This is a genomic window from Paenibacillus ehimensis NBRC 15659 (assembly GCF_004000785.1).
In the GTDB taxonomy this organism is placed as follows: domain Bacteria; phylum Bacillota; class Bacilli; order Paenibacillales; family NBRC-103111; genus Paenibacillus_G; species Paenibacillus_G ehimensis.
Genome location: NZ_BILX01000003.1, coordinates 173,014 through 230,684, shown reverse-complemented (window position 1 = coordinate 230,684; position 57,671 = coordinate 173,014). Strand labels below are relative to the sequence as shown.

The 57,671-nt window shown below is 55.6% G+C and carries 37 protein-coding genes and 1 pseudogene (2 of these 38 only partly in view); 30 read left to right on the top strand and 8 right to left on the bottom strand.

Going from position 1 to position 57,671, the window contains the following annotated elements:
* The 11 genes from PEH01S_RS03110 to PEH01S_RS03060 all read left to right on the top strand — a co-directional run.
* Positions 1-401 carry the end of an ABC transporter ATP-binding protein gene (locus tag PEH01S_RS03110; protein ID WP_127483912.1) on the top strand. The gene continues 406 nt to the left of window position 1, outside the view, so only the last 401 of its 807 coding nucleotides appear in the window; the start codon falls outside the window, past its left edge; the stop codon is at positions 399-401.
* Entirely contained in the window at positions 398-1,405 is a 1,008-nt protein-coding gene (locus tag PEH01S_RS03105; RefSeq protein ID WP_127483911.1) for an ABC transporter substrate-binding protein, read from the top strand. The genes PEH01S_RS03110 and PEH01S_RS03105 overlap by 4 nt, the downstream gene beginning before the upstream one ends.
* 21 nt (positions 1,406-1,426) lie before the next feature.
* A complete protein-coding gene (locus tag PEH01S_RS03100) occupies positions 1,427-2,518 on the top strand; it encodes a class I SAM-dependent methyltransferase (RefSeq protein ID WP_127483910.1) in 1,092 nt (363 codons plus the stop codon).
* A 182-nt stretch (positions 2,519-2,700) separates the two neighbouring features.
* Positions 2,701-3,576: a sensor histidine kinase gene (locus tag PEH01S_RS03095; protein ID WP_127483909.1), complete on the top strand. Its 876-nt coding sequence runs from the start codon at positions 2,701-2,703 to the stop codon at positions 3,574-3,576.
* Positions 3,577-3,626: 50 nt separating this feature from the next.
* A complete protein-coding gene (locus PEH01S_RS03090) occupies positions 3,627-4,412 on the top strand; it encodes a nicotianamine synthase family protein (protein ID WP_127483908.1) in 786 nt (261 codons plus the stop codon).
* Between the two features lie 145 nt (positions 4,413-4,557).
* Complete coding sequence (locus PEH01S_RS03085) at positions 4,558-4,896, top strand: DUF6262 family protein (protein WP_025848050.1); 339 nt, start codon at positions 4,558-4,560, stop codon at positions 4,894-4,896.
* 137 nt (positions 4,897-5,033) lie between these two features.
* Complete coding sequence (locus tag PEH01S_RS03080; protein WP_127483907.1) at positions 5,034-6,353, top strand: c-type cytochrome; 1,320 nt, start codon at positions 5,034-5,036, stop codon at positions 6,351-6,353.
* Positions 6,350-7,372: a cytochrome c class I gene (locus tag PEH01S_RS03075; RefSeq protein WP_127483906.1), complete on the top strand. Its 1,023-nt coding sequence runs from the start codon at positions 6,350-6,352 to the stop codon at positions 7,370-7,372. The genes PEH01S_RS03080 and PEH01S_RS03075 overlap by 4 nt, the downstream gene beginning before the upstream one ends.
* A gap of 335 nt (positions 7,373-7,707) precedes the next feature.
* Entirely contained in the window at positions 7,708-9,216 is a 1,509-nt protein-coding gene (locus tag PEH01S_RS03070; protein ID WP_127483905.1) for a monooxygenase, read from the top strand.
* 76 nt (positions 9,217-9,292) lie between these two features.
* Positions 9,293-9,778: a MarR family transcriptional regulator gene (locus PEH01S_RS03065; RefSeq protein ID WP_025848056.1), complete on the top strand. Its 486-nt coding sequence runs from the start codon at positions 9,293-9,295 to the stop codon at positions 9,776-9,778.
* A gap of 50 nt (positions 9,779-9,828) precedes the next feature.
* The gene (locus PEH01S_RS03060; protein WP_036713333.1) at positions 9,829-10,389 is read left to right on the top strand and encodes a nitroreductase family protein; all 561 of its coding nucleotides are present in this window, start codon (positions 9,829-9,831) and stop codon (positions 10,387-10,389) included.
* Positions 10,390-10,422: 33 nt separating this feature from the next.
* On the opposite strand, the gene PEH01S_RS03055 is transcribed toward PEH01S_RS03060, so the two are convergent.
* Positions 10,423-11,133: a glycosyltransferase gene (locus tag PEH01S_RS03055; RefSeq protein WP_025848060.1), complete on the bottom strand. Its 711-nt coding sequence runs from the start codon at positions 11,131-11,133 to the stop codon at positions 10,423-10,425.
* Positions 11,134-11,722: 589 nt separating this feature from the next.
* Here PEH01S_RS03055 and fabD point away from each other — a divergent pair.
* From fabD to PEH01S_RS36090, 3 genes and pseudogenes are all read left to right on the top strand, one after another.
* A complete protein-coding gene (gene fabD / locus PEH01S_RS03050) occupies positions 11,723-12,901 on the top strand; it encodes an ACP S-malonyltransferase (RefSeq protein ID WP_127483904.1) in 1,179 nt (392 codons plus the stop codon).
* 25 nt (positions 12,902-12,926) lie between these two features.
* Positions 12,927-30,464, top strand: a pseudogene (locus PEH01S_RS03045) (non-ribosomal peptide synthetase); the annotation flags it as partial.
* A 20-nt stretch (positions 30,465-30,484) separates the two neighbouring features.
* The gene (locus PEH01S_RS36090) at positions 30,485-34,339 is read left to right on the top strand and encodes a condensation domain-containing protein (RefSeq protein WP_407669412.1); all 3,855 of its coding nucleotides are present in this window, start codon (positions 30,485-30,487) and stop codon (positions 34,337-34,339) included.
* Between the two features lie 84 nt (positions 34,340-34,423).
* On the opposite strand, the gene PEH01S_RS03035 is transcribed toward PEH01S_RS36090, so the two are convergent.
* Positions 34,424-35,395, bottom strand: a complete 972-nt coding sequence (locus PEH01S_RS03035; protein WP_127483901.1) for a hypothetical protein — start codon at positions 35,393-35,395, stop codon at positions 34,424-34,426.
* Positions 35,396-35,463: 68 nt separating this feature from the next.
* On the opposite strand from PEH01S_RS03035, the gene PEH01S_RS03030 reads away from it, so the two are divergent.
* The 3 genes from PEH01S_RS03030 to PEH01S_RS35985 are packed head-to-tail and all read left to right on the top strand — an operon-like array spanning position 35,464 to position 36,483.
* On the top strand, positions 35,464-35,988 hold the full coding sequence (locus PEH01S_RS03030; RefSeq protein ID WP_127483900.1) for a GNAT family N-acetyltransferase: 525 nt from the start codon (positions 35,464-35,466) through the stop codon (positions 35,986-35,988).
* Positions 35,989-36,014: 26 nt separating this feature from the next.
* Entirely contained in the window at positions 36,015-36,368 is a 354-nt protein-coding gene (locus tag PEH01S_RS36085; protein WP_407669410.1) for a DinB family protein, read from the top strand.
* Positions 36,256-36,483: a DinB family protein gene (locus tag PEH01S_RS35985; protein WP_307720063.1), complete on the top strand. Its 228-nt coding sequence runs from the start codon at positions 36,256-36,258 to the stop codon at positions 36,481-36,483. The genes PEH01S_RS36085 and PEH01S_RS35985 overlap by 113 nt, the downstream gene beginning before the upstream one ends.
* Positions 36,484-36,542: 59 nt before the next feature.
* Here PEH01S_RS35985 and PEH01S_RS03020 read toward each other — a convergent pair whose 3' ends face one another.
* Genes PEH01S_RS03020 through PEH01S_RS03010 form a run of 3 tightly spaced genes read right to left on the bottom strand, consistent with a single transcriptional unit; the run spans position 36,543 to position 38,403 of the window.
* Positions 36,543-36,851: a hypothetical protein gene (locus tag PEH01S_RS03020; protein WP_127483899.1), complete on the bottom strand. Its 309-nt coding sequence runs from the start codon at positions 36,849-36,851 to the stop codon at positions 36,543-36,545.
* Positions 36,852-36,910: 59 nt separating this feature from the next.
* Complete coding sequence (locus PEH01S_RS03015; RefSeq protein ID WP_164827654.1) at positions 36,911-37,768, bottom strand: aminoglycoside phosphotransferase family protein; 858 nt, start codon at positions 37,766-37,768, stop codon at positions 36,911-36,913.
* Between the two features lie 38 nt (positions 37,769-37,806).
* Positions 37,807-38,403, bottom strand: a complete 597-nt coding sequence (locus PEH01S_RS03010; RefSeq protein WP_127483897.1) for a TetR/AcrR family transcriptional regulator — start codon at positions 38,401-38,403, stop codon at positions 37,807-37,809.
* A gap of 149 nt (positions 38,404-38,552) precedes the next feature.
* On the opposite strand from PEH01S_RS03010, the gene PEH01S_RS03005 reads away from it, so the two are divergent.
* On the top strand, positions 38,553-39,962 hold the full coding sequence (locus PEH01S_RS03005) for a cytochrome P450 (RefSeq protein ID WP_127483896.1): 1,410 nt from the start codon (positions 38,553-38,555) through the stop codon (positions 39,960-39,962).
* A gap of 3 nt (positions 39,963-39,965) precedes the next feature.
* Here PEH01S_RS03005 and PEH01S_RS03000 read toward each other — a convergent pair whose 3' ends face one another.
* A complete protein-coding gene (locus tag PEH01S_RS03000; protein WP_127483895.1) occupies positions 39,966-40,670 on the bottom strand; it encodes a TioE family transcriptional regulator in 705 nt (234 codons plus the stop codon).
* A 223-nt stretch (positions 40,671-40,893) separates the two neighbouring features.
* Here PEH01S_RS03000 and PEH01S_RS02995 point away from each other — a divergent pair, with 223 nt between their 5' ends.
* The 6 genes from PEH01S_RS02995 (at position 40,894) to PEH01S_RS02970 (ending at position 45,497) form a co-directional block, all read left to right on the top strand.
* Positions 40,894-41,295 carry a GNAT family N-acetyltransferase gene (locus tag PEH01S_RS02995; RefSeq protein WP_127483894.1) on the top strand — a complete coding sequence of 134 codons (402 nt, stop codon included), beginning with the start codon at positions 40,894-40,896 and terminating at the stop codon, positions 41,293-41,295.
* A 165-nt stretch (positions 41,296-41,460) separates the two neighbouring features.
* The gene (locus PEH01S_RS02990; RefSeq protein ID WP_127483893.1) at positions 41,461-42,042 is read left to right on the top strand and encodes a hypothetical protein; all 582 of its coding nucleotides are present in this window, start codon (positions 41,461-41,463) and stop codon (positions 42,040-42,042) included.
* A 180-nt stretch (positions 42,043-42,222) separates the two neighbouring features.
* Positions 42,223-42,648 carry a DMT family transporter gene (locus PEH01S_RS02985; protein WP_127483892.1) on the top strand — a complete coding sequence of 142 codons (426 nt, stop codon included), beginning with the start codon at positions 42,223-42,225 and terminating at the stop codon, positions 42,646-42,648.
* 29 nt (positions 42,649-42,677) lie between these two features.
* Complete coding sequence (locus PEH01S_RS02980) at positions 42,678-43,406, top strand: Crp/Fnr family transcriptional regulator (protein WP_127483891.1); 729 nt, start codon at positions 42,678-42,680, stop codon at positions 43,404-43,406.
* Positions 43,403-43,885 (top strand): DMT family transporter, encoded by a 483-nt coding sequence (locus tag PEH01S_RS02975; RefSeq protein WP_025848093.1) that lies wholly within the window; start codon positions 43,403-43,405, stop codon positions 43,883-43,885. Before PEH01S_RS02980 ends, PEH01S_RS02975 begins: the two co-directional genes overlap by 4 nt.
* Positions 43,886-44,288: 403 nt before the next feature.
* Entirely contained in the window at positions 44,289-45,497 is a 1,209-nt protein-coding gene (locus PEH01S_RS02970; RefSeq protein ID WP_246062774.1) for an MFS transporter, read from the top strand.
* Positions 45,498-45,513: 16 nt separating this feature from the next.
* Here the strand turns inward: PEH01S_RS02970 and PEH01S_RS02965 are convergent, their stop codons facing one another.
* A complete protein-coding gene (locus tag PEH01S_RS02965; protein WP_127483889.1) occupies positions 45,514-46,767 on the bottom strand; it encodes an MDR family MFS transporter in 1,254 nt (417 codons plus the stop codon).
* 456 nt (positions 46,768-47,223) lie between these two features.
* On the opposite strand from PEH01S_RS02965, the gene PEH01S_RS02960 reads away from it, so the two are divergent.
* The 6 genes from PEH01S_RS02960 (at position 47,224) to PEH01S_RS02930 (ending at position 57,114) form a co-directional block, all read left to right on the top strand.
* Positions 47,224-49,026 (top strand): cache domain-containing sensor histidine kinase, encoded by a 1,803-nt coding sequence (locus tag PEH01S_RS02960; RefSeq protein WP_127483918.1) that lies wholly within the window; start codon positions 47,224-47,226, stop codon positions 49,024-49,026.
* Between the two features lie 19 nt (positions 49,027-49,045).
* Positions 49,046-50,374, top strand: a complete 1,329-nt coding sequence (locus PEH01S_RS02955; RefSeq protein ID WP_127483888.1) for a response regulator — start codon at positions 49,046-49,048, stop codon at positions 50,372-50,374.
* Positions 50,375-50,469: 95 nt separating this feature from the next.
* Positions 50,470-51,336, top strand: a complete 867-nt coding sequence (locus PEH01S_RS02950; RefSeq protein WP_127483887.1) for a carbohydrate ABC transporter permease — start codon at positions 50,470-50,472, stop codon at positions 51,334-51,336.
* A 2-nt stretch (positions 51,337-51,338) separates the two neighbouring features.
* Positions 51,339-52,211: a carbohydrate ABC transporter permease gene (locus PEH01S_RS02945; RefSeq protein WP_025848100.1), complete on the top strand. Its 873-nt coding sequence runs from the start codon at positions 51,339-51,341 to the stop codon at positions 52,209-52,211.
* 119 nt (positions 52,212-52,330) lie between these two features.
* Positions 52,331-53,737 (top strand): ABC transporter substrate-binding protein, encoded by a 1,407-nt coding sequence (locus PEH01S_RS02940; protein ID WP_127483886.1) that lies wholly within the window; start codon positions 52,331-52,333, stop codon positions 53,735-53,737.
* Between the two features lie 350 nt (positions 53,738-54,087).
* Complete coding sequence (locus tag PEH01S_RS02930) at positions 54,088-57,114, top strand: carbohydrate-binding protein (protein ID WP_164827652.1); 3,027 nt, start codon at positions 54,088-54,090, stop codon at positions 57,112-57,114.
* Positions 57,115-57,358: 244 nt separating this feature from the next.
* Here PEH01S_RS02930 and PEH01S_RS02925 read toward each other — a convergent pair whose 3' ends face one another.
* Positions 57,359-57,671: the 3' portion of a MerR family transcriptional regulator gene (locus PEH01S_RS02925; protein ID WP_025848106.1), read on the bottom strand. 89 nt of this gene lie beyond the right edge of the window; 313 of the gene's 402 nt are visible here — the last part of the coding sequence; the start codon falls outside the window, past its right edge; the stop codon is at positions 57,359-57,361.

Sequence of the window (57,671 nt, the reverse complement as noted above, 5' to 3'; positions counted from 1 at the left end):
TTTCCAGCCTGTCCGGGGGAGAGAAGCAGCGTGTGCTGATCGCCCGGGCGTTGGCGCAGCAGTCGCAATTTTTGATCATGGACGAGCCGACGAACCACTTGGACGTCCGGTACCAGCTGCAAATGATGGACTTGGTCAAAACGCTCGGGATTACCGCCTTATCCGCGCTGCACGACTTGAACATGGCCTGTTTTTTCTGCGACCGGCTCATTGTGATGCATGCGGGCCAAGTGCACGCTTCGGGCACGCCCGAGGAAGTGATGTCGGCGGGGCTGCTGCGCCAGGTGTTCGGCGTGAACGCGCAGCTGGCCGTGCATCCGGTGACCCGAAAGCTCAACATTACGTATTTTCCCGAATCGCTGCAACTTCATTTATCGCCAAAAGGAGCTTTAATTTCATGAAACGCATCTCTATGCTTGCTATACCTCTGCTGCTCGTCCTCTCGCTAGGTTTAGCAGCCGCTTGCGGTCAAACTCCGCCCAAGAGCCCGGCGGCAAACGGGGACAACCCGCAGAACGGAAAAACGCCCCAGACGGCCTACAGCCCCGTGACCATAGAAAACATGGGCCGCACGCTCACCTTCAAGGAAGCACCCAAGCGGGCCGTCAGCTTAAACCAGCACACGACGGAAATTATGCTGTCGCTTGGCCTGGAGAAGTCGATGGTCGGTACCGCGTATAGGGACGACGAAATTCTCCCGGATTTAAAGGAGAAGTACGCCGCCATTCCGGTGTTGGCCGCGAAATATCCTTCGCTGGAAGTGCTGCTCGGAGCGGAGCCGGATTTCGTCTACGGGCGCAAAAGCGCTTTCGCCGAAAACGGCGTTGGTACTGTCGAAGCCTTAAAGGATAAAGGAATCGAGGCCTATGTGGCCAAAGGGACGTATGTGCCGTTCGGCACGCTGGAGGACGTCTATGAGGATATTGCGAATATCGGGCGGATCTTTGGCGTGCAGGCCAAAGCCGACGCGCTGATCGAGTCGATGAAAGCGAAAGTGAAGGAGATTCAAACGAAGGTGGGGCAGCCCGAGAAGCCGCTGCGGGTGTTTGCTTTTGACAGCGGGCAGGACACGGCCTATACGGCGGGCAAGTCGTTGTCGACTGAGCTGATCCGGCTTGCCGGCGGCAAAAATATTTTCGACGATGTCGAAAAGGGCTGGGCGAAGGTCAGCTGGGAGGAAGTCGTCAAGCGCGATCCCGAGGTCATTCTGATATTCGACTACGACAAGCCGTCGGCCGCGGAGAAGATTAAGTTTCTGCAGAGTCTTCCGGCCTTGGCGAACGTAACCGCGATCAAGAGCAACAGGTTCGTCATCATGCCGCTTTCCGACGTGTTCGAGGGGGTACGGAACACGACGGCTTTGGAAAAAATGGCGAAGGGCTTTTATCCCGGGAAGTTTAACTAAAAAGCGTCAGGAGGAGCGGCGTTGACCACAACGGAATGTTCATTTTGCCATTATATTTATGACGAATGGTTCGGCGATTGCCGCAACGGCGTGCCGGCGGGCCTGGCGATCGGGGCTTTGGCCGGAACGGTCTGCTCGCGGTGCGGCCTTCAGGGCGTGCGGCACGAGCCGCGGGCCAATGCGCCGTATGCGGGGCTGGAAGCGGAGCTGTACGACCAGTTTGCGGGGAAAGCCGGCATCGTTTTTGCCCGCGATTGGATTGTGGGCACCGCCGCCGGGTTCTCCGGGCCGCCCAACGTGCTTGAACTGGGCGCCGGCACCGGCCGAATCGCCGTCGAGCTGGCGCAGCACGGCATCCGGGTATGCGGCGTGGACCGGAGTCCGGACATGCTGAAGCTCGCGGAAGCAAAGCGTCCACGCGTGCTTAAGGATCGTGCGGAAACGCTGAAGCTGGTGGAGCAGGACATGCTGGAGCTGGAGCTTGCGGAGACGTTCACGCACGTTCTATGCCCCGAGGGGATTATCCAGCATGTGACCCGGATGAGCGAGCACCGGGCTGTGCTTGGGAACATCCGGAAGCATCTGGTTCCCCAAGGGCTGCTTGCCGTGGAGCTGCTACTGCCGCCTGCCCAGGCAAGCTGGAAGACGGTGCAGCGCAAGGTGCTGCCGAAGGACAAAATCGTTTACAAGCACGTGGAAGGGGAAACGTCGCTGCGGCGTCAAACGTACCGGCTGACCGCGACCTACGAAACGTTCGTGCAGGGCTTGGAGCAGCCCCGATACCGGGTGGAGCGGGAGCTGGCCCTAATGACGCCGAAGGAGCTTGTGCTGCTGCTGGAGTCGGAGGGCTTCGAGGTTGTCGGTCTCGTGGAAAACGAAGGCGGCAGCAAGCCGTGGAGCACCGTGCTTCCGAGCGGGCTTGAGCGGATCGTGTCCGATCTGAGGCCGGACGAAACCTTGGAGTCCCTCGAGTCCGAAGGACGTCTCGGCACGGCGACGCTGCCCTACACGCCGGAAGCGTGGCGTGCAGGAAGCTTTCCGGTCGGAACCGACGTCGGAATGACCGCGCACGCGGCGGCCGCATCCTTCACGATCCTGGCGAAAAAGCGTTGATCGGGCAGCGCAGTCATTTGAACCGCAATCCTTGTCGAAGGCGGCAGGGATTATTTTTTTTGCGGACGTTTTTTCGTAAGAAAAGATAGCCCCGGCGAGTCATAGGCACAAGGTGCTTAATTGTGTTTAGATGAGAGGAGCGTGGTTATGCGCGGAGTTCATCCCCGGGAGGATTTTTCGCATTGTATAAACATTTGAAAAGCTTAATTTTGATTATTCCTACGCTGACGATCGGGATATGGGAATATACCCGGCATGCGTTTTTGCTTCCTTACATTTCGATGGATTTGGGCAACTGGCTGGCGCCTCTGATCGTTTACCTCGTCACCATGACGCTGCTTCGGAAGCTGTTTGCGCTAATGGAGCAATTGCAGGAGCAGCTGCAGCAGGAACGGGCCGCGAAGGCGGCTTTGGAGGAGCGGGAGAAAGTGGCCTCCGAGCTTCATGACGGCATCGCCCAATCGTTGTTTCTGTTATCGGTCCGCGTGGACCGGATGGAGCAAAGCCATGCGGTTCCGATGGGGGAGCTGTATCAAAGCCTGCGGAAAACCGTGCACGAAGTGAACGACTATGTCCGCCAGGCCATCGACGGCTTGCGGTATCCGGCCGTGCCGCAAGCGCAGCCGTGGATGGAATCCGTTCAGCACCTGATCGCGGATTTCAGGAAGGATACCGGCATTGCCGTCCACTTGGAATGGGAGCTGTCCGAGGAGCGCATGACCGTGAAAGAAAAGGTGGAGCTGTACGCTACGCTACGCGAGGCTTTAATCAATGTCTTCAAGCATGCGGCGGCGGAGAATGTCTGGATTGAGGGCAAGGACGCCCCCGAAGCGGGTGACGGCTGGACGTGCATGGTTGCGGACGACGGACGGGGCTTCGCCTCCGATCCGTTGTCGAAGAAGAACGGCTACGGCTTGAAAATCATCAAAGACCGTGCGGCCAAGATGGGCTGGAAGATCGCTCTCCGCAGAGAGAACGGGCGCACCGTGCTGACCGTGGAAAAGCCGTATGGTGCAGAATTCGAGCATAAGGGACAAGAAAACCAAATACGTATTTGAGTAAGCCGCACAGTTTCCTTGGAAATGGAGCAAGAAACGGAGGGAGCTTATTGAAGCACAAGTATGCTTTTTTGCTTTCCTTGCAGCTGCTTGAATACGAGATCCGCCAATTAACCGATTATTCCAGACAATGCTCGGATTGCTTTGACTTGCTTCAAACCAAATTGGAGGATCTTTGCCGGTTTATGGTCTGCGAAGAGAACGAACGACAGTGGCTCTTATGGAGCGATCAGGAAGAAATAAGACAGCATGGCGAGCGACTGCGGGAGACGTCGGCCCAGGCGCTGTGCGACATGGAGAAATATCAGTCCATCCGTATGCTCGAGCGGCAGATGGATATGGGGCGGTATTTATCCGCTTTGTCGGATGCGGTCTATGATGAGCTTCGGCATTTTCGGATCGGCCGTACGTCGAAGGTGCTGTTCGTCGGTGCGGGCGCATTCCCGCTGACGGCGCTGACCGTTGCGAAGGAGACGAGGGCGGATGTGCTGTGTCTGGATATCGATGCCGAAGCCCTCGATCTGGGAAGCAGGATGGCAGAAGCCTCAGGCTTGCACGATAAGGTGCAATTCTCGGGCCATGGTCTGAAGGAGCTGCCTTTTGTCAAAGAAGCTACACATGTCATGGTTGCGTCGCTGGTCAAAAACAAGCTTGAAGTGCTGGAGGACTTGAGGCAGGCCGTGCCTCCGGATACGAGCATCATTGTGCGTTACGGCAACGGGCTGAAATCGATTTTCAATTACCCGCTGGAAAAGGATTTGTCGCAGGAATGGGAGCTGTTACCAGTCGTTCGGAGCAGGAGCATTTATGATACCCTCATGATCAAGCCCAAATGATGAAAGGACGCTGAAGCCGGGCATCCATACTTTGTTCATAAAAAAGGCGGAAAATTGACTCAAAGGGGTCATTTTTCGCCTTTTATCGTTCGTTATAATAAGGACGAGGTTTCGTGAAAAGAACAGAACGCAGGGAGGCAGCCTTATGCAGCGTAGAAATGTCGAAGGGATTAAAAAATTCAGCGAGCAGAAGACGGTTGAGGCGTACCGCAAGGCCGAATCGGCCATTGAACGGTTGAGGAAGGAAAAGCTGAAGATTAATTTCAATACGGTATCGATCGAAGCCGGCGTGTCCAAGCCGTTCCTGTATACCCATCCTGAGCTACGCGACAAAATCGAGCGGCTTCGCAAGCAAGAACAGACGGAAGCGGGCGAGAAATGCAGGCTTACGCACCGGCTGGAGGAAGAGAACGCGAGGTTGAGACAAGAAGTACGAAGATTGCAAGAAATTCTGAGAAAATCGAAGATACCCGTTATTATTTAAAGTAAATAACGTGTTTGTTCATTTTTTTATCAATAAATTAGCCCTGGCGAGTCATTTTGAACGAAAACGACTTCTATAAAATAATCCTTGTCGCTTGCGGCAAGGATTATTTTTTTACGGAAAGGGAGTGCGGGAAGGTGGAATTTCCGACGATCGATTTCGGCTGGGTCGGCAACGGCAACTTGATCGGCATGATGGCGGTGCTGCACGTCATGATCAACCATGCCGTAGCCATCGGCGGGTCCGTTCTTATGGTCTCCATGGAGTATGCCGCTTTCAAAAGAGGAAACGAAAGGCTCGAGGCGTGCGCCAGATGGCTGAGCAAATGGATTCTGATCATTACGACGACGGCGGGAGCGATGACCGGAGTAGGCATTTGGTTTACAACGACCGTTATTCTGCCCAATGCGATCGGCTCGCTGCTGCGTATTTTTCATTGGGCCTGGTTTACGGAATGGCTGGTGTTCGTGTCGGAAGTCGTTTTGCTGTTAACGTATTTCTACACGTGGGACCGCTGGAAGGGAGAGAAGAAGAAGCTGCATTTGCGGACCGGTCTGGCGCTGTGCATCATGTCCTGGTTCACGATGGTGATCATTACCGGCATTTTGGCCGCGCAGATCAATCCGGGCGACTGGGTGGAAACGCTGTCGTTTTGGAGCGCGTTTCTGAATACCACCTGGGTGCCTTCGACGCTGTTTCGCACCTTCGCCGCCATTACGCTGGGCGTTGCGGTATTGACGCCGCTCAACCGATGGTTTGTGAAAGACAAGCTTGACCGTCACATCGTTCTGAGGCTGTACGGCAAATGGCTGGTCGTTTCCGTGCCGCTGATGCTCGCATCCGGGTGGTGGTATTTAAAGACGCTGCCCGATCAAGCGCAAAAGCTGGTCGTCTGGGCATCGGGCATGAGCGACTTCACGTTCGCCTTTATCAACGTGCTCGGCCTGCTTCTCATGTTCGTGCTCGGCGTCATGCTGATGGACGGCCGAACGAAGTACCCGGTCGTGCTCACCGTATTCACCGCGGCCTTCTCGCTGCTGCTGATTACCGAATTCGAGATCGTCCGGGAAAATATTCGCAAGCCTTATGTCATTTACAATTACATGTACGCCAACGGCGTGCTGAAAACGGATGTCGAGCGGTTTCGCAAGGACGGCGCTTTGGCGCAAGCGAAGCTTTCTCCGGTCCGGGAGGTGACGGAGGCGAACAAGCTTCAGGCAGGGGAAGAGCTGTTCCGCATGCAGTGCATCGCCTGTCACAGCATCGACGGTCCCCGGCGCAGCCGGGTCCTGACGGAAAGGGCCAAAGGCTGGAGCGAGGAAGCGCTCGCCGCCTTCATTCCTCAAATGCACAATATCCGCCCGGTCATGCCGCCGTTTGCGGGAACGGACGAGGAGGTTAAGGCGCTGGCCGCCTATATTCACAAGATGGTTTCGGAGAGGAACGGTGCAGAGTGAACACCTATTTGACCGCCAAATCGCCGGTGCCCAACGATCTGGGGCTGGCCATTCCGGGCAACCTGCCTTTTTTCGAAGTGCTGATCGTCGTCGGATTCATTCTTCATCTCATTTTCGTCAATATTCTGGTAGCCGGCTCCGTGTCCGCGGTGTACAACGAGCTGCAGGGCATCGTCCGCAAGGACGCGGTTCTGGACCGCCTGGCGCAGCATATGGCAACGCATGTGTCGATTGTCAAAAGCATCGCCGTCGTGCTAGGCATTGCGCCGCTGCTGATCATCAGCACTATTTATACCCAGTTTTTTTATCCGTCGACGATTCTGATCGGCAAAATGTGGCTGCTGCTCATCCCGCTGCTGACCGTTGCGTTTCTCGCGCTGTACGTCTATAAATTCACATGGGAGCGCTGGCAGAAGCGCAAGGCGCTGCACCTCGGCTTCGGCATAGTCGGCACGCTGATCCTGCTATTTGTACCGCTGCTCTTCATCACCAACGTGACCTCGATGCTACATCCCGGGCTGTGGGACCCGGAGCGCGGCTTCTGGCGATCGCTGTTCGCGTACCCGACCATCTGGCAGCGCTACCTTCACTTTATGGCGGCGAGCTTCACGATGCTCGGCCTGTTCCTGTACGGATGGGCGAGACGCCGCGAGCGGAACGGCACCGGGGCGGTCACGGAGGCGGCCAAGCGCTACGGCAAAACGATGGCGGCGGGCTTCACGCTGCTTCAACTGTTTGCAGGACCGCTGCTGCTGCTTAGCATGGACGGACGCGTCCGCCATGCGTTTATGGGCGGCTCCGCGTTCCATACCGCGCTTCTCGCGGCCGCGGTGCTGCTCGCTGTCGGCTTGTGCTGGCTGCTGGTCCGCCTCGTCAGGCAGGACGGGCGGCGGCTGTTCGCCGCCACGGTGGGCGTGCTGCTGATCGTGTTGACGCTGATGAGCTGGATCCGGCACGAGGTGAGGGAAATCTACTTGCAGCCGTACATGGAGGAATCGCCGCGCACCGTGCAAAAGTAATGTCGGGAAGGGCTGCCGTGTGTATCCATTAATCCGTTTCATGAGCTGCATAAATCAATTGGATTCCAGACGCCGTTGAAAGAGCTCGTCATCCAAGGTCTGCAAGCGCTGGATCGTTGATCTTCCGCTGAATTTAAGCTATCGGAAAAGGGCCTGCGTCAGCCCTTTTCCATCATAACCTCCGAATATCTGTAAAAAATAAATGGCGCAGGGTTGTATAAAATTGCCAACGTGCTATAATAATATTGTTTCGAGCGAAACAAAAACACCTATATTGTTTTGTCTGAAACAAAAATATAGCCATAACGGCATATAGAGAAAAGGAGAGGATACGAATGGATTATGAAGTGATCGTTGTCGGCGGAGGTCCGGTCGGCATGATGCTGGCGGCGGAGCTGGCTTTGGCGAAAGTGAAGGTATGCCTGCTTGAGCGTTTGAAGGAGACGACGCCGTATTCCCGGGCGCTGACCCTTCATCCCCGCTCGCTTGAACTGTTCGATTTGCGCGGCTTGAAAACGAAGCTGCTGCGCATCGGAAAGCCGCTCCCGACAGGACATTTTGCTGCGCTCGATACCCGCTTGGATTTCTCGGTGTTGGATTCTTCCTCCAATTACACCCTGTATATTTCGCAGCACGATACCGAGAAAGTGCTGGAGGCGTGGGCGCAAAGTGTTGGTGTGGAAATTCGCCGTGAGACGGAGGTCGTGTCGGTGCGCCAGGATGCGCAAGGCGTCGAGGTCACCGCCTTCGGCAAGAATGGGGAAGCTGTATTGACCGCAGCCTATGTTGTCGGCGCAGACGGGGCAGGCAGCCTTGTCCGCAAGCAGGCGGGCATTCCGTTTGAAGGTACGGACACGACCTTGACCGCGATGCTAGGGGATGTCGTTCTCGCGAATCCTCCGGAAACGAACACGCTTTCCCGCTTCACCGAGCACGGGCTGGTCATGATTGTCCCCGTAACGGACCGGCTCCACCGGGTCGTGATGATCGATCCCGTGAGGAAGGAGGTGCCGAAGGAAGAGCCGGTTACGCTGGAGGAGCTGCGTTCGGGACTGCAGCGTATTCTCGGAAGCGATCTCGGCATCTGCGAGCCGTTCTGGCTGTCCCGCTACGGCAATGCGACACGTCAAGCGAAGCGTTACCGGGAGGGACGGATTTTTCTCGCGGGGGATGCGGCGCATATTCATTTCCCGGCCGGCGGACAGGGGCTGAACGTAGGGCTGCAGGAAGCGATGAATCTGGGCTGGAAGCTGGCCGCAGAGCTGAAGGGACGGGCTCCCGATTGGCTTCTGGACAGCTATCATTCGGAACGGTTCCCCGTAAATACGGCGCTGCTTCGCAATACCCAGGCGCAAACGATGCTGATGGGCATGGAATTCTCGCCGAGAATGATGGGACTGCGCAGCATGCTGTCGGACTTGCTCCGCATCCCCGAGGCGAATAAGGAATTAGCGGCGCAGCTCGCGGCGTTCGATGTCCGGTATGCGCCGGATGAGGAGGCATTGCCGCACGCGTTGAACGGACGCCGCTTTACGGAATTGAAGCTGCGGCTGGATAACGGCACCGTCTTGAATGCTTATGAGCTGTTTCACTCCGGCTGCTTCGTTCTGCTCCATCTCGCTTCCGATGACCGGCTGAACGACAATGTCCAATGGGCAGGGGACGGGCATATCCGGGTGGTTCGCGCCTCGATCGCCGGGCAGGAAGCCGAATGGGACGACGTGCATACGGCGTTGATTCGCCCGGATGGACATATCGCATGGGCGGTACCACGATCGGAGCCTCAACCTTTGGAGGCCATCAAGCAGGGAGTCGTACGCTGGTGCGGAAGCCGACCTATTTAACAATCTTATTGTTTTGTACAAAACAATCGGTGTATAATGAGAAGGAGATGATGTTTGAAGAGGGGACCCTAGACCGATGTCCAAAACCGAGCTTAACAAGCAGTGGATTTTTAAGCTTTTCTTAGAGCTAATCACGCAGCAGGAGACGAGAGACGGCAAATTTGCCGTCCGATTCGGAGAAGAGAAGCGGAAGGTGGAATCCGAGCTGGGCCTGAAGCTAAATCTCAACTTGTCCGAGATTCACATGATCGCCTGCATTGGCGATCATGGCCCCATTAACGTGACGACCATTTCGGAGAAAACGGATTTGACAAAAGGGTCCGTCACGCGGATCACCCAAAAGCTGTTAGCCTTGGAGTTGATCAAAAAACAGCAGCTCCATGACAACAAGAAAGAGGTTTATTTCCGGTTAACGGCCAAAGGCCAGAAGCTGCACGCGATTCACGATCGCCTTCATCAGGAGATCGAGCGGCGGTTTATGCTCTTATTGGATAAATATACGCCGGAGCAGTTGACCTTTGCCCGGGAGCTGCTGCAGGATTTGCTGGAATGGGATTACTGAGCGGTCAACGATTTGAAAGTCTCGTCGACACGGGAAAGGAGACTGGCGCAATGAGCATCGCCCAAACGATCAGGGAGAGACGAAGTATCCGGACGTTCAACCAGACTCCCGTTCCCCGGGAGCTGGTTCTGCAGCTGCTGAATGACGCGGTATGGGCGCCTAATCACGGCCTTCGGGAGCCATGGCGGTTTATTTATGTGGGAAGCCCCGAGGGGAGGGAAAGATTGGCCGCCCTTACGCTTGAAGCCTCCGCCCACATGAAACGGGTCAAGCTGCTGCCATCCAAATTAAAGGAATTGATGCGAAAAAAACTGGCCGAAATTCCGGCCAACCTGATCGTCGTCATGACGGAAGACAAAAACGAGCATAGAAGAGACGAAGATTTCGCCGCCGTCTGCTGCCTCATGCAAAATATGCAGCTGCTCGGATGGGAGCAAAAGCTTGGCATGATCTGGTCGACGGTTGAATTTATTCATTCTCCTGTGTTTCGCAGCGGACTGGGTGTCCGGGAAGGCGAACGGATCGTCGGTATCCTGCACATGGGATATTTCGATAAGACTCCCAAGCCGAAACCCCGCACGCCCGCGGAAGCCAAACTTGTTATATGGTAAGGATCGTTCAAGAGGGGGGAGAGCCCCCTCTTGTTATATAAATTTTTTCAATACGGCCTTCACCTTCGACGGCTTCGACTTGAAATTTTTCTTGGACAGCAGCCTTTGATTCAGTGTATTGCGCTCGTGCACGACAACCATATAGTTCCGTTTTCCTTTTTTGGTCAAAATTTCATGCTTGTGCTGAATGACGGAAGAATGTCCGCGCGGGGTGGCGTACCGTTTTCCGTTGAAATACTCGCTTGTCTTATAAATAAAGGTGTAGAACGGAGGGGAAGACTTCTTGACCGTGGCGATGCGACGGCGCAAGCTGTCGTAAATATATCCCTTCTGGTTGATGAGCGCGCGCGTCCCCCGCTTCGGTTTGTAATTATGCAGCTGCCGGATGAACGATTTATGATACGTATCATCGCAATCCAGCCGAACCAGGTACAACAATTTGTATCCGTCGGCTAATTTTTTTTGCGTTTGGAGGTAGAGGGATTCGGGTACGAACCGTATGTTTTTGGGCAGCGGGGCATACTTGGCGAGCGTCTGGCGGATCAACGGTTCCGATTCGTCCGCATACCGGATCAGGGCCGTGAAGTTTTGGTGGGTTTGTTTTTTTAGACTTTGCAGCGTGTATTTCATAAAGATAGACATCCGGTATTCAATCCACGATTTCGTTAAACCGACCTTCCAGCGGTTATTGGGCTTGGAGCGGTTATTAAATTCGATCCCGACAATAATTTTCTTGTTGGGCATCTCTCATACGTCCTTTCGAGGATGTCTTTTTGATGACACCCGGAGGACAGCCTCCGGGTGGTACGCATCAATCCGGCGATGAACGGGATCGGATACGGGAGAGCCGTTCAAGGGTACCGGGACAAACTGCGAATTGCTGGGAAAGGGCACGGTAATCCTCCTTCTTTGGGTGATAACGCTATCGTTACCAGCATATGCGAACGTCCCGACTTTGCCCCACGTTTCCCTTTAATTAAGACATGGTCGCGGCAGGATCGCCCAGCGGTTGCACAGATCCTTTAGCTGAATAATTTATGAATTAATTCTTAATTTGTAATTAATTGGGTTGACTTCTTTATATTCTATTTTATAATCTATCATAAAATATGTAATATATTTAATTATTACATGAATCAAGTTTTAATAGAAATTAATGGTTTGATTTTGAGAGCATGCATCCTCTATAACTCACTCCTCGGCTTCGTGACTTCTTTGTACGGTATTTCCTGTTTCGTTTCCATTTGTAAATCAATCATCCTACCGCTTTGTTAACGGCTTCCTGTGGAAACATTCCGTTTTTCTTATGTCGGTGCTCGGAAAGGGGTTAGACATGAAGCGTGTCGCCTTACTATTTCCAGGTCAAGGGTCCCAGTATGAAGGAATGGGCAAGATTTGGTCCAACAAATTTCAAGGCGCCGGCCGATGGTTCGAGGAAGCGAATGACATCCTCGGGTATGACTTGAAGTCGATCTGCACCGAAGGCAGCGCCGCCATGCTGTCGAGAACGAAGTATACGCAGCCGGCCCTGCTGGTGATCAGCGTCATTGCCTTGGAACACTTCAGGCAAGAGATTGGCATCGTCCCCGTGTTTTCCGCCGGGCATAGTCTCGGGGAATACTCCGCGTTGGTGAGCAGCGGCGTTCTCTCGTTTGCGGACGCCTTGCGTTTGGTGCAGCAGCGGGGAATCGTCATGCAGGAGGCTGCCGATGCCGGTCTGGGCGAAATGGCCGCCGTGCGGGGCGTGGAGCTCGAGGCGCTGGAGGCATGGTGCGAAAAGCATTCGTCGCCGGATCGGCCCGTTGCCATCGGGTGCTATAATTCTCCACGGCAGTATGTGCTGACAGGCCATCAAGCAGCCGTTGCCCGGGTAACGATCGCAGCGGAGCTGAGAGGCGCTCAAGTTACCCGTCTGCAGGTCAGCGGCCCGTTTCACAGTCCGCTGATGTCGCAAGCTGCGGAGCGACTGTCCGGCGTTATGCGGAAGTATACGTTCCGGCAAAGCCGATGGCCGGTCATCTCCAACGTGACGGCGCTGCCGTATGCCAATGCGGAGCAGATCCGGGACGGCTTGATTTTACAAATGACGCATCCTGTCAAATGGCTGCAAACGATGCGGTATTTAGTGGGACAAAAGGTGGAGCTGGCCGTCGAATTAGGTCCCCGTTCCGTCTTGAGAAATTTGGCGAATGAGATGGAGGACAAACTCCGGACGTTCGCTTTCGAGCGGGAGGAGGACGCCGTCCAACTGGCCAAGCGATTTCCGCTGCATGATTTTATAGCGGGCTGTCTGTCGGCGGCGGTAGCTGCACCCAATGCCAATTGGAACGAGGAAGAATACCGTACCGGCGTCATCCAGCCTATCCGTAAGCTGAAGGAAATGCTGCAAAGCGCAAAAGAAAGCGGTATCATGGGAGATCAAGCGCGTGTGCAAAGAAAGGAAGCATTGGATTGGTTGCGGCTTGTGCTGAAGACCAAGCGGGGTCCGGAAAGCAAAGAGCGTTCTCGATGACTTAATCTGGTTGCGGAGGGATAGGATGAATCGGTTTCTAACGTTAGTCGACGTCCTGCAAGACAGAGGCAGGCTGGCAGCAAGGGGGATCACTTACATTTCCGGAGACCGGCATGAAGAGTACGAGTCTTACGGAGCCTTGTTTGACCGGGCGCTCTGCGTGCTGCACGAGCTGCAGAGCAGCGGCATGAAGCCCGGGGATGAGTTGCTGATGCAGATTGACGATAACCGCACTTTTCTAGGCGTGTTCTGGGGCTGCCTGCTCGGAGGCATCGTACCGGTGCCCGTCACGGTAGGCAACAACGACGAGCACAGAATGAAGCTGTTCAAAATATGGAGGACGCTGAACCGTCCTTATCTGATGAGCGATGCCAAAGCGCTCGACCATTTGGAGAAATACGCCGGGGCCGGGCACAGCGAACTGCGCAATTTGTTCGAAGCGATGAAGCAAACGGTTTTATTTACGGATAAACTTGATTTTTCCTCTATGAATAGAGGGATTATATATCCGGCCAAACCGGAACAGCTTGCCTTCATCCAGTACTCCTCCGGATCGACCGGCGACCCGAAAGGGGTTATGCTGACGCATGAAAATCTGGTCCACAATATTCGCGATTGTGCGTCAGGGGCGCGCATGGACGAGAATGACAGCTACCTCGGCTGGATGCCCTTGACGCATGATTTAGGCTTGATCGCTTTTCACTTGACCTGCGTTATCGCCAATGCCGACCAGTTCATTATGCCGACAGCGCTATTTATCCGGCGTCCGACCTTATGGCTGAAAAAAGCGTCCGAGCACCGGGTGACCCAAATCTGCTCTCCGAATTTCGGCTATAAATTTTTCCTGGCCCAATATAAACCGGAGGCGGCCGCAGACTGGGATTTGTCGCACATCCGCCTCGTTTACAATGGCGCCGAGCCGATTTCCACCGAAATTTGCGATCAGTTCCTTGATGCGATGGAGAAGCACGGGCTTCGGAGATCGGCGATGCTGTGCGTCTACGGGATGGCGGAAGCCTGTGTCGGTGTTTCCCATCCACCGCTCGAAGAAATGTATCTTCCCGTACATTTGAACCGGGAGCTGCTGAACATCGGCGAAGCGGTAGTGCCCGTCGAGCCTTCAGACAATCGCTGCGTAACCTTCGTCGATGTCGGCTATCCGCTCGCCAGCTGCCATATCCGTATCTGCGACGAAGACGATACGGTGCTGGCCGACAACGTGGTCGGACACATTCAAATTAGCGGAAAAAACGTGACCGCCGGCTATTACAATAACCCGCAGGCGACGGCCAAAGTGAAGACGGCGGACGGCTGGCTCAAGACCGGCGATCTGGGCTTTATGCGCAGCGGGCGGCTAGTCATCACCGGCCGGGTGAAGGATATTATTTTCGTGAACGGGCAGAACGTTTACCCTCACGATATCGAGCGGGTGGCCGAGGAAGTCGACGGCGTGGAGCTTGGCAAGGTAGCGGTGTGCGGCGTTCATGATGCCGGGGCCCGGCAGGACCGCATTGTCGTCTTCGTGATGCATACGAAGAAGGTCGAGGATTTTGTTCCGGTCGCCCAACGGCTAAGGAAGCATCTGAACTATCGGGGCGGCTGGGAGGTCCACGATATCGTGCCGATCCGGCGTATCCCCAAAACAACGAGCGGCAAGGTGCAGCGCTTCAAGCTGGCGCAGGAGTACGAGGAAGGCTGGTTTCAACCGGTCTCGGAGCACTTGGCGGAGCTGCTGCGGAAGGAAAAAGAGGCCATGCCTGTCGCGATTCCGCAGAACGAAGCGGAGCAAAAGCTGCTTGACATCTGCAAGCAGATTTTGCAGACCGATACGATCGGCACCGACGAAAGCTACTTCGAGCTCGGCGCGAATTCATTGCAGCTGACGCAAATGGCGGAGCAGCTGGAAAGCCGACTCGGCGTGAAAGTCGCCGTGACCGATTTCTTTTCGTATCCGACGATCGCGAAGCTGGCCGCCTTTATCGCCGAAGGAGAGCGGGAGTCGGCCGTGGAGCATGATCCTGAAGCAGACAACCCGGCGGAACGGGATATTGCGATCATCGGCATGTCCGGCAAGTTTCCCCAAGCCGATACGCTGGAGCAGTTCTGGACGAATCTGGCGGAAGGCAGAGACTGCATCGGGCCCTTTAACGAAAAAAGAAATAAGGATGCCGAAGCCTATCTCGCGCATCTATATACCGGGGACCGGAATCTTCAACCGGTAGAGGGCGGTTATTTGGATGAAATCGATACGTTCGACTATTCGTTCTTCCGGCTGACGCCACGCGAAGCGTCGCTGATGGACCCGAACCAGCGCCTTTTTCTCCAGACAGCGTGGAGCGCCATCGAAGATGCGGGATACGGCGGAACTTCGTTGTCCGGCAAACAAGTCGGCGTATACGTCGGCTTTTCCAAAACGAGCTTCGAATACGAGCGCCTGCTGACGGAAGTCGCGCCGGAAGCGCTGCCTCATTTTGTGATCGGCAACCTGCCGTCGATACTTTCGAGCCGCATCGCTTACCTGCTCGATCTGAAAGGGCCTGCGGTTACGGTCGACACCGCCTGCTCCTCTTCGCTCGTCGCGGTGCATCTCGCATGCCAGGCGATTCTCGGCGGGGACTGCGAGATGGCGCTGGCGGGCGGCGTCAAGACCATTCTGCTGCCGCACAAGGCAGGCATCGGCATGGAATCTTCCGACGACCGGGCCAGAGCGTTCGACGACAATTCGGACGGAACGGGTTGGGGTGAGGGGGTCGGGGCCGTGCTTCTGAAGCCTCTGCGCCAAGCCATGCAGGATAGGGACCATATTCTCGCCGTTATTAAAGGGAGCGCAATCAACCAGGACGGAAGCACGGTCGGCATCTCCGCCCCGAACGCCTCATCGCAAGCGGAAGTGATTGCGCAGGCTTGGCGCAGCGCGCGTGTCGATCCGGAAACGATCACGTACATCGAAGCGCACGGGACGGGGACGAAGCTGGGCGATCCCGTCGAAATCGACGGCCTGACGAAAGCGTTCCGCAAAAAAACGCAGCGCAAGCAGTTTTGCGCCCTCAGCACGGTAAAAACGAACATCGGGCATTTATACGAAGCAGCGGGGATCGCCGGTTTGATCAAAGCGGTGCTGTCGCTTCAGCATCGGCAAATTGCCCCTCTGGTGCATTTCCGCCAGCCGAACCGCAGGATCGGCTTCGAGGCATCGCCGGTTTACCCCAATACGGAGCTGGCGGACTGGCAGCCGAACGGGATTCCGCGAAGATGCGGCGTCAGCTCGTTCGGCTTCAGCGGGACGAACTGCCATATGGTGCTGGAAGAGTATATTCCCGAAGATACGGTGGCGGCTCTTCCGAATCCGCCCGACAGCGGACCGCTGCTGCTGACCTTGTCGGCGCGCAGCGAGCCTGCGCTGCGGACGATGGTCGGGCGGTATGCGGAGCTGTTCGAACGCCGGCCGGAGCTGGATATGCGCAGCGTCTGCTTTACGGCGAATACGGGGCGGAGCCACTTGACGCACCGGTTAGCGGTGATCGCCGCCGGACCCGCCGAGCTGCGGGCGAAAGTCATCCGGCTGCACGGCGAAGGCTTCGCGGGTGAAGGCGTATACCGGAGCGGAGCCGATGTAATGAACTCGAATCCGTCCGGGGAGACTTCGTTCCTGCGCATCGATACGGAAGAGGGAGTGGCACAAGTAGCGCTCCAGTATGTGCAAGGAGCGAAGATTGACTGGAGCTCGCTGTACGCAGACCGGCGTTATCCGAAAGTGTCGCTGCCGACGTACCCGTTCGAACGGAAACGATGCTGGATCGATGTACCCGCAGTACGACCCGGGCGCATCGCCAAAATGGCCGCCTTGGCTTCGATAGGAGAGAGAGCAGAGGAGCGTGTTAAACCGATGAACGACTATTCCGGTACAGGGGCGGTTTCCGATCTCCATCGGCAATCGGTCAGAATTTCCCTGATGCAGATGATCCGTAACGTATCGCAGCTTGACATGGACGAGCTTCAACCGCAAACGCACTTTCTGGAGCTTGGACTGGACTCGATCATCTTGACTCAGGTACGGCACGGCATTAAAGATACGTTCGGACTGGATATTCCGATGAACAGCTTCTTCGAATCGTTAACAAATCTGGAATTGTTGACGGATTATATCGCGCAGCATCCGGCGCCGACGCAGCCTCTGGCCCCGCAAGACCGGGAGGAGGGGAACAGGCTCGCCGAAGTCGGGGGGCCGGTTGCACAGCCGCCAATCTACGCTCCGGTCATGCCGGTACCGGCGTCCGCACCTGCATCCGGCTATGGGGAAGCGCCTCCTGCTGCAGCGGAATCGCATATGCCGCTTGCGGGAAGCGCCGCCTCTGCCGGGGTGGAACGCATCTTGGAGCAGCAGCTCCGCCTGATGTCCCGGCAGCTCGATGTGCTGCGGCCGCATCCGGCGCCTGTGCTGGCCGAACAGCGCGAGCAGGCCGTATTGTCTGCGCCTGGCGTTGTTTCCCGGCCGGACAGCCTCGTTCATACCGATGCGAGCAGAGAGGTGGCGGCGACCGCATCAAGCGTTTCCGTCGTCCGCCAACCGGACAGCGCCGAGGCGAAACCGTTCACGCCCTTCAAGACGATGGATGTCAAGGCGCGAGACTCGCTGCCGTTCCGGCAAGAGAAGCATCTGCGCGATTTGATCGAACGCTACACGGCCCGCACCCGCCGGACGAAGGAATATACGCAGAAATACCGCTCGGTCTATGCGAACAACCGCAATGTGGCCGGATTCCGGCCGGTGCTGAAGGAAATGGTGTACCAGATCGTAGCGGAACGTGCCGAGGGGGCCAAAATTTGGGACCTGGACGGCAACGAATATATCGATCTGACCATGGGCTTCGGCGTCAATCTGTTCGGACACAACCCGGATTTTATTCGGGAGCGCATTGAGACCGGACTGCAAAACGGCATGTGCGTCGGTCCGATGTCCAATCTGGCCGGACAGGTAGCCGAAGGCATATGCAAAATGACGGGCGTAGAGCGCATCGCGCTGTTCAACACCGGTACGGAAGCCGTGATGGTGGCGCTTCGTTTGGCCCGGGCGGCAACCGGACGGGCGAAAGTCGTCCTCTTTGCCGGATCGTACCACGGCACGTTCGACGGCGTGCTGGCGCTCGGCAGCGCCGGAGCCGATCAAGAGCATTCCGTGCCATTGGCGCCGGGCGTCCTGCAGCATATGATCGACGATGTGGTCGTGCTGAATTATGGCACGGAAGAGGCGCTGGCCTACCTTCGTGCGCATGCGCATGAGCTGGCGGCCGTGCTCGTGGAACCGGTGCAGAGCCGACGGCCCGATTTTCAGCCTCAGGCGTTTCTGACGGAAGTCCGCCGGATTACGGCGCAATCGGGTACCGCGTTTATTTTCGACGAGGTGATTACGGGCTTTCGTGTGCATCCCGGAGGCGCGCAGGCGTGGTTCGGCATCCAGGCCGATCTTGTGACCTACGGCAAAATCATCGGAGGCGGCATGCCGATCGGCATCGTGGGCGGGAAGGCGGCGTTCATGGACGGGATCGACGGCGGCTTCTGGCGGTTCGGCGACGATTCGTATCCGCAGCAGGAGCAGCGACGGACGTTCGTTGCCGGCACCTTCTGCCATCATCCGTTGGCAATGGCTGCCGCCTTGGCCGTGCTGGAACGGCTTGAGCAAAGCGAAGGGAAGCTGCAAACCGAGTTGAACGCGAGAACGGCAGCCTTGGCGTCGGAGCTGAACGACTATTTCGTCCAAGGCAATGTACCGATGAAAGTGGTTCATTTCGGTTCCTTGTTCCGCTTTGTGCTTAAAGGCGATTTGGAGCTGTTCTTCTATCATATGCTCGGTCAAGGGGTCTATATCTGGGAGGGCCGCAACTGCTTCCTCTCGACGGCCCACACGGAATCGGATATCCGGCGGATCGTACAGGCGGTGAAAGACAGCATCCGGGAGCTGCGCGACGGCGGTTTTTTGCCGGAGTTGCCTCCAGACGGGGACGGTCCGGGGAAGCGTCCCGTGCCCTCAGCAGAATCAAGGGATCAAGGGCCGGCTGCCGTCATTTCCTTGACGCCGGAGCAGAAGCAGCTGTGGTTCGCCTCGATGTCCGGCCGGAGCGAAGCGCAATCGCTGCACGAGACTGCCCTGCTTCGGCTGTGCGGGCCTCTGCGCATCGAGGCGTGGAGCGAAGCGGTCGACGCCGTCGTCCGGCGGCACGAAGCGCTGCGCACCTATATGAGCGGAGACGGGGAGACGCAGGTGGTCGCACCCGAGCTGAAGATCCGCATTCCGCTGCTCGATGTGAGCGACTGCACCGCCGACGCGCAAGAGCAGCGCCAGCGCGAATGGCTGGACCGGAATGCGGAAGCGCCGTTCAGCATGGCGGCGGGCGAGCCGTTGTTCCGCATCGGCCTGCTGAAAAAATCCGAGGACGAGCATGTCGCGCTGTTTACTTTTCATCATTTGATCGCTGACGGCTGGTCCATGGGCATATTCATCCAAGAGCTGGAGCGTGTTTACTCCGCGCTTGTACGACGGGAGAGCTGGACGCTCCCTGACCCGGCCGCTTTCCGGGACTATGCCGCTTGGCAGCGCCAAAAGCTTGAGCAGCCGGAAAGCCGGGAAGCCGCAGCGTACTGGGCGGCATTGTCCGACAGACGGCTTCCGGCGCTGGAGCTGCCGTCGCTACGGCGGGGAACGTCGGTGCCAACCTCCCGTGGAGGCCGGCATACGGTCATGCTGGACAGCGGGCTTGCGAAAGAGCTTAAAGCGGCCAGCATCCGGCTGGGCAGCAGCTTGTTTGTGACGCTGCTGTCCGCGTTCCAGCTGTTTTTGCACCGGCTGACCGGGCAGCAGCAGATCACGGTGGGCATACCGACGGCCGGACAAGCGCATATGGAGGCTTTCTCGCTCATTGGCAATTGCGTCAATCTGCTGCCGGTAGCGGGCGAGATCAAGCCTGAGCTTACGTTTGCCGAATATGCGCAAGCCGTCAAAAACGGAATGAACGAAATCGAACCGTTTCAGCCCTACAGCTTTGCCGCCTTGGCGGAAGGGGGGCTCGGGCAGTTCCCGCCGATCACGGCCGTTTTCAATATGGACCGTCTGCCGAAGCTCCGCTTCCACGGGCTGGATGCCGCCCTGCTGCCAAACCCGATTTCGTACAGCAAATACGAGCTTTTCCTGAATGCGATCGAGATCGGAAGCGAGCTGCGGCTTGATTTCGATTACAGCGCCGATTTGTTCCCGGAGGATACGATCCGGGCATGGGCGCGGTATTATGTGCATTTGCTGCAAACGGTCGCACGGGAGCAAACGCTGCGCATTTCCGGGCTTTCCTTGCTGAGCGCCGGGGAAATCGCGCAAAGGTGGGCGGCGTGGGCGGCTCTTGCCGATATGGAAGGCAGCTATCCTTGCGTGCTGGATGCGTACCTTCAGCCGGTTCCGGCAGGAACGATGGGGGAGCTGTATGTCGTGCAGCCTGCGGATGAAGGCTCCGGGAACTCCCGAAACGGCTTCCTCCGCACCGGAGAATGGGTGCATTGCGCGGAAGACGGGCAGCTGACGCTTGTCGGGAAAACGTCCCGTTTTATCCGGATTCGGGGACATCGGATCAACCTTCAGCAGTTGGAGGAGCACGTAAGGCGCACGTTCGGTCTTCGCGCATGCGCCTTCACCGCTCGCTCCGATGCAGATACGGATACCGCTGTCAATCTGACCGCATACATCGTTGCCGATCCGTCCCGCCCTTGGGAGGAGTCCGAACTCAAGCGAGCGATGGGCGCAGCGCTTCCCGATTACACGCAGCCCCGCTATGTGATCAAGATGGCGAGTCTCCCGCATACGCCGAGCGGAGAACCGGACTGGTCGCAGCTGCCGGAGCCCGGGGCAGGGGGCGGCTTCGCCGCAACGCCCGATATTCACGGCGGAGACGCTGCGGAGGAGGCGCTGATCCGCATCTGGAAGGAAGTGCTTGGAGCGCCGAGGGTGGGACGTCGCGACAACTTTTTCCAGCTGGGCGGGGATTCCCTGAAAGCAACGGTGATTTTGTCCAGAGTCAACAAGGAATTCCAGGTGCATATTCCGCTCGCCCACCTGTTCGAGCTTCAGACGATTGACGAACTGGCTCACTATATCCGGGGCGGGGAAAAGAACGCCTACGCGCCGATTGTGCCGGTAGAGCGCCGGGATGCGTATCCCGTCTCGTCTTCGCAAAAGCGCATGTACGTGCTGCAGCAGCAAGGCGACGGCATCACATACAACGTTTCCGGGCAGCTCAAGATCGAAGGGCAGCTCGACACGGCGCGTTTTATCGCAGCGCTCCGGGAGGTATTCGGGAGGCATGAGTCGCTGCGCACGTATTTTGCGCTGGAGGATGGCGAGATCGTCCAGAAAATCAGCCCGGATGCCGACCTGAACGTCCGGGTGACACACATTGGCGAAGAAGAGGCGGATGAAGTGCGGGCGCGCTTCGTCCGACCGTTCGATCTTGGTCACGCTCCGTTGTTCCGCGCCGAGCTGCTGCAGTTTGCAGCGGACCGCTTTATGCTCCTGGTCGATATGCATCATGCCGTGGCTGACGGATTTTCGATGGCCGTGCTGCTGGACGAGCTGCTTCAAACGTATCAGGGAAGGCAGCTGGCGCCAAGAAGCGTGCATTACAAAGACTATGCCGTCTGGCAGAAGAGCCGCATTGCCGAAGGCGCTTTGCAGCAGCAGGAGACGTATTGGTTAAGCGAGCTTGGCGGCGAGCTTCCGGTGCTGAACATGCCGACCGATTTTCCGCGCCCGCAGCTGCAAAGCTTTGATGGAGACGCTTTCTCCCGGAAGCTGGACCCCGGGCTGACGGCATCGCTGTACAAGCTGGCGCAGGAGTCGGGAACGACGCTGTATATGGTGCTGCTGGCGGCTTACAATGTCCTGCTTGCCAAGTATTCGGGACAAGACGATATTATCGTCGGGTCACCGGTATCCGGCAGAAGACATGCGGACACCGAAGCCGTTATCGGTATGTTCGTCGGTACGCTGGCCATGCGGAATCGTCCGAAATCGGAACAAACGTTCGTGGAGTTTTTGCAGGACGTCAAGCGGCAGGCGCTGCTCGCCTTCGAGCATCAAGACTATCCGTTTGACGAGCTGGCGGATAAGCTCGGCGTGAGGGATTTGAGCCGCAACCCGATTTTCGACACGATGTTTATGCTGCAAAACGAAACGGTTCACACGCTTGAAGCCGGCGGTCTGACGTTCAATTCGGAAGAGATCCATTCGGGCGTGTCGAAATTTGACTTCTCTTTAAGCGTCACGGCGGGCGAGGCAGGACTTTCCTGCACTTGGGAATACGCGACGAAGCTGTTCAAGCCGGAAACGATACGCCGGATGGCGGAGCATTACGTCCGCGTGCTGGAGGTCGTCGTTGCCGGGCAAGAGCTTCGGCTCTCCGATCTCGATATGCTGACGGAAGCGGAAAAACGCCAGCTTCATTGCGTTTCCGGTGAGACGGCGCTGCCCTACCCGGCGGCGATGACGGTCTGCGAGCGGTTCGAGCAGCAGGCCGCCCGCACGCCGGAGCGGATGGCGCTTGTGTTCGGCGGGCGGACGATTTCGTACAGGGAGCTGAACCGTCAAGCCAATCGGTTGGCGCATCGGCTGCAAGCGCTCGGCGTCGGGCCGGATACGCCGGTCGGCGTCTGCTTGGACCGCAGCCCGGAGCTGGTAGCGGGATTGCTTGCCGTGCTGAAAGCGGGCGGCGCTTATGTGCCGCTGGATCCGGCGCTGCCGCCGGAGCGGCTTGGCTACATGACGGAGCGCGCGGGAGTGAAGGCGCTTGTAACGAAGCTTGCGTGGGCGGAAGGGCTCGCGGGAAGCCCTGGATTGACGGTCGTATGCCTCGATGACGGGACGGCGGGACTGGAGGCGGGACCCGAGCATAACCCGCACAGCAAGGCGGAAGCCGGGCATCTGATGTATGTGATCTATACGTCCGGCTCTACCGGGACACCAAAAGGGGCGAGCGTCTACCGGTCCGGCTTCGAAAACTTGCTGCAATGGTACACTTGCGAATTCGCCATGACGGAAGAGGACCGGGTGCTGATGATCTCGTCGCCCAGCTTCGACCTCACGCAGAAGAATATATTTGCCCCGCTCGTCACCGGAGGCCAACTGGTGCTGCTGCCGTCCGGTCCGTATGATGCGGGTGAAGTGGTATCGCTGATCGAGCGGCATGGGATTACGCTCTTGAACGGGACGCCGAGCGCGTTTTATCCGCTGTTGGACATTACCGCGTCATCGGGTTTCGGTCCGCTTGCGACGCTGCGGCACGTCTTCCTCGGCGGGGAGCCGATTGCGGCCGACCGCCTCGCGGCATGGACGGCGTCGGAAGCGTGCCGGGCCGAGGTGGTCAATACGTACGGCCCGACGGAGTGTACCGATGTGACGGTGTACGGCCGCTTGACGAATATGCCCTCTCTGGTCGGCAAGCCGGTGCCGATCGGCCGCCCGGTGGCTGGCACACGCGTGTATATTTTGAACCGGGAGCTGGCCTTGCAGCCGATGGGTCTGCCGGGCGAGCTGTGTATCGCCGGGGCGCAGGTCGGCGGCGGTTATGTCGGCGACCCGGAGCAGACGGCGGACAAGTTCGTGGCGAACCCGTATGGGGACGAGCTGGCGCCGGTCTTGTACCGCACGGGGGATCTGGCGCGCTATTTGCCGGACGGAACGATTGAATATTTGGGCCGGATCGACCATCAGGTCAAGCTTCGGGGCTACCGGATCGAGCCGGGCGAGATTGAAGCGGCGCTGCGGGAATGCGAAGGCGTCAAAGATGCGTTCGTGATGACCCGGGAGGACCGGCCGGGGGACATCCGGCTCGTCGCCTATGCCGTGCCGGAAGAGGCGGCGAAGGAGCGGGCGGCGTCTCCTGCGTTATGGCGCAGCGAGCTGCGCCGCAAGCTGCCGGACTACATGGTGCCGGCGGCGATTGTTGTCATGGCGGAGCTGCCGCTATCGCCCAACGGCAAAGTCGACCGCAAAGCGCTGCCGGCGCCGGAGGTGGGAACGGTTACGGACGCCGGCTGCGCCGCTCCGCGCACACCGGCAGAGGCGAAGCTGGCGGAGCTGTGGAAGGAAGTGCTTGGCCTGTCCGACGCCGTTGGCGTCAAGGACAACTTTTTTGATCTCGGCGGCCACTCGCTGCGGGCGACCACGTTGGGGGCGAAAATTCACCAGACGCTGAACGTATCGCTGTCGCTGCGGCAAATGTTTGAGCATCCGACGCTCGAGCTTATGGCGCAGACGATCGAACAATTGCAGCCCAGCCCTTATGCGGATATTCCTGTCGCCGCGCAGCAGGACACGTATCCGCTCTCCTCGGCGCAAAAACGGTTGTACATTTTGAGCCAACTGGAAGGAGCGGCGACCAGCTACAACATGCCGGGCGTATTGCTGATGGAAGGCGAGCTGGATGCGGCGCGGCTTGAAGCGGCGTTTCACGGGCTGCTTCGCCGCCACGCGACGCTGCGCACCTCCTTTGAGACGGGAGCGGACGGCGAGCCGGTCCAGCGCATTGCGGAGAAGGCGGATTTTATGCTGGAGCATATCCGGGTGAACGGGGAAGCGGAGGCCGAAGCGGCGATGGCCGGGTTCATCCGGCCGTTTGATCTGGGGAAAGCGCCGCTCCTGCGGGCGGCTTTGGTGGAAGAAGCGCCGCAGCGCCACCGGCTGCTGTTTGATATGCACCATCTGATTTCCGACGGGGTGTCGATGAACATCCTGCTGGAGGAGCTTGCGCAGCTGTACGAAGGTACCGCATTGTCTCCGCTGCGCATTCAATACAAGGATTACGCGGTGTGGCAGCAGGCGGACAGCGAACGGATGAGCAAGCAGGAAGCGTATTGGCTGGAGCAATTGGGCGGGGAGCTTCCGATTCTCAATATGCCGACCGATTATTCAAGACCGCCGGTCCGCAGCTTTTCCGGCAGTACGCTGTCTTTCGCGATCGATTCGCGGCAGGCGGACGGGTTGAAGCGGCTCGGCTTGCAGACGGGAGCGACCTTATTCATGGTGCTGCTCGCCGCCTATACGACGCTGCTGTCCAAATACAGCGGGCAGGAGGATATTATCGTCGGAACGCCGATCGCAGGCAGGCCGCATGCCGACCTGCAGCCGATGATCGGGATGTTTGCGGGCACGCTGGCGCTACGGAGTTACCCTGACGGAGAGAAGACGTTCCTTGGCTATTTGCAGGAGGTGAAGGAGCTCGCGCTGAGAGCGTACGGGCATCAGGACTATCCGTTCGAAACGCTGGTGGAGAAACTGAACGTGAAGCGGGACATGAGCCGCAATCCGGTCTTCGATACGATGTTTGTTTTGCAAAATACGGAGACGGCCGCGCCCGGTTTTACATCGTTACGCGTAAGTCCGCACGAGAGCAAGCATCCTGTGGTGAAGTTCGACTTGACCTTTACGGCTGCCGAGGAAGCGGGCGGCATTGCGTGCGGCATCGAATATGGCGACCGGTTGTTTAAACGGGATACGATCTCGCGCATGGCGCAGCATTTTCTTCAGCTGATCGAGGAAATTATTCAGACTCCCGAAGCGAAGCTGTCGTCCTTGAACATTCTTACCGCCCATGAGCGGAGGCAAATTATAGAGACGTTCAACGAAACGGCGGCGCCGTATCCTGCGGAAATGACGGTCCACGGCCTGTTCGAACGGCAGGCGGCGCTGACGCCGGACCGGGTTGCGGTGGTGTTTGAGGGCCGCCGGCTCACGTACCGGGAGCTGGACGAGCGGGCGAACCGGCTGGCGCGCACGCTTTTGGCCAAAGGGGTGGAGGCTGAGCAGCTGGTTGCCATTATGACCGAGCGGTCATTGGACATGGTTACTGCCGTACTCGGCGTCATGAAAGCGGGCGGCGCCTACGTCCCGGTCGATCCCGAATACCCGGAGGAACGCATCCGCTATATGCTTGGCGACTCCGGCGCACGGCTGCTGCTAACGCAATCGCATTTGCGGGAGCGTACGGCGTTCGGAGGAGAGCTGCTTCTGCTGGACGATGAGCGAAGCTATAGCGGCGATGGGTCTAATCCCGGAGTGGCTGTCGGTCCGCATCAGCTGGCCTATGTCATCTATACGTCAGGTACGACCGGCAAGCCGAAAGGCGTGCTGATCGAGCATCAGGGCGTGTGCAACTTCAAGCTTTTTTGCGAGCACACTTTGCAAATCAGCGAGCGGGATCGCGTCGTACAATTTGCGAGCTTCTCGTTCGATGCGTGGTGCTCGGAGCTGATAATGAGCTTGTTTTTCGGGGCAACGCTGTATGTGCCGGACGCTTCCGTCATTTTGGATTCCCGTTTGTTCGAACGGTATGTGAACGACAACGGCATCACCGTGGCGACGCTGCCTCCTGCGTATGCCGTTTACTTAAGCCCGGACCGGGTCCCGGGTCTGCAAAAGCTGATCACAGCAGGCTCCGCGTCGTCCGCCGAGCTTTTCCGGCAGTGGAAGGATCATGTTCGATATTTCAACAATTATGGTCCGACCGAGGACTCGATCTGTTCCACGGCGTGGTCTTACGCCGAGGATAAACCGATGGGGACAACGGTGCCGATAGGCCGGCCGATTGCGAATCATCAGGTATATATTTTCGATGCGCATAACGCGCTGGCGCCTGTCGGCGTAGCCGGAGAGCTTTGTGTCGCCGGCGTCGGGCTGGCCCGCGGCTATTGGAACCGTCCCGAGTTGACGGCGGACAAGTTTGTGCCGGTTCCGTTCGCCCCTGAACGGCGGATGTACCGGACGGGCGATTTGGCCCGCTGGCTGCCGGACGGCAGTATCGAATATTTGGGCCGGATCGATCACCAGGTCAAAATCCGCGGCTACCGCATCGAGCTGGGCGAGATTGAAGCGCAGCTGCTGAACGTGGGGCCGGTGCAGGAGGCGATCATTCTGGCGCGAACAGACGATACCGGACAATCGTATTTGTGCGCCTATTTTACCGCCGATGGGGAGCAGACGGCCGGTGCGCTGCGCAGCGAGCTGGCGCGGAAGCTTCCGGGCTATATGCTGCCGGACTTCTTTGTTCAGCTCAAGCAGATGCCGCTGACGCCGAACGGCAAAATCGACCGCCAAGCGCTCCCTGCGCCGGAGGGGATCGCGCATACAGGCTCGGAGTATGTCGCTCCGCGGACGCCGGTGGAGGCGAAGCTGGCGGAGCTGTGGCAAGAGGTGCTTGGGGTGCCAGGCGTCGGAATCAGGGATCATTTCTTCGAGCTCGGAGGGCATTCGCTGCGTGCGACGAGGCTGGCGGCACGCATCCATCAAGAGCTGAACACGCAAGTGCCGCTGCAGGAGCTGTTTGCCGCCCCGACTATCGAACAGCTCGCGAGTGTGATCGGAGGACTTCAGCAGTACGCATTTGCGACCATACCGGTTGCTCCGGTGCAGGAGCACTATCCCTTATCTTCGGCACAAAAGCGGCTGTACGTCTTGCAGCAGTTCGAAGGCGTAGAAACAAGCTACAACATGCCGGGGGTGATGCTGCTTGAAGGCGCGCTGGACCGGGAACGGTTCGAGGAGGCGTTCCGCGGGCTCATCCGGCGTCACGAGACGCTGCGTACCGGCTTTGAGCTGGTGGACGGCGAACCGTTCCAGCGGGTGTACCCCGAATCCGAGGTGGACTTTGCCGTAGATTACGCCGAGTGCAGCGGCGGGGAAACGGATACGCTGGAGCGCATCCGCCGCTTCGTCCGGCCGTTTGATTTGCGGCAGCCGCCGCTACTGCGGGTGGGCTTGGTCCGGTTGGATCAGGACGAACCGGGTACGAAGCCGGAGCCGGAGCGTCATCTGCTGCTGTTCGATATGCATCATATCGTGTCGGATGCCTTGTCGATGAGCATTTTAATAAACGAGTTTGGCCGGTTATACGCCGGGGAGAAGTTGCCGCCGCTGCGCATCCATTACAAGGATTACGCGGCTTGGCAGCAGGCGGAGCTGACCGGGCAGCGGATGAGCAGGCTGGAGGCGTATTGGCTGAATGTTTTCCAAGGCGAGCTCCCTGTGCTCGATATGCCGACGGATTACGCGCGTCCGGCGGTCCGCCGCTTCGAAGGAGGCGCCGTAACGTTCGGTATCGGGCAACCCGAAAGCGGGCGCCTTAGACAAATTGCCGCGCAAACGGGTTCGACGTTGTATATGGTGCTGTTGGCGGCGTACACGACGCTGCTGCATAAATATACGGGACAGGAAGACATCGTTGTAGGAACGCCGATTGCAGGCCGGCCGCATGCGGATCTGGAGCCGATGATCGGGATGTTCGTGAACACGTTGGCGCTGCGCAGCTACCCTTCCGGAGACAAGACGTTTCTTGATTACCTGAAGGAAATCAGGGAGCATGCGCTCAAGGCGTACGAGCATCAGGACTACCGTTCGAAGAATTGGTCGAGAAGCTGAACGTGAAGCGAGATAGGAGCCGCAGCCCGCTGTTCGATACGATGTTTTCGCTGGAAAATGCGGAGCAAGGCGACCTGAGCATCGAAGGGTTGACCGTTGGCTCTTATCCGTCCGGGCATGATGCCGTAAAATTTGATCTGGCGCTTCACGCCGCCGAGGTCGGGGACGAATTGGAATGCAGCCTGCGGTATGCAAGCTCGCTTTACAAGCGCGAGACGATCGAGCGGATGGCGAATCACTTCGTGCGATTGGTTGAGGCCATTGCGGACAGCCCGCAAGCGCAACTGGCGGAGCTGGAAATGATCACGGCCGCGGAAATCGTACAGATTCGCGAAACGTTTAACGCTACGGCGTTGGATCGCTATCCGCGGAACAAAACCCTGTATGCGGCTTTTGAAGAACAGGCGGAGCGCTCGAAGGATCGCGTGGCGGTTGTCTTTGAAGGCGCGCAGCTGACGTACGGCGAGCTAAACGAGCGGGCGAACCGGATGGCACGGGTGCTCCGGGCGCATGGCGTCACGGCGGATCAGCCGGTAGCGATGCTGGTGGAGCGCTCGTTGGAAATGATTGTCGGTATGCTGGCGGTCTTGAAGGCCGGCGGAGCTTATGTGCCGATCGATCCGCGATATCCCGAAGACCGCATCCGCTTTGTGCTGGAAGACAGCGGGGCCAGCCTCTTGCTGACGCAGGCCCGTTGGGCCGATAAAGCCGGCTTTGCCGGTCAAGTGCTGAAGCTGGATGACGCTGCACTGTATGCGGGCCCGCCGGAAAACGGCTTGAATCTGGAGCCGGTATCTACGGCCAGCCACTTGGCTTACTTGATCTATACGTCCGGTACGACCGGCAAGCCCAAAGGGGTGATGATCGAGCAGCGCAGCGTAGTGAATTTCACGTTTAGCCTGTTCGAGCCGATTTATGCAGCGCATCCGGAATACCGGAATATGGCCCAATTGGCGCCCTACGTATTCGATATGTCGGTTAAACCGATCTATGGGGCGCTTCTACTGGGGCTGACCCTGCATATCGTGCCGGAAGAGACCCGCCTGGATGGCGGGAAGCTGCCGGGCTTTTTCCGCGATCATGCGATCGATGTGACGGATGCAACCCCGACGTTCCTGTCGATCTTGGTGCAAAGCGCTCAAGCCGGCGAGGATGTGGGCGTGAAACATTTCATCGTCGGCGGGGAAGCATTGACGACGAAAATGGTTCAGTCGGTATGGACGACATTCGGCGAGCAAGTGAAAATAACGAACGTATACGGACCGACGGAATGTACGGTAGACTCCACGATTTACGAAGCGGAGCAGGAACGTGCGGCTGCATTGGCGGATACGGTGCCGATCGGGCGGCCGATGCCGAACCAATCCGTATGGATTTTGGACGCGCGACAGCGGCTGCTGCCGGTTGGCGTGGCAGGCGAAATCCATATCGGCGGTGCTGGTGTAGCGCGGGGATACCATCGGCGTCCGGAGTTGACGGCGGAGAAATTTGTACCGAATCCGTATGCATCCGGATCCGGTGAGCGGATGTACAAGACAGGCGATTTGGCCCGTTGGCTGCCTGATGGGACGATCGAATACTTGGGACGGATCGATCATCAAGTGAAAATCCGCGGCTACCGGATCGAGCTGGGCGAGGTGGAAGCGCAGCTGCGGAAAATGGAAGCTGTGCAGGAAGCGGTCGTTACCGCACGGGAAGACGAAGCCGGGCAGAAGCAGCTGTGCGCGTATTTGGTGGCGGACCGGGAGCTGGCGACAGGAGAATTCAGGAAGGCGTTGTCGCAAACGCTACCCGAGTATATGATTCCATCGTATTTCGTACAGCTTCCGCAGCTGCCGCTGACGCCAAACGGGAAGGTAGACCGCAAAGCGCTGCCTGTTCCGAGGAAAGGCAGGGCTTCGGAAACGGACTATGTCGCTCCGCGCACGGCAGTGGAGCAGGCGCTGGCTTCCGCCTGGCAGGCGGTGCTCGGGATCAAGAAGGTCGGGGTGAATGACAGTTTCTTTGCGCTGGGAGGCGACTCGATCAAAGCGATTCAAGTGGCGGCGAAGCTGCATCAAGCCGGGTACAAGATGGAAATGAGACATTTGTTCGCTAACCCCGCGATTGCGGAACTGAGCGCGCATGTCCAGCCGATGACCTGGACGGCGGATCAGCGGGAGGTGAAGGGCCGGGTGCGGCTGACGCCGATCCAAGCATGGTTTTTCCGGCATCACGATGCGGCACCGCACCATTATAACCAAGCGGTCATGCTGTACCGGGAGCAGGGCTACGACGAGGCGGCGCTTCGGAAGACCATGCAGAAGCTGGCGGAGCATCATGATGCGCTGCGCACGGTATTCCGGCGGACGGAAGGCGGCTATGCGGCATGGACTCGCGGTATCGACGAGGGCGAGTTGTACAGTATGGAAGTCGTGGACTTCCGGCCGGCAGCCGAAAACGCCGCTCAAGCGATCGAAGCGAAAGCAAATGACATCCAAAGCAGCATCGAGCTTAGTACGGGACCGCTCATGAAGCTGGGGCTGTTCCGCTGCGCGGACGGAGACCATCTGCTGATCGTGGTTCACCATCTGGTTGTCGACGGGGTATCGTGGCGTATTTTGCTGGAAGACTTGGCTTCTGGCTATGAGCAAGCAGCAAGTGGTCAGGCGATCCGGCTTCCGGACAAGACGGATGCGTTCCGGACGTGGGCGGAGCAGCTTGCGGGTTATGCGAACAGTCCGGCGATGGAGGCGGAGCGGACGTACTGGCAGCAGCTCGAACAGCTCGAAAGCAAGCCGCTCCCCCGGGATTTTGCGCAAGCCGGGCAGGAGCAGGCACACGGGCTGATGCGGGACAGCGAAACGGTAACAGTGCAGTGGACGCAGGAGGAAACGGAGCTGCTGCTGAAGCGGACGCACCGGGCCTACAATACGGACATCAACGACCTGCTGCTGACCGCGCTGGGGATGGCGGTGTACCGCTGGACCGGAATCGAGCGGGTATGGGTCAGTCTGGAAGGGCATGGGAGAGAATCCATCCTTCCGGACATCGACATCACGCGTACCGTCGGCTGGTTTACGAGCGAGTATCCCGTCGCGCTGGAGATGGGAACAGGCGGCAGCTCGTGCGTCTCCGATACGCTCGCTTACCGGATCAAACGGGTAAAAGACGGCTTGCGCCAAATCCCGCACAAAGGAATCGGCTACGGCATCCTGAAATACTTGTCCGATACGTCGAAGAACGCACGGTTCGCAGCCAAGCCGGAAATCCGATTTAACTATTTGGGCCAGTTCGATCAGGATCTAACCCATAATGCGCTGCAAGTATCGCCTTATGCATACGGCGCAGAGATCGGCGGGCAGACCGCAAGGTCGTATGCGCTCTATATTAGCGGCAGTATCGCAGACGGAGAACTGGCGCTTACGGTCGGCTACAGCGGCAAGCAATACCGGCGGGAAACGATGGAACGCTTGGCCGGGCTATTTCATAGCAGCCTTCAAGAGATCATCGCACACTGCGCAGCGAAAGAGCGGCCGGAGCTGACGCCAAGCGACGTCGTTTTTAAAGGGCTTGCTTTGACGGAGCGGATGCGTCGGATCGGCGAGATCGAAAGCGTGCATCGGTTAACGCCCTTGCAGCAAGGAATGCTGTACCACCGGCTGCTTGACCCGGAATCGGAAGCGTATTTCGGACAAACGGCGTTTACCGTGCACGGAAGCTTGGATATCCAAGCGTTCAAGCAAAGCTTGGACGCCGTCGTACAGCGGCATGATGCACTGAGAACAAACTTGTATAGCGGTTGGAACGGTCAGCCTTTGCAGGCAGTGTACCGCAGCAAACCGGCCGATTTTGTGTATGAAGACATACGGGAGCGGGAGGAAAGCGAGCAAGAGGCACATATCAATGCCCTTATGAAAGCGGACAAGGTCCGCGGCTTCGAGCTAGGCGAAGAATCGTTATTGCGCGTTTCGATTGTGCAGACCGGCGACAAAACTTACCGTTTCTTGTGCAGTTTCTGCCAGATCGTGATTGATGGCCGGGATATGGCACGGATCATCGAAGAGGTGTTCGCCGCGTATTCCGCCTTCCGGAAGCAAGCCCGGCCGGAGCTTGGCCCGGCCACGCCTTACAGGCGGTATATCGAGTGGCTGGAGGGGCAGGACCCTGCCGCGGCATCCGCCTACTGGAGCCAGTATTTAGCAGGCTACGGCCACCAAGCCGTGCTGCCGCGGATCAAGGCTCGGGAACAGCAGGCGACAAGGTATGCGGCGGAACGGTTGACAACCAGCCTAGGAAAGCGGCTGATCCGGCAAATGCGCGCTACGGCGAAGCGGCAGCAGGTGTCTGTGAATACGTTGATTCAAACGGCGTGGGGACTGCTGCTGCAAGCCTATAACGGCACGGACGACGTTGTGTTTGGAACCGTCGTGCCCGTCAGACCGGCGCATGTGCCGGTGATGGAAGCGATGATCGGGGTATGCGGCAATACGATCCCGGTCCGTATCCGCAGCGGGGACGGAGCGACACTGGCGGACGTTATGCGAGGGGCCCAAGAGCAGGCGGCGGCATCCGAAAAGTACGCTATGCATCCGCTGTACGAAATCCAGGCGCTTGCCGTGCGAAAACGGGAGCTGATCAACCACATTCTGGTGCTTGAGACCGATAGTTCGCCTTCGGCCGCGGCCGAAGCGGCGGCAAAGGCGGCCGGGCTCGAAATGAACGGGTTCCGGACCGAGGGACACACGAGCTATGATCTGACTGTGATCCTACAGCAGGGCGATGACATGCGCATCCAATTCGATTACAATGCACAGGTATATGAGCGGGAAGCGATGGAACGCTTGCTGGGACATTGGATGCGAATCATGGAACAGCTCGCCGCGAATCCGGACGTCCGGGTGCAGGAGCTTCGGCTGCCGTCCCCTGCCGAACGGAAACGACTGCCAACAGGATTGGGCGGTTCAACGGCGAAGCCGCCGCAAGGAGCGGCCGGGCATTCGCTTTCCACGGAAGGCGTCGCGAGCGCTTCAGCAGAGTTCGTGCCGCCGCGAACGCCGGTTGAAGCGAAGCTGGCGGAGCTGTGGCAAGAGGTGCTCGGAGCCCCGCGTATCGGGGTGAGGGATCATTTCTTCGAGCTCGGCGGGCATTCGATCAAAGCGATGCAGCTGACCGAAAAGGTTAACACCGTCATGGGGGCAGCGCTGTCTCTGCGTGCCGTCCTTGCCGCGCCGACGATTGAAGAAATGGCGGGGCTGCTTTCTTCCGGACTTCTGCAGGCTGACGGCGATGGCCCGATGAAGCTGAACGAGCGGGGACGGATGAACGTCTTCTGCTTCCCTCCGTCAGCAGGCTACGGGATCGTGTATGCCGAAATGGCCAGAATGCTGGAAGAGCAATATGTCGTCTATGCATTCGATTTCATCGAAGGATGGCGCGATTACGAGGAGATGTTAAACCGGTACGTCGATGCGATTGTAAGCGTTCAACGCGAAGCGCCTTATGTTCTGCTTGGCTACTCCCTGGGCGGCAGTTTGGCCTTTGAGGTCGCCAAGACGATGGAGCGCAGGGGATATGCGGTATCGGATATTTTGTTAATCGATGCCGACAGAAGGGACAGGACAGAGAAAAAACTTTCCGACGAAGAACTGGAACGAGGCGTCGATGACATGCTCCGAATTGTCGCCGAACGGGATGCGTCTTTTTTGGCAAATCAAGCCGACCGGGAAAAGGCCAGAACTAAAATTTTGGCTTATGCCACCTATAGCGTTCAACTCGTCAATGAAGGCGTGGTCCAGGCCAACCTGCACGCTTTCGTTACGGAAATGAAAAACGCCAGAGCCGCGGATTGGAAGGAGGCAACGACAGAGCAGGCCTTGGACTATGACCTGATTGGCGGTCACCTTGACATTTTTGAACCGGCCCATATTGAGCATAATGTTCATCTGATCCGGCTCGTCTTGCAGGATATCGTTCGGGGCAAATCTCTCACTGCGGACTCCGCAAGCTAACGGAAAGCCCTCTTGTTTCAGCCTATTTGGCAAAACAAGAGGGCGCTTTTTTTACAAGACAGGAACACTAGTTTGCATTATGGGTTACTTTTTAAACGTAATGATCTGGACTAATTTTCTTGAATCGCCGGTCAAGGATACTTTGTTCCCTTTAGAGTCTCTGCCTGCCATCTGGGAAGAACCGCTGCCATCCAGAAAAATTCCTTTATACTTACTCGTGCCGTTGTCTGTTTCCGTAATTTTAAAGCGATCTTGGATTGCGGCCCTGAAATTGCTTGCGGAAGTTGCATTATTCGTGACAATGAGGTATACGTCCTTTTCGTAGCCTACAATTGCTGACCTTTGGGCATCTCCGTTCGGATTCGGGAGTTTTTCTCCTTCGATTTTGGTTTTCCACTTCGAGTCACCCAGATTCATGGACACACCGCCCTGGGCCCACCACGGCTTGTTTTTGTTGGTGCCTGTGATTTCGGTGTAAAACTTCACCTTTTGCACGGAGAAGCTGTCTCCATTCCATACAAGCGTTCCCCGGGGGTCTGTGGAGCTCAGATTGCTTCGGCCGTCCGAGTATCCCGGCTTTTCGGAAGCGGGAATCAGCGGCACCCCGTTTTCGATCGCGATGGAAAACGTCTTATTCTCGCCGTTCATCGGGAAATATCCGCCGTTGATTCCTTCATAGCCGGAGCCTTTCAGATTTTTTTTGTTGGCAAGGCTTTTAAATGTAATGTTGTCGGCTCGCGTTTGCATGATATGAAGCTCGATGCCTTTGGCTTTATGGGTTGAGTACGAATACGATGCGCTTGCTGCGGCCTGCATCCCTTCACTTGCTGTTTCTGCCACTTCGGAGCTTCCATTTGCCATAACGGCTTGTCCCGTGAAAACGGCAGTCAACAGCATAGTGGCAAACGATAAAGAAAAACGGCGTTTTAATTTTTGCATACAATACGATCCCCTTACGTTTTGGATTTGAAGTGCGGTGTTAAAAATACTATACAGCAGGAAATGGATCTTGAAGGAATCCGAAGGATCTCGCAGAAAAACGGCAATCTCTTGCACGAAAGTTGTCGAATGAAGTTGGATTGTCTGGTACAATATGGATAACCCTGCGGTAAGGAGTGAGAGAGATGCCTGACGAAACCTATGCCTTGCAAGTACGGATTGAGCCTTGGGCGGAAGCTGATCTTGATCTGCTGTATCGCTTGAATACACGGGAGATGCTGGAGCATCTCGGAGGCCCGGAGACGGAGGAGCGGCTTCTCGCGCGCCACAAGCGGTACGTTGAGATCGAACGGAAAGGGACTGGCCGCATGTTCGGCATCGTCCTGCTGCCAAGTCACGAAGCGGTCGGCAATATCGGGTACTGGGAGCGGAGCTGGCAAGGAGAGACCGTGTACGAGACCGGATGGGGCGTTCTGCCGGCATACCAGGGCAAAGGCATTGCGACCATGGCAGCCGCCGCCGCCATAGCCAGCGCCAAGGCCGAGCGGAAGCACAGGTACATGCATGCTTTCCCATCCGTCGATAACCCCGCTTCAAACGCGATCTGCCGGAAGCTTGGTTTCCTGTTCGTCGCCGAATGCAGCATCGAATACCCGCCGGGGAGCACCATGCGATGCAACGACTGGCGCTTGGATCTTGACGCAAGTTAGTTCCTGAAATGGGGTGAATTCCAAAAGTGGAAGCGTTGATTGAGGAATACGGCCGCGGTTATAAGTTGCTGCGGGAAGCCGTCGAGGGATTGACGGTAGAAGAGCTTCGTTTTAAACCGGGGCCGGACAAATGGAGCATTCATGAAATTCTCATTCATCTTGCAGATTCCGAGCTGGTCTCGACACAGAGGCTGAAAAAAGTGTTGGCGGAGGACGAGCCGCTTATCATGTCGTGGGAACAAGACGTATGGGCAAAAAGCCTCGGATATGAAGCTGGACCGCGAGCAGCATCTGCTGCTGTTTCAATTGCTGCGTGCCCATATGCAGCCTATGCTGATCCATCTGACAGCCGAGCAAGGCGACCGGGTAGGGGTGTATGAAGACGGAGGGAGGTTCACCTTTCGTCAAATGTTGGAATACCGCGTCAAGCATGTTCGTATACACCTTGCGCAGATGGAGCGAGTGAAAGAGGAGTATTGTCACAGCCGGGTATAAGCTTTTTTTGAGGCCATCCCAGCGGTTGGGCATGGCCTCATGCTATCGTTTCCGCCAGATTACCCTTCCAGCACATCCGCGCCCAATTCGCCCGCAATCTCCATCATTTTGGGGATCACCGCTTCATTGGTGCCGGATACGTAAATATCCCCCTGGTAATGCCGGAAGGGGATCTTGATCTCGCCGCAGCTCCACATGAAAAAATCTCCCTCAATGGACATGGTCGTAGCCCCTGTCACCGTAAACACCGAGGTATAGACAAAGTCGGGCTTGGACGAAAAATACCGTTTGCACTCTTCCAAAGAAATGCCCCGCTCCGAAGCTCCATTTTCCTTAAATTCTCTTGTAATCCGATATCGTTTGCTCATTGAAATCCTCCCGTTTCGTTCGATTATCTGCCATTTCGCCCATGCAACCTGCTTCTGTGTTACCCCGGCGCAAGCGCATTGTTCAAATAGTTATTCCCGATGAGGATGTCATGGACTCGTTGGAGCGTGCTCCCGGTTCTCGGGACGTCTGCGGTTCTATAGAGCAGCAGCCACCGGAGACATGCAATCGCTTCAAATCTTAGCATTTCATCGGCATCGAATGCGCTGTTCGATAAATACGCATTCCGAAAAGCAGCGGCCAGTTGTTCGCCATGGTAAATATGGATTAAAAAGCTCGACCAAGCCAAATCGTACCTGGCGTCCCCCAGTTGCGCATTGGTCCAGTCGATGATGGTGTACCTTCCTTGGTTGTCCAGAATGTTGCCTAGGTTAAAGTCGCCGTGAATCAGCTTGTTTTGTTTCAGTCCGGACCTCGCGACCAACCGGAGGAGTTCGTCCCGGATGTCCGGATGCTCTTCAATTCCCGGATAGAAATAGGGAATGAAATCGTATGTTTTAAGGTGCTTCGTCTCCAGCTCCTCAACCGGTAATTGGTGTAGTGCTAACAATAAGTCAGCGAAATCCATTGCATGTTGGCCCGTCATTGTTGTCGGCGGACTGCCGTCGTAGCTCGTTAACAATACCTTATGCCGGGAAGGGGTGTATCCCCATCCGTAAGACGTGGAGACGGAAATCCCTTTGTCCCGGAGTACGGCCAGCAGGCCATGTTGAAAACGGACATCGGGATTTGAATCCTTATTCCACAGTTTCAGCACAACGCTGTCGGTGCGGGAACAACATTTGAATACGCTGGCTTCCAATCCGGCCGGTATCGGGCTAACGGCTAGTTCTTGACCCAGCAATTCGTCAACGTAGCTCGTTTTCTCGACCCAAACCACTTCACTCAGGCGCTCCACATCCGATCTCCTTTCTTGTAGAGACGAATATATTCATGCTAAGCATGAGATTCCGGAGATCTCCCGATCAAGCCGTAATAAAAAAGCCGGTTCAAGTCTTGAAGCATGGAGGGATTGGCTTGCTGCATAAATCCGGGGCGCGCCAAAGCCTCTTTGAACAGCCGGATATACAGCAGAGCGGCTTCCATTGAAAGCCCCGGGTCAATGTAGCCTTCCTTTTTTCCTTGATTAATCAATTTTTCGAAAAAAGGCAAGGATTTGTTTTGGTAGAATTGTTCCAGGTATTCGCGGATCGCCGGATCGCCGGCCGTTGCCCGAATGAGGTTCACATTTAATTGGTTGGCCATTTCCGTGCGGTCGCACAGGATCAGATCCATTTTTTGCTGGAACGGAATCGTTCTTCCTAAGATGTCTTCGTATTTTTCCAGCGACTTATCCATGTAATGGATGAATGTCATTCGTATGAGCTCATCCCGGCTGCCAAAATAATTATAGATGGTGACCGGAGAGACGTTGGCCTTTTTGGCGATATCGGCGATACTCAGCTTATCGAGCTCGTAAGTGAAAATTAAATCGAAGGTCGTTTTGAGAATTTGTTCTTTCTTCTTTTCCGTACGAAGCCGGTACCCGTTCATGTGTTCACCTCGCAATTACTATACTAAATGATGGGTAGCGAATCAATTTGTGAAAGGAAAAAAACGGTTGAGTCCGGTCCTCTTTTTGTATATTATGAATAATATGAATTAAATTTATTCATAATGTACAAAAAAAGAGGTGCTCAAAGATGAGACTCCCAAACGGTACCGGTCCGATCGGATCAAAGCCGGGCATACCGGGTCCGCGGTCAGTGTCAGGCTGGAAAATGAATATGCTGCGCTTTTTCCGCAGCCCGTTTGCTTACCAGCGCCTGTTGTACGATACGTATGGCAACCTGGTCGCCTTGAACCAAGGCGATAAACCTTCCGTGGTTTTTGCCTTCGGACCCGAGCATAACCAACAAATCGTTACGAATCCGGATTTCTTCGAGATCAGCTCCGAACTGGTCAAGGTGCCGAAGGAAACCGTCTTGGGGCAACTGTTTTATCATAACCTTCCCCTCATGTCCGGAGAAAAGCACAAGCAGCACCGCTGTCTGATGCTGCCTGCCTTTCATCATGAACGGGTCATGCGCTACGGCGCGGAAATGGTTCGGCTGACCGAGCGATTGACGGACGAGTGGCAGGGGCGGGCCGAGATCGAGCTTAATCAAGAAATGAAGAAATTGACGCAGCGGATTGCGTTGAAGACGCTGTTTGGCGTCGCGAACGAAGAAGAACTGGATGAGATGGGGACGTTGATCACGCAAATGACGAAGTCGATACTGTGGGTCACTCTCGCACCCGTGAATCTGCCTTATTCGCCGTATCGCCGGGCTTTGCGTGTTGCCGAACGGTTGAATGTCCACATTCGTTCCATGATCAAGCGGAAAAGATCCGAGCCGGATGCGGCCGATGTCCTTGCCTCTCTGGTTCACGCTCACGATGAGGACGGCGCGAGGCTTACGGATGAAGAATTGGTCGGACACACGTTTACTTTGTTTGTCGCAGGACATGAGACGACGGCCAATGCGCTGACTTGGACGATTTTTCTGTTGAGCCAGCATCCTGACGTGATGTCCGACCTGCTGGAGGAGCTGCATGGGGCAGTGGGGGAGGGCGAGCCGGCTCTGGAAAAACTGAATAGTTTGCCTTTGCTCGAAGGCGTGGTGAAGGAAAGCCTGCGCTTGATGCCGCCTGCGCAGATCGGAGCCCGGGTGACGACGGCATCGTGTGAGCTGGGAGGCGTTACGATACCGCCGAACACGAATGTTTACTTCAGTCAATTCATCACGCACCGGCTGCCCGAGCTTTATGAAGAGCCGAATCGTTTTGAACCCGGGCGCTGGAGCACGATGAGGCGAACTCCGTACGAATACCTGCCGTTTAGCGCGGGGCCGCACATGTGTATCGGCTGGGGCTTCGCCATGCAGGAGATGAAAGTGGTGCTTTCGATCCTCCTGCGCCGCTTCCGGTTTTCCGTTGTTCCCCGCGCCGTAATTAGCCCGAATCTGGTCATGCGTCCTGTGAACGGAATGCCGATGCGCAGCGTTCCCCAAGACGGCAAATTCGGACGAGAGCCGGTTCGGGGAACCATCCGGCAACTGGTCGATTGGTAGATCCTATTGCAGCCCAAGCTCTTTGCAAAGCTCGACCAATTGATGCACGCCATAAAACTGTTGGCGATTGCGCTGATGAATGCTGACCAGCGCATTTTCCGTGATCTTCTTCGCTTGTTCGATGCTGTGATGCTCCACGGCCTGGACGATTTCTTTCATATTCTCCAAAAAATAGACAGTTCTGCGCAGTGTGCGGATGAGCAGGATTTGCCGTACATGCATCGGCGTGAAAATCCGGTAGCCGTTCTCGGGGTCGCGCTCCGGCGAGATGAGTCCTTCCTTTTCCCAATGCCGGATGGCCGAATCCTGCACACCTGTGAACGCGGCGGCTTCACCAATGCTCATGTGGGTTTTCGGCTTTTTATTCGCGGCGAGCGGGAGCTCCGGATTTTGCAGCAGCTCCAGCGTCTGGTCGGCAACGGCCTTTTCGTGATGCAGGTTCGCCTGCTCTTTATTCACGAGCCAGAAAGCGGTGTCCACATCTCCGCTTTGCACGAGGCGGAGCACTTTGCAGGTGAGCCCGACGCCAAAGGCGGGAAACATCGCGCGCAGGCAGCGAAAGTAAGCCAAATGCACCTTGGTATACAGGCGGTACCCGTTCGGAGCGCGGTCGGGGGCCGGAACGACGCCCCAAGACTCGTAATGCCGCAAAGCGCTCGTACTAATGTGCAGTTCTCTGGCAATCTCAATCGGCTTGTAATACCGCATCTCCGGTCCTCCTTCGTGAACGAAGCAAAGGTAGATTTTTACTATACCAGAAGCGTCCCGCTTAAGCAAACCTTGAATTAAAAGATTGAAGTGATGAGATAAACTATATGTCCTACATGTCGCTATCTGAAAGGTTGGTGAGAACCTACCTTCGCACTTGCATGAATGTTATACAATGGATGATGAAGGTGAATTTTTACGATGAGTGGAAAAGGAGAGCGGTATGAATATTGTACATGAGCTGCCTGATTTAGAGGAGTATTGCGAATTAAGGAGCACCGCGGGTCTGGGCGCAACCGATGCTTCCGCAGCCCGGACGGCCTTGCGGCATTCGATCTTCTCGGTGGTTGCAAGAGACGAAAGTTTGAAGCTTATCGGCATGGGAAGAATCATTGGCGATGGAGGGTGTTTTTTTCAAATCGTCGATGTCGTTGTCGATCCTTCCCTCGAGCGCGAACCATTAACCCGGCTTCTAATGAACGAGCTGACGGATTACTTGGAGCGCCACGCCCCCAAAGGCGCCGATGTTCTTCTGATGGCCGATGTGCCGGCTGTCGGCTTGTATCAGGAATATGGCTTTGGGTTCACCTACCCGCAATCCATCAGCTTGCGCAGAACGCTGTAAAGCGATCCCAATCTCTCATGATCTTATTTCCTGAGAGGTTGGGATTTTTTCTATGCTTAACTCTGCGGCGTAGGAATTTCGCCGTTAACCGCGAAATTAATAATTTGGAAAATTACATCAACATCGGGGCTATGCCCGTACAACCTTAAAGGAGTCGGATTCCCAATGAACGAACCGGACTGGAAAGAAGTAGAGGAAAGGCTTTACCATGAGAGTGTTTCTGCTATAAAACAGTTTTCGGTTGAGCATGCAAACGAAGAAATCTGTTACTTCGCCTTTGATTCTGAACCATACTATGGTTACGTGCTCCTATGCTTTGACACGACAGAGAACTCTGTTAAGGAGGCGAAACGTTCTGCCGAGTGGGCGCTTAACTTTACTGCTAAATCCATCGAGACAGGCATGAAGTGGCAAATGGCGAATTCTTACATGACCGGCGCCAATGTACTGCCATTTACCAACAATACCGGCGATTTTAAATATCAGGGCTACACGCAGGTCGATTTTGAGGGCTGGCATGAATTTGCAGACAGTGACGCTTACCCTGAGGGATACTCGGAAGAGCAGGATTATTTGGAAGGTAATCTGTCCATTGTTTTCTGGAAAGTCATTGACCGGCTGATCCGGGAGAATCATTTTTCCGTTCTGAAAATGGCCTCCCCGTTTTTCTTAGGTTACGGGTTTCATGATCAGGACCCGGTTCTGCTCAGAATTATCAATTGGGGCAATGAAGAGGGAAAGATGTGACGCAGGAATCCATATTTTTTTAATATAAGACTAAGACCTTCAAGCCCCTTGAAGGTCTCTTTTGCCTTATCCGGTCGTCGGTCCCGCGGCAAGATGCCGAATTCAGGACATATGTCCTTTTCGAATCCTCCGAACTATCATTTAATAATGGAAAAATGTATAGTTGGGGAGAGGGAAGACATGCGAGGGAGCTTATTTGCGTTTTTAGGCGGGGGCTTTATTACCCTGCAAGGAGTAGCCAACTCCCGGATTAGTCAGGATATCGGCACATGGCAAGCGGCAACGCTTACCCAGTTCACCGGATTCGTCGCGGCGCTGCTGATTCTGCTCTTCGTCCGCGACGGAAGTTGGCGGGGGTTCAAGCAAGTAAAGCCGATGTATTTGACCGGCGGCGCTTTCGGCGCGGTCGTTATTTTCAGCAACGTCACGGCGATTCATCAGATCGGCGTCACGCTGACGATTGCCGTTCTGCTGATCGCACAGCTGGGACTGACCTTCATCATTGACTGTAAAGGGTGGTTCGGCGTGGCCAAGCAGAAGATGGGGCTGCCGCAGTTCATCGGGATCGCCATGATGATCGCCGGTGTGGTCATCCTAAAATTTTGATCGCTGCAAGTTGAGGTGGAGGCCGGAGCATGAAAGAAATTCAAGATCGTGAGCAATTGAAGCATTATTTGCGCGCATTTCAGCTCGAATCCGTATTTCACGAGCCATTGCGGCCGCATTTGTCGCTGTACGGCTTCGAGCCGGGGGATCTCATCTGTACCCAAGGACAAGCTGCGGAGTATCTGTACGTGCTGGTTCACGGGAAATTAAAGATTTATACGACCTCATCGGAAGGCAAAACGCTAGTTCTCTCCTTCAAGACGCCGCTTGAGGTGATCGGGGATGTCGAATACGTACGCGGGACGCCCATCCTCAATACGGTCGAGGCTGTGACGTCGGTCTGTATGATTGGCGTCCATTACCGCTGGCTGCACAACTACGGAAAAGACCATGCGCCGCTGCTGCAGTTTTTGCTGGAAATCATTACGCAGAAGTTTTACGTCAAATCCAATTCGCTCAGCTTCAATTTGATGCATCCGGTGGAAGTGCGGTTGGCCAGCTATCTGTTGTCTGTCACGTCCGAAGAATCCGATTCCCGGTTGGAGGGTCAGGGAAGCGCGGTCAGCCTGTCGGACGCGGCGAATTTCATAGGAACCAGCTACAGGCACCTGAACCGGGTCATCCGGCAGTTCTGTATCCAAGGTCTCGTTGAGCGTCACAAAGGGATTATCGTGGTCAAAGACAGGAATGGGCTAAGCGCGTTGGCAGGCCATAATATTTATGAGAATCATCGGGGAAAAGGAGAGACGCGGTCATGATTGCAGGTTTGTCCCTGGCGCTTATCGCAGGCTCGCTGGTCGGGTTGCAAAATATTTTTAACAGCAAGGTGAACGAACGGGCAGGCTCATGGGCCACGACGACATTGGTATTAGGTCTGGGCTTTCTGGCTTCGCTGGCGCTCGGTCTAATCGTGGAGGGAAAGCAGCTATTCGCCCCGCATCCGATGCAGCTCTGGTACTGGTTTAGCGGCTTGATCGGCGTAGGGGTGGTCACCTGTCTGGTGCAGGGGATAAGGCTGCTTGGCCCTACGTATGCCGTCTCGATCGTGCTGACGGCGCAGCTCGGGTTTGCTTTATTGTGGGACTCTCTGGGGTGGATGGGTTTGGATAAGGTTCCTTTTACATTCAGCAAGCTGATCGGGGTGCTTGTCATCGTCGGCGGTATCGTTGTGTTTAAATTGGGCGGCAAGCGCGGGCGGGCGCGGGAAGCGTCCAAGATACCCGCGGGCTTTTCTTGACAAGGGCAGGCTTACATTATAAAATGGCTCCGAAACGAAAGGGTGTATTCCAGATGATTCGCATGGAAACAGTAAAATTATATCCGAAACGCTGCTCCGAACAAATGGATAAAAATCGATGAAACGTTGTCCGGAGCTTAATCGAAAAGCGTCATGCTTTTTATTCATCGGCCGATAGCCTTCCAATTTTTGGCGTGAAATCCCACGCTTATTTGGTTATGCCGCTGTCGGACGATAAATGATTAAGGGCTGTGGACGATGTTTCGTCTACAGCCTTTTGTTATACGAGGTTTGGATGGACCGTGAAGCAGAGGGCTTGTGCCGATTGGCGCAATATCTCTGCTTTTTTTTGCCGTTATTTCGGCACAAACTTCCTATCCGTGAGATCGAGGAGTGGATTACATTGAATCAAGAAAATGAATACGGCTGGAAAAGAAAGACGGTCTTGTTCCTGGCCGCGCAAACGATATCCTTATTCGGCTCGTCCTTAGTGCAATATGCCATCATTTGGTATATTACCCTGACGACGTCTTCTGGACTCATGATGACGATTTCCACAGTCTGCGGATTTGTGCCGCAAATCGCCATATCCCTGTTTGCCGGAGTATGGATCGACCGTTATCACCGCAAGAGCATGATCATGCTGGCTGACGGGATGATCGCGGCAGCGACCCTGGTCGTGGCCGTGTTGTTTTGGATGGGGCACCAGCCTGTCTGGCTGCTGTTTATGCTGCTGCTTATCCGTTCGGCAGGAACCGGAATCCAGACACCGGCTGTCAATGCGCTGATTCCCCAGCTCGTGCCCAAAGCTAAGCTTATGAAAGTGAATGGCGTGAACAGCAGCATTTCGTCCGCGATGATGTTTCTTTCCCCGGCGGCAAGCGGGGCGGTTCTCTCGATCGCTTCGCTTGAAGCGACGTTTTGGATAGACGTCATTACGGCAGTCGTCGGGATTAGCATCATGCTGACCCTTTCGGTACCGGCTTATTCTAACGCGGCCGCTACGTACCAATCCAATTTGCAGGGCATGATCCAAGGATGGGACTACGTGAAAACTCATGCCTTTATCCGGCGGCTGCTCCTATTTCTGTTTATCGTGATGATCTTGATCAGTCCTGCCGCTTTTTTAACGCCGCTTATGGTCAGCCGCTCCTTTGGAGAGGAGGTGTGGAGGCTGACGGCCAGCGAGATGACCTTCAGCGCCGGAGCCATAGCGGGCGGCCTTGTGGTGGCGGCTTGGGGAGGCTTCCGCAACCGCATGCATACCACGATGCTGGCGTGCGCGCTATACGGCCTGCTGATGGTTGGGCTGGGTACCGCTCCGGGGTTTGCCGCGTATTTATGCTTTAACTTTTTCATTGGAATAACCATGCCCTTATTCAACGCGCCGATCACGGTATTATTGCAAGAAAAAGCGGAGCCGTACATGCACGGCAGAGTGTTCAGTCTTGTGCAGGTCTCCAATTCCTGCGCCCTGCCGCTAGGGATGGTTCTGTTCGGTCCGCTGGGGGACTGGGTGCGGGTGGAAACCATCCTCGTCTTTGCCGGAATCCTGGTGATGGCCTGCGCGCTTTACGCGTTTTTCGGCAAACATTTTATCCATGCGGAATAGCGGAGGGGCGAGCTTATCAATCGGCCGCCTCCGGCTGCTCCACATAGATTCGAAATAACTGAATGTACAGCGCGATACTTAGGAATGCAACCGCCAAAATGATGCTGAATATGCCCATCGGAGGGACCCAGCCGGACAGGAAAACCGTGACCGGGGCCAAAAATCTGCCGATCGTCGCCTGCAGGCTGTCGGCTCCCATGTATTGTCCTCTTGCATGCTCCGGGGCATAGCGGCTGATAAAGCTCTGGGTGACCGGAGAGCGTACGATCTCGCCAAAGGTGAAGATGACCGTAATGAAAAACAGGTACCATAGGTTGGTGCTCAATCCAAGGGCGAATGTGCCCAATCCGGACAATAGCGAGGATAGAATGAATACATTGCGCTCCTTCCAATGGCGGAACCATTTCGTCACCGGCAATACAAACAGGACAAACAAAAGACCGTTTAACCCCAGCAACCAGCCAAAGATCTCTGTACCGGAGAGCACAAGGGAACCGCCATTCCATGCGAACAAAGGCTGGGCAGGGACCTCGTTGATCACGTATACCGCCAAATACAGATCCAATTGCATAATGGGGATCAGCGCAAAGATACCGGCCAAAATATAAATCAGGAACACCTTATCCCGAAAAATGATGCCGTATCCCTTCAACTGATCCTTGAATACGCGGGTAAGCGGAAGGGAGCTTCCGGGGTGCTTTTTCGCCGATTGCGGCAATGTTTCATGAACTATGAAGTAAATTGCGATCAAGTACAACAGCAGGACCGCGGCGCAGGTCCACAACAGCTCCTGCCGGTAATGGAAGAAGAACACGGCTCCGATTGCAGGTCCAAGCACCGCCCCAATGTTATTGGCCGTCATGAACGTTGCGAAGATCTGGCGACGGTTTTGCGCGGGAACCAGATCGGCAACCATCGCGGAGCTTGCAGGCCTGTAGACGGCTCCGCCCACCCCAATGCCGATAAACGCGATGTAATCCGTCCAATGGGAGGACGACACCGCAAATAAGGCAAACATCACCGTCTGAAGCGAAGCGCCCAGCAGCATCACGGGACGCCGTCCTAACCGATCGGCCAGAGCTCCTCCGAGCAGACTTCCGATCATGCCGAATAGAGGAGGGACGGCCATCAACAAGCCTGCCATATGGCTGCCTAATGCCGCGCCAAAATATACGGTGATAAACGGAAAGTACATCCAAAACAGCAGGTTAAACAGCGCTTCGCCGAGTAACCGGACCTTCAAATTGGGATTCCATAAACGGATTTGCACAAGACCTTATCCTTTCCACAACGACACTTGGTAGGTTCCCCGGCCGGGTATACAAACTATAGAATGTTATCCAGAAAAAGTATAGACTTATAATTTCGGATGATAATGAAGTTCAAGTATACCCGGCTTTAGTTTAACTGCTTCAAAAAACGAACACTTGTTCTGAGACGTAAAAGACGCTTCCATCGGAAGCGTCTTTTTTGATGTGGAGCGTTGGCTGCACGGTCTTGGTCGCGTTTTATCAATGCCGGGCTTTCCGGAGCATTCAGCAATTCGGAAAGAAGTTGAATTAGTGGGGTGATATGTTAAAATTAGGATTATATTGGTTTGATTGTTCTATATCCAGGCATTAAGGGGGAACGTTAATGACAGCGGGAGTCTGGAACTTTGTGTTTTCATGTTCCGGGCTGCCGCTGCTTTTATTTATGCCATGCATGGAGCGAGGTGATCCGGCGCGTGCGGAGCATTCCGGCCAATCCTTTGACCGAAATAAGCGTGAATTACCAGCTGATATTGCTGTTTTTGCTCATGGTTAGTCCTGTTTTTATGCTCCAATGGTACGGAAACATGAAGGCCGAACAAATCTTGAAGCGGAACGTGACGAACGCCTACCTGGAATTAAACAAGCAGAATCTGAGTCTGCTTAATCGGGACATGGATTCGATTAATCGAATCACCCTGACCATTATCCAAAATCCGCTCACGCAGCAAATGCTTCCGGACGGTACGGAATCGGTTGTGACGCGGGTCGGTAAATACGAAGCATTGGACAAGCTGCTCAAAAGCTACTCGATCGGGGGAGACGACGGCGGAGCCGTATATTTTTCTTTATACGTCAATGATCCCAACGACGATTATTCGTTTGCCCCGAAAGTCAGGCAGGCGGCGCAAGCAGGCGTTTTTTTCGTTTCGGACCGGAATCAGCCGGAATGGTTTCGGGAAGCGCTTCAAAAGCAAGGCAAGGGCGAGCTCAAAATTATCGACAATTTCGATCCGTCGTCCGATCAAGGAACGCTGAGCTACGTTCGTGCCGTGAACAACATCGATCAGGGGAATGGCGTTATCGGCGTTTTGGTGGTGACCAAGCTTGAAAATATGATTGAAAACGATTTTCGCAGCGTACAGTTACCGGACGGAGAAATTTACTTAACCGACTGGTCCGGCCGGATTCTTGCGTCAACGACGAAAGGCGCGGGAAGCCTGCTTCCGCTTCCGCCCGCCGCCAAAGACCCGGATGCCATGGAAGGCATACTGGACACCGTGCATTCGGGTTATATTTACGTCGTCAACTACAGCCGTTTGCTCCAGCAAAAGCTGATTTACCGCATTCCCATCCACTCCTTGCTTCAGCAGCAAAACGAGCTGAAACGGGTGATTCAATTCATTTCCGTCGTTTATTCGGTACTGGCGTTTGTCGTCGTGATGTATTTCTGGAGATCGTTAATGAATCCGATACAGAAGCTGGTCCATTTTATAAAGAGCTACGTACCGGGCAAGCCGGTGCGGAAGACGGCCGGGCGCAGGAGAAACGACGAGCTCGGCGTGCTGATATCCTCCGTCTATGACATGGCCGACCGGCTGAATCATCTCGTGAACGACAAGTATCAGCATGAAATCAGACAAAAGGAAGCGCAGCTGCAAATTTTGTACCAGCAAATTAATCCTCACTTGCTGTATAACACGCTGGAAAGCATTTATTGGAAAAGCACGCTGGAAGGCAAGAGCGAATCCGCGGAGATGATCAAAGAATTGTCCAAACTTATGAAGATCGGATTAAGCAGGGGAAGAGAGCTGATCACGATCGGCGAAGAGATGGAGCATGCCGCCGCCTATATCAGCCTGCAGCAGCGAAGATATGAGCATAAGTTTCGCGTGAAATGGAATATCGTGGAGGACGTGCGTCCTCTGCTGATTCCGAAGATTACGCTTCAGCCGTTAATTGAAAACGCTATGATCCACGGCGTGAAAAATATGGGGGAAGACGGGGAAATCGTCATATCGGCCGTGCGGCAGGACGACAAGGTGATGATCCGCGTGGAAGATAACGGCTTTAGGGAAGCGGATCTTGCCGCGATCCGCCGATCGCTGCACGAAGAGCATCCGGACCCGTCCTTGGGATACGGCATACGCAACATTCATCAGCGGGTCCGTCTTCATTTCGGCGCTGCTTACGGACTCGACTATATGAGAAATCAACCGCACGGCACGGTCGTAACGATTACTTTGCCTAAGCGCGAAGCCGTTCCGGCCGGACAATAAACTCGCGAGGTGACTTGGAATGTACACTATTTTGCTTGTGGACGACGAACCGCTGATCTGTCAAGGCTTAAGCCGGCTTTTGGCCTCTTCGGGCTTGAATATCCATCAGCTCTTTATTGCGCACAGCGGCTATGAAGCGATGGACTATATCCGGATGGAAGAAGTCGACCTGCTGATCACGGACATCCAGATGGGTGAAATGAGCGGCATCGAATTGATGCATCAAGCGAAAATGGCCAGGCCGTCGGTACAATCGATTGTCGTTTCCGCTTACGAGACGTTTCAGTATGCGCAATTGGCGATGAGATTGGGAGCGAAGGATTACTTGATCAAGCCGCTGAACGGCAGCCATTTTTTGGATAGCGTGCGCAATGTATTGCTCAAAATGGACAAAGCGGCTGTAACCCACGATGAATTGATCGCCGAGCTGAGCGGCCGGTTCCGGATAGAAGAGCCCGACCGGGCGAAAACCGAGGCGCTGAACCGGCTGCTTGCCGATCCCGCCAGCGTCATGGCGGATCCTTCGGCGGAGCGGCTTGTCCCGCTTGCCTCCTTGAAAGGGCCGTATTTTGCCGTTCTTAAAATGAAGCTGAATATCCAACCCTCCCAGGCCGGGAGCCGGTTTCTCGATAAAGATTCCGACTTCATGCAGTATGCCGTATTGAACGCGGCGAGCGAGCTGCTCGGCGGGCAGTGGAATCATCTCGCCTTTTATTCCCCCGATCATGAGATTTCGATCATTCTTCAGTGGGACGACGAAGCCTACGGAGATAAGAGCATCAACAAAATCAGCCAATTGGACATGATTGGCAGATCGCTGCATGCGAATATCCGGAAGCATTTATCGCTGCCATGCGTTGTGGGCATCAGTCAGATTATGAAAGGAATCGAGTTTATAGGCGCTCTGAACGAGCAGGCGAGGAAAGCGATCCGCTTTCACCGGGAGCATCAGGATCATTACGTGTTTTATTACGGCGACTTTAGCTGGAATCCGGCTTCCCATGAGGCGACCGAAGAGGAGCTGATCGTTCATCACAATCAAATTGTGGATACGGCCAAGCAATACATCCATCGGCACTTTGGCCAAAAAGGGCTCACGCTCCAGGAGGTCGCTCACCAAAGTCACGTGAGTCCCAATTACTTGAGCTATTTGTTCAAGAAAAAAACCGGCTACAACCTTTGGGATTATGTCGTGAAATTGAGAATGGAAGAAAGCCGGAGGCTCATTACAAGCACGGACATGCGCCGCTACGAAATTGCCGATAAGGTAGGGTATGAATCGCCGGAGCATTTCAGCAAAATATTTAAAAAATATTACGGAATCAGTCCGAGCGAATTGAAGAAGTAAAATCGCCAATGATCCCGATAGGATTGCACATGTTCAATTTCCCTTCACCTTTCTACAATGAAGTCAAGACCTGTGAGAAATGAGGGAAATCCGCTGTGTATCAAGTCGTGAAAAGGCATCTGTGGGGTTATCTGTTTCTTTTGCCGGCTGCGGTTATTTTCGGGTTGTTCTTATGGACGCCGATTGTCAAAGGCTTCGTCTACAGCCTGTACCACGTTGATTTTATGAAAGGCAACGCTTTCGTCGGCTTCGACAATTATGTAAAAGTGCTCCGCGATCCCGACATCGGGCGCGCGGTGATAAACACGTTATATTATATGTTTCTGGGTCTTGTCATCGGCTTCTGGGTGCCGATCGTCTTTGCGGTTGCCATCTCCGAGCTGAGGAGGTTCCAAGGGTTCGTCCGCATCGCCGCTTACTTGCCGAACGTGCTTCCTGTAGTCGTCTTGTACGGGCTGTGGCGATGGATTTTCGACCCGGTCGGTCCGATCAATGCGGTGCTGGACAAGCTGGGCTTCGAGCCCGTATCGTTTATGACCGATACGAGCTGGTCGATGGCATCGCTGGTCATTATGGAAACCTGGCAGCAATTCGGCGGCGCGCTGCTGATTTATTTGGCCGGCTTGCTGAGCATTCCCCGGGATTGGTATGAGGCGGCGGAAATGGATGGGGCCGGTGTCTGGCAGCGGATACGCTACATTACGCTTCCTTCGATGAAAAGCCTGATTCTGCTTTTATTGATTCTGCAAATCATCTCGACCTCGCAGGGATATCAATCCCAGTATGCCATGCTTGACGGCGGTCCTAACAAAGCGACGCTCACTTATGTTCTGCTTATCGTGAAGTATGCGTTTACGAGCCAGGATTACGGCGCAGCGTCCGCCTTGGGCGTGCTGATGTTTTTCGTGCTCGGCGGATTGGCCCTTGCTCAATCCAAGCTTGCCGGCAAGGAGGGGGCTTGAGCATGAACAAGCACGAGCGCGGCATTCTTTCGAGCTACGATTTGCGGCACAGCTCCACCCGGTTCTGCTACGCGATCATGATCGCGGCGATCCTCGTTATGGTCTGTTCCATGATCTATCCGATTCTTATTACGTTTTTTAACGGGGTCAGGCCCAATGCGGAGATGAACTCGTTTCCGCCCCGGTTTTTCCCTTCGGAGTGGCATTTCGAAAATTTCCGGCAGGGCTGGAATTATATTGATCTGCTTCTTTTCCTTCGCAATACGTTTATCATTTTCACGGGCAACTTGATCGTGACGGTCGTCGTGCTTGGTTTGGCGGCGTTCAGCTTGACGCATTTGAACGTGCCTTACCGGAGACAGATCGGCGCCTTTTTTTGGATTACGCTCTTTATCCCGCCGACGACCTATATTATTCCGAACTTTATGAATTTGAAGGAGCTCGGACTGCTGAACCAGTTTGCGGCGTTCTGGCTGCCTGCGGCGGCAAACGCTTTTTACTTGCTGCTGCTGAAAAATTTTTTCGGCAGCCTGCACCCGGAAATCTTCGAGGCGGCGAGAATGGACGGCGCGTCCGACGGGACCTGCTTCTTCCGGATTGCGTTTCCTTTGTCCGTGCCGATTTTTGCGACGTTGTCGATCTTTATTTTTTCGGCGGTATGGAACGATTGGTTCTGGCCGTCGATCGTGATGCACAGCGACAACGGCTATCCTCTGGCCACGTCCATCTACAAGTATGTGCTGCAAGCCCGCAGAATGAATTTAAACCTGCGGTTTGCGATCTTGTTCCTGGTGATGCTCCCTCCGGTCGTCGTGTTTCTCCTTTTCCAGAAGTTCATTTTGCGCGGCGTGCAGTTGGGAGGCGTTAAAGGCTAGCGGGCGGCCTTAGCGTAAACCTGCGCATAATCCGGATAGGAATACGCCTCGTTTCGGCAGAAGGGTCAGATTAAGATGGGGGTTAGATACACATTCATCATTTGGAAAGGGGAATTCCAATGCGCGAGCGCAACGCTCTACTCGCATCGTCGATGTCTCTCTTTATGCTCGGGTTCTTGTTGACCGCATGCAGCCCGGACGCCAGCCCCGCCACCGAAGGCGGGAACAATTCAGCTTCGCCCGGCAAGAAAGAAATCACCATCAGCGTCTACTATCCGACGCCTGATCTCGTGGAGAAGCGGGCGCTGGAGGACGATAAAATCCGCCGGTTTACGGAGAAGTATCCGAATGTGGAAATCGTAAAAAGCGATTGGCACTACGATCCGAACCAAATCGGCATTAAGATGGGCGCCAATGAAGCCCCGACCCTATTCAACACGTATGCCACGGAAGGGAAGTTTTTGGCGGAAAAAGGATGGGCGGCCGACCTTACGAGCCTGTTCCAGGCCTATGAATTCAAAGATCAGATGAACCCGATTTTGCAGCAGCAATTCGTCATCGGCGGCAAAATTTACGGGATCGCCCAGCAAGGCTATGTGACCGGCACCATTATCAATAAAAAGATGCTGGAGGATAAAAAGATCGCGGTACCGCCGCTCGATTGGACGTGGGACGATATGTACAACACGGCCAAGGCGGCAGCCGATCCTGCCAAAGGCATCTCCGGCATTGCTCCCATGGGGAAAGGGAACGAAGCCGGATGGAACTGGACCAACTTCCTGTTTGAAGCGGGGGGAGACATTCAGAAGGTAGAGGGCGGCAAGGTCACGGCGCTCTTTCATTCCGAGGCGGGGGTAAGAGCGCTGCAATTTTACCGAAGCCTGGCTTGGGATGCGAAAGCGATACCGAAAGACTGGGCGCTCGGGTGGGGGGACGCCGTAGGCGCTTTTGCCCAGAGCCGGACGGCCATGGTGATCGCGGGACCGGACGGTCCGATCGATCAGGCGCTCAACCAGGGCGGCATGAAGCCTGCCGATGTGCTCTTTTACCCGATGCCGGCTGCGGTCAAGGGCGGCAAGCATACCGGCGTGCTCGGCGGCGATTATCTCGTCATCAATCCGAAAGCCACGCAGGAGGAGCAAGAGGCGGCATTCCGTTACGCAACGTTCGACTACTTCTCGGACAAAGGGCTGGCTTCCATCGAAGCGAGCATCCAGCAGCGTAAGCAGGACAACAAATATTTTGTGCCCCCGGTGATCGAGTACTTCACTTCCGATTCCGATTACGGCAAAAGGGTGAAGGCCGTCTACGACAAATACGACAACGTCTATCAATACCTGCCCGACATCATGAAGTACCTTGACGGGAAACCGGAAGCGCAGTTCAATACGCAGGATTACTACGCGGCCATGACAAGTGTCGTACAGGATGTTTTTTCGCGCAAAGACGCCGATCCGAAAACGGTGCTGGATGCGGCGGCGAAGCTGGTTCAGGAAAAATATTACAACCCGATTAAGGTGGAATAGCAAGCCGCTGCCCGATAGGAGGAGGTTGGCCGGGATTGATTTCCGGTCAGCCTTTTTGCTTTAGCCTGCGGCAGCCGTGCCGGACACCTTCGGATGAATCGGACGCGAGGTCCGTAAGATTGCGCCTGATCTTCATAACATACAACATTGAAACGAAGGCTCGAAGCATTAGAATGGTAATCAGCACAACCGCATCTTGTACAGCCGGCAGGCTCTGTATCCTGGGGGAGGGGAGGTACGGACGGTAAGCTAAGCATGAATCCGTTGATAGGAGGCGATAAAACGCATTGAAGCAGGCGATGCGAAATCCGCGCAAGCTGGTTCTGGATATTGAACAAGGAGGCAGGCTTATGATTATGCCGTTTCGCTTAAAGAGAAAGCCAAATGTTCCGATGTGGATACTTGTTTTTTGTTTGGTGCTTACTCAGGTCGGATGGGTTCCGGAGAAGGCGCAGGCCGCAACGAATTTGGCTGCAGGCAAACCGATTACTGCGAGCAGCGCCGTCGATGTCTATCATGCGGCGAACGCGAACGACGGCAATCCCGCGACCTATTGGGAAAGCGCGAACAATGCTTTTCCGCAGTGGCTGCGTGTCGATCTCGGCGCCGTCAGCGCGATCAATCAAGTCGTTCTCCGTCTGCCGCCCGGTTGGGAGCAGCGCTCTCAAACCTTATCCGTTATGGGCAGTACGGACGATGTCAACTACGGCACGTTGACCGCTTCCTCCGCGTATTCGTTCGATCCTGCCGGCGGAAACGCCGTAACGATCTCCTTCGCGAAGGCCGACGCAAGATACGTGAAGCTGCATTTTACCGCGAATACCGGCTGGCCGGCGGCGCAAGTATCCGAGCTGGAAGTATACGGCCAAACGACACCGCCACCGCCGGGCACCTATGAAGCGGAGTCGGCCCAATTGTCGGACGGAGCCAAAGTCAACACCGATCATGCCGGCTATACCGGGAGCGGATTTGTCGACGGCTACGGGAATCAGGGAGCAGCGACGCAGTTTACGGTAACCGTAAGCTCCGCAGGCAGCTACAACGCCAAGTTGAGATATGCGAACGCCATGGGCGGAAACCGCACGCTCAGCCTGTACGTCAATGGAACGAAAATCAAGCAAACGACGCTGCCTTCCTTGGCAAACTGGGACACCTGGTCGACCAAGTCGGAGAGCGTAAAATTAAACGCCGGCAGCAATACGATAACGTACAAATATGATCCCGGCGATTCGGGTAACGTGAACCTGGATCAGCTTCAGATCACCGAAGGCACCGGATCGGAGCCAAGGTCCGCTTTTGCCGCCATCGAGGCTGAAAGCTACGACGGTCAATCCGGCGTCGAGACCGAAAGCTCCGGCGAAGGCGGATTGAGTATCAGCCATATCGACGAAGGGGATTACGTCGTCTATAAAAACATCGACTTCGGAACCAGAGCCTCGATTTTCGAGGCCAGAGCGGCGAGCAATACCGCGGGAGGAACGGTCGAGGTTCGCTTGGACAGCCTCACAGGCACGCTCGCCGGTACGTGCGTCTTGCCGGGCACGGGCGGATGGCAGACCTGGATCACGAAATCATGCGGAATCAACTCCATCAGCGGGGTACACGACCTTTATCTCAAGTTTACGGGCGGCTCCAACCTGTTCAATCTGAATTGGTTTAAGTTCTCCAATCCGACGACTCCGATTCCGACAAGAGGCGCAACCATGCCTTACGATATTTATGAAGCGGAGGACGGCGAGATCGGCGGCGGGGCGGCCATCGCAGGTCCGAACCGCAATGTCGGCGATTTGGCCGGCGAGGCTTCCGGACGGAAGGCGGTGACCTTGAATACGACGGGCAGCTTCGTGCAGTTCACGACGAAAGCCGACACGAATACGCTGGTGATGCGCTTTTCCATTCCCGACGCCCCTGGCGGCGGCGGAATCCATTCCACACTCAATATTTATGTCAATGGCAGCTATGCCAAATCGATCGACCTGACTTCCAAGTATATGTGGCTTTACGGCAGCGAAACCTCGCCGGACAATTCGCCCGGCTCTGGCGCTCCAAGGCATATTTATGACGAAGCGAATATCATGTTCGATCAAACGATTCCCAAAGGAAGCACGATCAAGCTGCAAAAGGACCCTGCCAACACAACGACGTACGCCATCGATTTTATCAGCTTGGAGCAGGTATCGCCTCTTGCCAATCCCGACCCGGCCAAATACGTCACGCCGGCCAACACGTCGCACCAAGCTGTCCAAGATGCGTTGGATCGCGTGCGTATGGACCCGGCCAGCAAGCTGGTCGGCGTGTATCTTCCTGCGGGCACCTACGAAACGGGTTCCAAGTTTCAGGTCTACGGCAAACCGGTAAAGGTTATCGGCGCCGGCCCCTGGTATACGAAATTCGTAGCTCCGGCGAATCAGACGAACACCGATATCGGCTTTCATGCAGGCTCCGGCGCCAACGGCTCCACCTTTGCGAACTTTGCGTATTTCGGCAACTATGTTGCGCGGATTGACGGTCCGGGGAAAGTATTCGGCTTCACGAACGTCGCCGACATGACGATCGACAACGTTTGGGTGGAGCACCAGATTTGTATGTTCTGGGGGCAAAATGTCGACCGTACGGTAATCAAAAACGCCCGAATCCGCAACGTATTCGCCGATGGCATCAATTTTACGAACGGAAGCACGAACAATCTCGTCACCAACGTCGAGACCCGCGGAACAGGGGACGACAGCTTCGCTTTATTTAACGCCGTAGATGCGGGAGCGCCGGATGACAATGCAGGCAACGTATTCGAAAACTTAACCTCGCTCGTCACCTGGCGTGCGGCCGGTCTGGCCGTCTACGGGGGCACCGGCAATACGTTCCGGAACATTTATATCGCGGACACGTTGGTTTATTCCGGCGTGACGGTTAGCTCCTTGGATTTTGGCTACCCGTTCCGGGGATTCGGCGCTTCGCCGCAAACGACCATCGAGAATATATCGCTGGTCCGCACGGGCGGGCACTTCTGGGGCAATCAAACGTTCCCGGCGATCTGGTTGTTCTCGGCCTCGAAGGAGTTCCGCGGCATCCGCATACGTGATATGGATATCGTCGATCCGACCTATCACGGGATCATGTTCCAAACGAAGTACAACGGAGCTTCTCCCGAAAATCCCGTCACCGACACGGTCTTTTCCAACGTGACGATTTCGGGCGTCCGCAAGAGCGGGGATGCGTATGACGCCAAATCGGGCTTCGGCATCTGGGCCAACGAAATCGAAGGAGGACCGGCGGTAGGCTCAGCCGTATTCAACAATCTGAAGTTCTTGAATATGGGGCCCGGAACAACGAACATCAAAAATACGACTTCCACCTTCACGGTGACAGTCAAGCCTTAACCGGGAAACAGACCTTTGCCGCCGCCCGCGGGCGAGGGTCTGTTTTTTCGCTGGCAAACGATGCAGTCTGGTATGGGAAAATAAAGTTCTTTCATCCAGTCCAACTCAGTGATACGCCAATACAAAAGGCGAGTGATCTGTATCCATGGATACATTTCTCTTTGAAACCCTGTAGAACTGCCATGATCCCTGAGTGTTTCAATATAAACATGAGGCACCTGCCCAGGTTCGTTTATACGAAAGGTCAAATTTTAATCGTTTTGTGATCCATTTGAGCTTCAAGAACATCGTATAATGCCAATTTATAATTGATTTTATCTAAATTGTAGTAAAGTTCTTTTATTTTTTTCTCTATTTCTGATTTATGAGTTAACATCATTTTTTTACGTATTGAAATCGTGTGATCTCCCTCTTTATATAAGTTTACATATTCCTGGATTTGAGCGATTGGCATTCCTGTTGCTCGAAGCGCGGTAGTAAAATGAATCCACTCTAAATCTTCTTGGTCATATATGCGTTTTCCATTTTCGTTACGCTTTACATAAGGGAGAAGTCCC

Bases quoted from the DNA above. Each gene is read 5' to 3' on its own strand.
- PEH01S_RS02990 (WP_127483893.1), top strand. From the start codon at position 41,461: ATGAACGAACCGGACTGGAAAGAAGTAGAGGAAAGGCTTTACCATGAG.
- PEH01S_RS03085 (WP_025848050.1), top strand. From the start codon at position 4,558: ATGCAGCGTAGAAATGTCGAAGGGATTAAAAAATTCAGCGAGCAGAAG.
- PEH01S_RS03005 (WP_127483896.1), top strand. From the start codon at position 38,553: ATGAGACTCCCAAACGGTACCGGTCCGATCGGATCAAAGCCGGGCATA.
- PEH01S_RS02985 (WP_127483892.1), top strand. From the start codon at position 42,223: ATGCGAGGGAGCTTATTTGCGTTTTTAGGCGGGGGCTTTATTACCCTG.
- PEH01S_RS02955 (WP_127483888.1), top strand. From the start codon at position 49,046: ATGTACACTATTTTGCTTGTGGACGACGAACCGCTGATCTGTCAAGGC.
- PEH01S_RS35985 (WP_307720063.1), top strand. From the start codon at position 36,256: ATGAAGCTGGACCGCGAGCAGCATCTGCTGCTGTTTCAATTGCTGCGT.
- PEH01S_RS02995 (WP_127483894.1), top strand. From the start codon at position 40,894: ATGAATATTGTACATGAGCTGCCTGATTTAGAGGAGTATTGCGAATTA.
- PEH01S_RS03065 (WP_025848056.1), top strand. From the start codon at position 9,293: ATGTCCAAAACCGAGCTTAACAAGCAGTGGATTTTTAAGCTTTTCTTA.
- PEH01S_RS02980 (WP_127483891.1), top strand. From the start codon at position 42,678: ATGAAAGAAATTCAAGATCGTGAGCAATTGAAGCATTATTTGCGCGCA.
- PEH01S_RS02940 (WP_127483886.1), top strand. From the start codon at position 52,331: ATGCGCGAGCGCAACGCTCTACTCGCATCGTCGATGTCTCTCTTTATG.
- PEH01S_RS03060 (WP_036713333.1), top strand. From the start codon at position 9,829: ATGAGCATCGCCCAAACGATCAGGGAGAGACGAAGTATCCGGACGTTC.
- PEH01S_RS02930 (WP_164827652.1), top strand. From the start codon at position 54,088: ATGATTATGCCGTTTCGCTTAAAGAGAAAGCCAAATGTTCCGATGTGG.
- PEH01S_RS03055 (WP_025848060.1), bottom strand. From the start codon at position 11,133: ATGCCCAACAAGAAAATTATTGTCGGGATCGAATTTAATAACCGCTCC.
- PEH01S_RS36090 (WP_407669412.1), top strand. From the start codon at position 30,485: ATGACCTGGACGGCGGATCAGCGGGAGGTGAAGGGCCGGGTGCGGCTG.
- PEH01S_RS02975 (WP_025848093.1), top strand. From the start codon at position 43,403: ATGATTGCAGGTTTGTCCCTGGCGCTTATCGCAGGCTCGCTGGTCGGG.
- PEH01S_RS03105 (WP_127483911.1), top strand. From the start codon at position 398: ATGAAACGCATCTCTATGCTTGCTATACCTCTGCTGCTCGTCCTCTCG.
- PEH01S_RS03070 (WP_127483905.1), top strand. From the start codon at position 7,708: ATGGATTATGAAGTGATCGTTGTCGGCGGAGGTCCGGTCGGCATGATG.
- PEH01S_RS03000 (WP_127483895.1), bottom strand. From the start codon at position 40,670: ATGCGGTATTACAAGCCGATTGAGATTGCCAGAGAACTGCACATTAGT.
- PEH01S_RS03020 (WP_127483899.1), bottom strand. From the start codon at position 36,851: ATGAGCAAACGATATCGGATTACAAGAGAATTTAAGGAAAATGGAGCT.
- PEH01S_RS03030 (WP_127483900.1), top strand. From the start codon at position 35,464: ATGCCTGACGAAACCTATGCCTTGCAAGTACGGATTGAGCCTTGGGCG.
- fabD (WP_127483904.1), top strand. From the start codon at position 11,723: ATGAAGCGTGTCGCCTTACTATTTCCAGGTCAAGGGTCCCAGTATGAA.
- PEH01S_RS02945 (WP_025848100.1), top strand. From the start codon at position 51,339: ATGAACAAGCACGAGCGCGGCATTCTTTCGAGCTACGATTTGCGGCAC.
- PEH01S_RS03010 (WP_127483897.1), bottom strand. From the start codon at position 38,403: ATGAACGGGTACCGGCTTCGTACGGAAAAGAAGAAAGAACAAATTCTC.